Source organism: Humibacter sp. RRB41, assembly GCF_022761015.1.
GTDB lineage: Bacteria > Actinomycetota > Actinomycetes > Actinomycetales > Microbacteriaceae > Humibacter.
Genome location: NZ_JAKWJQ010000001.1, coordinates 1,142,084 through 1,198,815, shown reverse-complemented (window position 1 = coordinate 1,198,815; position 56,732 = coordinate 1,142,084). Strand labels below are relative to the sequence as shown.

General features: G+C 67.4%; 55 protein-coding genes and 1 tRNA gene (2 of these 56 running past the window's edge). 25 read left to right on the top strand and 31 right to left on the bottom strand.

The genetic code is table 11. The features are described from left to right. Positions 1–1,475: the beginning of an AAA family ATPase gene (locus tag MJ603_RS05640; protein WP_374230829.1), read on the bottom strand. Its footprint begins 2,275 nt before the window's first position; only the first 1,475 of its 3,750 coding nucleotides appear in the window; its start codon is at positions 1,473–1,475; its stop codon lies off the left edge, out of view. 157 nt (positions 1,476–1,632) lie between these two features. On the opposite strand from MJ603_RS05640, the gene MJ603_RS05635 reads away from it, so the two are divergent. Both MJ603_RS05635 and MJ603_RS05630 read left to right on the top strand, forming a co-directional pair. Next, the gene (locus MJ603_RS05635) at positions 1,633–1,884 is read left to right on the top strand and encodes a hypothetical protein (protein WP_243062661.1); all 252 of its coding nucleotides are present in this window, start codon (positions 1,633–1,635) and stop codon (positions 1,882–1,884) included. Between the two features lie 134 nt (positions 1,885–2,018). Continuing rightward, positions 2,019–3,671, top strand: a complete 1,653-nt coding sequence (locus tag MJ603_RS05630) for a thiamine pyrophosphate-binding protein (protein WP_243062660.1) — start codon at positions 2,019–2,021, stop codon at positions 3,669–3,671. A 6-nt stretch (positions 3,672–3,677) separates the two neighbouring features. Here MJ603_RS05630 and MJ603_RS05625 read toward each other — a convergent pair whose 3' ends face one another. Continuing rightward, the gene (locus MJ603_RS05625; RefSeq protein ID WP_243062659.1) at positions 3,678–5,573 is read right to left on the bottom strand and encodes an FAD-binding monooxygenase; all 1,896 of its coding nucleotides are present in this window, start codon (positions 5,571–5,573) and stop codon (positions 3,678–3,680) included. Between the two features lie 106 nt (positions 5,574–5,679). On the opposite strand from MJ603_RS05625, the gene MJ603_RS05620 reads away from it, so the two are divergent. The 6 genes from MJ603_RS05620 (at position 5,680) to MJ603_RS05595 (ending at position 12,263) form a co-directional block, all read left to right on the top strand. Continuing rightward, entirely contained in the window at positions 5,680–7,188 is a 1,509-nt protein-coding gene (locus MJ603_RS05620; RefSeq protein WP_243062741.1) for a fumarylacetoacetate hydrolase family protein, read from the top strand. Beyond that, a complete protein-coding gene (locus tag MJ603_RS05615; protein ID WP_243062658.1) occupies positions 7,185–7,883 on the top strand; it encodes a GntR family transcriptional regulator in 699 nt (232 codons plus the stop codon). Before MJ603_RS05620 ends, MJ603_RS05615 begins: the two co-directional genes overlap by 4 nt. Further along, positions 7,880–9,397, top strand: coding sequence for a 5-carboxymethyl-2-hydroxymuconate semialdehyde dehydrogenase (gene hpaE / locus MJ603_RS05610; RefSeq protein ID WP_243062657.1), 1,518 nt, complete (start codon positions 7,880–7,882; stop codon positions 9,395–9,397). Before MJ603_RS05615 ends, hpaE begins: the two co-directional genes overlap by 4 nt. An 18-nt stretch (positions 9,398–9,415) precedes the next feature. Continuing rightward, entirely contained in the window at positions 9,416–10,582 is a 1,167-nt protein-coding gene (gene hpaD / locus MJ603_RS05605) for a 3,4-dihydroxyphenylacetate 2,3-dioxygenase (RefSeq protein WP_243062656.1), read from the top strand. A gap of 122 nt (positions 10,583–10,704) precedes the next feature. Further along, complete coding sequence (gene hpaH, locus MJ603_RS05600; protein WP_243062655.1) at positions 10,705–11,490, top strand: 2-oxo-hept-4-ene-1,7-dioate hydratase; 786 nt, start codon at positions 10,705–10,707, stop codon at positions 11,488–11,490. Beyond that, positions 11,475–12,263: an aldolase/citrate lyase family protein gene (locus MJ603_RS05595; protein ID WP_243062654.1), complete on the top strand. Its 789-nt coding sequence runs from the start codon at positions 11,475–11,477 to the stop codon at positions 12,261–12,263. The genes hpaH and MJ603_RS05595 overlap by 16 nt, the downstream gene beginning before the upstream one ends. Before the next feature lie 29 nt (positions 12,264–12,292). On the opposite strand, the gene hutI is transcribed toward MJ603_RS05595, so the two are convergent. The 3 genes from hutI to hutH form a co-directional block, all read right to left on the bottom strand. Next, positions 12,293–13,504: an imidazolonepropionase gene (hutI, locus tag MJ603_RS05590; protein WP_243062653.1), complete on the bottom strand. Its 1,212-nt coding sequence runs from the start codon at positions 13,502–13,504 to the stop codon at positions 12,293–12,295. Between the two features lie 16 nt (positions 13,505–13,520). Beyond that, positions 13,521–15,176, bottom strand: coding sequence for a urocanate hydratase (gene hutU / locus MJ603_RS05585; protein WP_243062652.1), 1,656 nt, complete (start codon positions 15,174–15,176; stop codon positions 13,521–13,523). Between the two features lie 178 nt (positions 15,177–15,354). Next, positions 15,355–16,908, bottom strand: coding sequence for a histidine ammonia-lyase (gene hutH / locus MJ603_RS05580; RefSeq protein WP_243062651.1), 1,554 nt, complete (start codon positions 16,906–16,908; stop codon positions 15,355–15,357). A 101-nt stretch (positions 16,909–17,009) separates the two neighbouring features. On the opposite strand from hutH, the gene MJ603_RS05575 reads away from it, so the two are divergent. Beyond that, complete coding sequence (locus MJ603_RS05575; protein WP_243062650.1) at positions 17,010–17,762, top strand: IclR family transcriptional regulator; 753 nt, start codon at positions 17,010–17,012, stop codon at positions 17,760–17,762. Positions 17,763–17,772: 10 nt separating this feature from the next. On the opposite strand, the gene MJ603_RS05570 is transcribed toward MJ603_RS05575, so the two are convergent. After that, complete coding sequence (locus tag MJ603_RS05570; protein WP_243062649.1) at positions 17,773–18,672, bottom strand: arginase family protein; 900 nt, start codon at positions 18,670–18,672, stop codon at positions 17,773–17,775. Positions 18,673–18,703: 31 nt separating this feature from the next. Beyond that, positions 18,704–19,204, bottom strand: coding sequence for a MarR family winged helix-turn-helix transcriptional regulator (locus MJ603_RS05565; RefSeq protein ID WP_243062648.1), 501 nt, complete (start codon positions 19,202–19,204; stop codon positions 18,704–18,706). Between the two features lie 115 nt (positions 19,205–19,319). Here MJ603_RS05565 and MJ603_RS05560 point away from each other — a divergent pair, with 115 nt between their 5' ends. Then, positions 19,320–20,288, top strand: a complete 969-nt coding sequence (locus MJ603_RS05560) for a zinc-binding alcohol dehydrogenase family protein (RefSeq protein ID WP_243062647.1) — start codon at positions 19,320–19,322, stop codon at positions 20,286–20,288. 17 nt (positions 20,289–20,305) lie between these two features. On the opposite strand, the gene MJ603_RS05555 is transcribed toward MJ603_RS05560, so the two are convergent. Continuing rightward, on the bottom strand, positions 20,306–21,421 hold the full coding sequence (locus MJ603_RS05555; RefSeq protein ID WP_243062646.1) for a Xaa-Pro peptidase family protein: 1,116 nt from the start codon (positions 21,419–21,421) through the stop codon (positions 20,306–20,308). A gap of 24 nt (positions 21,422–21,445) precedes the next feature. Next, entirely contained in the window at positions 21,446–21,940 is a 495-nt protein-coding gene (locus MJ603_RS05550) for a MarR family winged helix-turn-helix transcriptional regulator (protein ID WP_243062645.1), read from the bottom strand. Between MJ603_RS05550 and MJ603_RS05545 the strand changes: the two genes are divergently transcribed. Continuing rightward, positions 21,918–22,673, top strand: a complete 756-nt coding sequence (locus MJ603_RS05545) for an NADPH-dependent F420 reductase (RefSeq protein WP_308220569.1) — start codon at positions 21,918–21,920, stop codon at positions 22,671–22,673. The two genes, MJ603_RS05550 and MJ603_RS05545, sit on opposite strands and share 23 nt — an antisense overlap. Positions 22,674–22,730: 57 nt before the next feature. Here the strand turns inward: MJ603_RS05545 and MJ603_RS05540 are convergent, their stop codons facing one another. Further along, positions 22,731–23,780, bottom strand: a complete 1,050-nt coding sequence (locus MJ603_RS05540; protein WP_243062643.1) for a nitronate monooxygenase family protein — start codon at positions 23,778–23,780, stop codon at positions 22,731–22,733. Between the two features lie 94 nt (positions 23,781–23,874). Here MJ603_RS05540 and MJ603_RS05535 point away from each other — a divergent pair, with 94 nt between their 5' ends. Next, complete coding sequence (locus MJ603_RS05535; RefSeq protein ID WP_243062642.1) at positions 23,875–24,309, top strand: hypothetical protein; 435 nt, start codon at positions 23,875–23,877, stop codon at positions 24,307–24,309. On the opposite strand, the gene MJ603_RS05530 is transcribed toward MJ603_RS05535, so the two are convergent. From MJ603_RS05530 to MJ603_RS05495, 8 genes are all read right to left on the bottom strand, one after another. Then, positions 24,299–24,958 (bottom strand): metalloregulator ArsR/SmtB family transcription factor, encoded by a 660-nt coding sequence (locus MJ603_RS05530; RefSeq protein ID WP_243062641.1) that lies wholly within the window; start codon positions 24,956–24,958, stop codon positions 24,299–24,301. The genes MJ603_RS05535 and MJ603_RS05530 overlap by 11 nt on opposite strands. Beyond that, positions 24,955–25,371 (bottom strand): group III truncated hemoglobin, encoded by a 417-nt coding sequence (locus MJ603_RS05525; protein WP_243062640.1) that lies wholly within the window; start codon positions 25,369–25,371, stop codon positions 24,955–24,957. The genes MJ603_RS05530 and MJ603_RS05525 overlap by 4 nt, the downstream gene beginning before the upstream one ends. 60 nt (positions 25,372–25,431) lie before the next feature. Continuing rightward, positions 25,432–26,295: a MurR/RpiR family transcriptional regulator gene (locus tag MJ603_RS05520; protein WP_243062639.1), complete on the bottom strand. Its 864-nt coding sequence runs from the start codon at positions 26,293–26,295 to the stop codon at positions 25,432–25,434. Between the two features lie 25 nt (positions 26,296–26,320). Beyond that, positions 26,321–27,265, bottom strand: coding sequence for a phosphonate ABC transporter, permease protein PhnE (gene phnE / locus MJ603_RS05515; protein WP_308220568.1), 945 nt, complete (start codon positions 27,263–27,265; stop codon positions 26,321–26,323). Continuing rightward, positions 27,262–28,059: a phosphonate ABC transporter, permease protein PhnE gene (phnE, locus tag MJ603_RS05510; RefSeq protein WP_243062638.1), complete on the bottom strand. Its 798-nt coding sequence runs from the start codon at positions 28,057–28,059 to the stop codon at positions 27,262–27,264. Before phnE (MJ603_RS05510) ends, phnE (MJ603_RS05515) begins: the two co-directional genes overlap by 4 nt. After that, positions 28,056–28,856 (bottom strand): phosphonate ABC transporter ATP-binding protein, encoded by an 801-nt coding sequence (gene phnC, locus MJ603_RS05505; protein WP_243062637.1) that lies wholly within the window; start codon positions 28,854–28,856, stop codon positions 28,056–28,058. Before phnC ends, phnE (MJ603_RS05510) begins: the two co-directional genes overlap by 4 nt. A 107-nt stretch (positions 28,857–28,963) precedes the next feature. After that, positions 28,964–29,986: a phosphate/phosphite/phosphonate ABC transporter substrate-binding protein gene (gene phnD, locus MJ603_RS05500; protein WP_243062636.1), complete on the bottom strand. Its 1,023-nt coding sequence runs from the start codon at positions 29,984–29,986 to the stop codon at positions 28,964–28,966. A 71-nt stretch (positions 29,987–30,057) separates the two neighbouring features. Further along, positions 30,058–30,837 carry a hydrolase gene (locus tag MJ603_RS05495; protein ID WP_243062635.1) on the bottom strand — a complete coding sequence of 260 codons (780 nt, stop codon included), beginning with the start codon at positions 30,835–30,837 and terminating at the stop codon, positions 30,058–30,060. Between the two features lie 157 nt (positions 30,838–30,994). Here MJ603_RS05495 and MJ603_RS05490 point away from each other — a divergent pair, with 157 nt between their 5' ends. Further along, the gene (locus tag MJ603_RS05490; protein WP_243062634.1) at positions 30,995–31,693 is read left to right on the top strand and encodes an SDR family oxidoreductase; all 699 of its coding nucleotides are present in this window, start codon (positions 30,995–30,997) and stop codon (positions 31,691–31,693) included. Positions 31,694–31,706: 13 nt separating this feature from the next. Here the strand turns inward: MJ603_RS05490 and MJ603_RS05485 are convergent, their stop codons facing one another. Then, the gene (locus MJ603_RS05485) at positions 31,707–32,309 is read right to left on the bottom strand and encodes a TetR/AcrR family transcriptional regulator (protein WP_243062633.1); all 603 of its coding nucleotides are present in this window, start codon (positions 32,307–32,309) and stop codon (positions 31,707–31,709) included. A 65-nt stretch (positions 32,310–32,374) separates the two neighbouring features. After that, positions 32,375–34,450: an MDR family MFS transporter gene (locus MJ603_RS05480; protein WP_243062632.1), complete on the bottom strand. Its 2,076-nt coding sequence runs from the start codon at positions 34,448–34,450 to the stop codon at positions 32,375–32,377. Between the two features lie 286 nt (positions 34,451–34,736). Between MJ603_RS05480 and MJ603_RS05475 the strand changes: the two genes are divergently transcribed. Beyond that, positions 34,737–36,269 (top strand): Re/Si-specific NAD(P)(+) transhydrogenase subunit alpha, encoded by a 1,533-nt coding sequence (locus MJ603_RS05475; protein ID WP_374230827.1) that lies wholly within the window; start codon positions 34,737–34,739, stop codon positions 36,267–36,269. Positions 36,270–36,276: 7 nt separating this feature from the next. Further along, a complete protein-coding gene (pntB, locus tag MJ603_RS05470) occupies positions 36,277–37,698 on the top strand; it encodes a Re/Si-specific NAD(P)(+) transhydrogenase subunit beta (RefSeq protein ID WP_243062630.1) in 1,422 nt (473 codons plus the stop codon). A 402-nt stretch (positions 37,699–38,100) separates the two neighbouring features. Here the strand turns inward: pntB and MJ603_RS05465 are convergent, their stop codons facing one another. Continuing rightward, positions 38,101–38,646 (bottom strand): helix-turn-helix transcriptional regulator, encoded by a 546-nt coding sequence (locus tag MJ603_RS05465; protein WP_243062629.1) that lies wholly within the window; start codon positions 38,644–38,646, stop codon positions 38,101–38,103. Between MJ603_RS05465 and MJ603_RS05460 the strand changes: the two genes are divergently transcribed. Then, positions 38,549–39,169: a GNAT family N-acetyltransferase gene (locus MJ603_RS05460; RefSeq protein WP_243062628.1), complete on the top strand. Its 621-nt coding sequence runs from the start codon at positions 38,549–38,551 to the stop codon at positions 39,167–39,169. The genes MJ603_RS05465 and MJ603_RS05460 overlap by 98 nt on opposite strands. A 311-nt stretch (positions 39,170–39,480) precedes the next feature. Here MJ603_RS05460 and MJ603_RS05455 read toward each other — a convergent pair. The 4 genes from MJ603_RS05455 to MJ603_RS05440 all read right to left on the bottom strand — a co-directional run bounded on the left by MJ603_RS05455 (position 39,481) and on the right by MJ603_RS05440 (position 42,312). Next, positions 39,481–39,552, bottom strand: a tRNA-Arg gene (locus MJ603_RS05455). Positions 39,553–39,603: 51 nt separating this feature from the next. After that, on the bottom strand, positions 39,604–40,101 hold the full coding sequence (locus MJ603_RS05450; protein ID WP_243062627.1) for an HNH endonuclease: 498 nt from the start codon (positions 40,099–40,101) through the stop codon (positions 39,604–39,606). Positions 40,102–40,430: 329 nt separating this feature from the next. Then, the gene (locus MJ603_RS18735; RefSeq protein WP_243062626.1) at positions 40,431–41,267 is read right to left on the bottom strand and encodes a C40 family peptidase; all 837 of its coding nucleotides are present in this window, start codon (positions 41,265–41,267) and stop codon (positions 40,431–40,433) included. 352 nt (positions 41,268–41,619) lie between these two features. After that, on the bottom strand, positions 41,620–42,312 hold the full coding sequence (locus tag MJ603_RS05440; RefSeq protein ID WP_243062625.1) for a metal-dependent transcriptional regulator: 693 nt from the start codon (positions 42,310–42,312) through the stop codon (positions 41,620–41,622). Between the two features lie 121 nt (positions 42,313–42,433). Between MJ603_RS05440 and serC the strand changes: the two genes are divergently transcribed. Then, positions 42,434–43,546, top strand: coding sequence for a phosphoserine transaminase (gene serC, locus MJ603_RS05435; RefSeq protein WP_243062624.1), 1,113 nt, complete (start codon positions 42,434–42,436; stop codon positions 43,544–43,546). Between the two features lie 52 nt (positions 43,547–43,598). After that, on the top strand, positions 43,599–43,862 hold the full coding sequence (locus MJ603_RS18730) for a DUF2530 domain-containing protein (protein WP_308220567.1): 264 nt from the start codon (positions 43,599–43,601) through the stop codon (positions 43,860–43,862). Here MJ603_RS18730 and MJ603_RS05425 read toward each other — a convergent pair. Both MJ603_RS05425 and MJ603_RS05420 read right to left on the bottom strand, forming a co-directional pair. Further along, entirely contained in the window at positions 43,743–44,444 is a 702-nt protein-coding gene (locus MJ603_RS05425) for a DUF3027 domain-containing protein (protein ID WP_243062623.1), read from the bottom strand. The genes MJ603_RS18730 and MJ603_RS05425 overlap by 120 nt on opposite strands. Next, positions 44,437–44,817: a cold-shock protein gene (locus MJ603_RS05420; protein WP_243062622.1), complete on the bottom strand. Its 381-nt coding sequence runs from the start codon at positions 44,815–44,817 to the stop codon at positions 44,437–44,439. The genes MJ603_RS05425 and MJ603_RS05420 overlap by 8 nt, the downstream gene beginning before the upstream one ends. Positions 44,818–44,884: 67 nt before the next feature. Between MJ603_RS05420 and MJ603_RS05415 the strand changes: the two genes are divergently transcribed. From MJ603_RS05415 to MJ603_RS05405, 3 genes are read left to right on the top strand one after another with little or no spacing between them, the layout of a single operon-like run. After that, a complete protein-coding gene (locus MJ603_RS05415) occupies positions 44,885–45,160 on the top strand; it encodes a hypothetical protein (RefSeq protein WP_243062621.1) in 276 nt (91 codons plus the stop codon). A gap of 37 nt (positions 45,161–45,197) precedes the next feature. Then, entirely contained in the window at positions 45,198–47,039 is a 1,842-nt protein-coding gene (locus MJ603_RS05410) for a helicase-associated domain-containing protein (protein WP_243062620.1), read from the top strand. Between the two features lie 55 nt (positions 47,040–47,094). Then, the gene (locus MJ603_RS05405; RefSeq protein WP_243062619.1) at positions 47,095–48,735 is read left to right on the top strand and encodes a DNA repair helicase XPB; all 1,641 of its coding nucleotides are present in this window, start codon (positions 47,095–47,097) and stop codon (positions 48,733–48,735) included. A 13-nt stretch (positions 48,736–48,748) separates the two neighbouring features. Here MJ603_RS05405 and MJ603_RS05400 read toward each other — a convergent pair whose 3' ends face one another. Genes MJ603_RS05400 through MJ603_RS05390 form a run of 3 tightly spaced genes read right to left on the bottom strand, consistent with a single transcriptional unit; the run spans position 48,749 to position 51,680 of the window. After that, positions 48,749–49,528: a pyrimidine reductase family protein gene (locus MJ603_RS05400; protein ID WP_243062618.1), complete on the bottom strand. Its 780-nt coding sequence runs from the start codon at positions 49,526–49,528 to the stop codon at positions 48,749–48,751. Positions 49,529–49,542: 14 nt separating this feature from the next. Beyond that, entirely contained in the window at positions 49,543–50,448 is a 906-nt protein-coding gene (gene folP / locus MJ603_RS05395; protein ID WP_243062617.1) for a dihydropteroate synthase, read from the bottom strand. Continuing rightward, positions 50,445–51,680, bottom strand: coding sequence for an NAD(P)/FAD-dependent oxidoreductase (locus tag MJ603_RS05390; protein ID WP_243062616.1), 1,236 nt, complete (start codon positions 51,678–51,680; stop codon positions 50,445–50,447). Before MJ603_RS05390 ends, folP begins: the two co-directional genes overlap by 4 nt. Positions 51,681–51,853: 173 nt before the next feature. Here MJ603_RS05390 and MJ603_RS05385 point away from each other — a divergent pair, with 173 nt between their 5' ends. From MJ603_RS05385 to MJ603_RS05370, 4 genes are all read left to right on the top strand, one after another. Then, positions 51,854–52,546 (top strand): response regulator transcription factor, encoded by a 693-nt coding sequence (locus MJ603_RS05385; RefSeq protein ID WP_243062615.1) that lies wholly within the window; start codon positions 51,854–51,856, stop codon positions 52,544–52,546. Between the two features lie 107 nt (positions 52,547–52,653). Further along, the gene (locus MJ603_RS05380; RefSeq protein WP_243062614.1) at positions 52,654–54,393 is read left to right on the top strand and encodes a HAMP domain-containing sensor histidine kinase; all 1,740 of its coding nucleotides are present in this window, start codon (positions 52,654–52,656) and stop codon (positions 54,391–54,393) included. Between the two features lie 209 nt (positions 54,394–54,602). Next, positions 54,603–56,075: an ATP-binding protein gene (locus MJ603_RS05375; protein ID WP_243062613.1), complete on the top strand. Its 1,473-nt coding sequence runs from the start codon at positions 54,603–54,605 to the stop codon at positions 56,073–56,075. Between the two features lie 181 nt (positions 56,076–56,256). Continuing rightward, positions 56,257–56,547, top strand: a complete 291-nt coding sequence (locus MJ603_RS05370; protein ID WP_243062612.1) for a WXG100 family type VII secretion target — start codon at positions 56,257–56,259, stop codon at positions 56,545–56,547. Positions 56,548–56,644: 97 nt separating this feature from the next. Here the strand turns inward: MJ603_RS05370 and groL are convergent, their stop codons facing one another. Continuing rightward, a protein-coding gene (groL, locus tag MJ603_RS05365; protein ID WP_243062611.1) for a chaperonin GroEL crosses the window boundary here: on the bottom strand, positions 56,645–56,732 show its end. Its footprint extends 1,532 nt past the window's final position; the window shows 88 of its 1,620 coding nt (coding positions 1,533–1,620); its start codon lies off the right edge, out of view — the gene reads right to left on this strand; its stop codon occupies positions 56,645–56,647.

Sequence of the window (56,732 nt, the reverse complement as noted above, 5' to 3'; positions counted from 1 at the left end):
GAGAAGTCGGCGCCGTACCAGGGCGAGTCGTTCGGTCCGTAGCGGAACTCGCCGAGCGCGGCGGACTTGAGCAGGATGTCCGCAGCCTCGCTTCGATCCTTCGCAAGGTGTTCGACGGCCGGGCGGTCGAGCCGTGCCTTCGTCTTGGGCGGTGACGGCAGCAGCGCGAGCCGGGCGAGCTCGCCGAGCGCGTCGAGCACGCTGACGCCGAACGCGGGGTCAGGAGCCGTGAGAGCGCCGCGGTAGTCGACCAGAACCCTGCGGAGCCGCGCGAGTGCGTCGTCGACCTCGTCGGCGTTCGGCTTCGTGCTCTTCTCGTTGCGGGTGATGGACCGGATCAGGTCGCGACGCACGCTGCGGGTGACGACGGCGGATCCGCCGAGGCCGACCTGATCGAGGCGGTGGGCGATGGCATCCAGGCTGGAGCGCCGAGGGCTCACGACCAGCACGCGTCGATTGCGTGCCACGAGAGCGCCGATGGCGTTCACGATGGTCTGAGTGGCTCCCGTGCCGGGAAGCGTCTTCACGACGATGGAGTTGCCGTTCGAGATCTGGGCGACGACGCGTTCCTGCTCGGGGTCGGCATCCACCAACAGGGTGTCGATCGATGGCGGACGATTGTCCTGCGGCACCACCTCGGCCGGCGTGAACCCCGCCTCGACCCTGTCGCGCGCCGTCGGGTTGCCCGAGAGGGCGCTGAGCACGTCGTGGTCGAACTCGCCGAGGTCGTCGGTCATGCTGCGTGCGACGTCGGCGAACGACGACACCACGAGCCTGGGCTGAACGGCGAACCACTCGAGGTGGCTGGTGAGCCCGCGCAGCCGGTCGATCACCGGCTGCGGCTTGAACACGCCGTTCGTCTCGCTGAGGGCGACGAACGCCTCGCCGTCGAGCTCGATGCGGAACTGCTCGTGCAGTGCCCGTTTGAGCTCGGGGTTGAGGAAGGTCTTGCCGCGCAGCTTGAGTTCGAAGTCGCGTCCGTAACGCCGGATCGCGACAGGGCGCAGCAGTACGGGGGCGCTGTACTCGTCCGCGCCATTGCGCCAGCGGGCGAGACCGACGCCGAGGTGAACGGCGTCGATGCCACGTACAGCCCTCAGTTCGATGCCCTTCGCGGTGATGGCGCCGGCAGCTCCCTTGGCCGTGCGCAGCGCGATGTCGTCGCGGATCAGGCTGGAGAGCAGAGTGCGATCGCCGGTGATGAACTGCGGAAGTCCGCCGGGGTGCGTCGCGCTCAGCTCGATGCGGGTTCGCGGTGTGTCAACGAAGTGCAGCAGTGGCGATGGGCCGCCGATCGCTGCGACTTCGTCGCGCCACTTCGCCCACGTCGGCTCTGAGATGTTGCCAGGAGTCACGTGCGGGTCCCCCAGTGTCACGGTGTACGGCCCCGTCGCTGTGCGGGGGTCGAGGGCGGAATCCTCCACCGCCTCCAATGACGTGAAGTCGACGCTTTGCCGCTTCTCCAGTCTCCGCACACGCAAAACCCTATGCGGAGCGGCCACGGATGCCCGTGAAGCAAGGCCGTTTCAGCGGCATCCGTCGGGTGGAGCAGGGGTGCGGAACGGGGGTATGGCTGCGCGATGCGCCAGCGTAGGCTGACCGATGGACTGCGATGCGGGAGTGGGGACAGCGATGAGCAAGCGCAACGAGGTCGTCGAACTGGGCGGCAACCCGATCAAGACCCTGTACGGCTGGGGCATCAGGAGCGAGCACGCCTACCTTGCGGCGTTCGTCTCGGTCGGCCTGGTCTTTCTGAGCTGGATCGTCTCGCGCATCAAGAAGGACGAGCGTGCGCAGTCCGATCGCTGGGGCCTCTTCATCGGCGAATGGGTCGCGGCGCTGCTGGCCCTCGGTGTTGCGCTGAAGCACGAAGAGAAGGACTGAGAGCGCGCCCCTCGATCGCCAGTAGGATCGTGGCGTCCGGCGTACGCCGCCGGTGCTCGCAAAAGGGGTACGTAGCCGCTCGTCGGCGAGACACATACGGCATCAGCACCGTCAGCGTCTCGAAAGGTCTTCGCATGCCCACCGTCTCTGCACACGTCGCCGTCACGCTCGCCCGCCATCTCGACCATGTCTTCGGCGTGATGGGCAACGGCAACGCCTACTTCCTCGACGCCCTCGAGCGTGAGACCGACGCCGTGTACTCGGCTGTGCGGCACGAGGCGGGCGGCGTCGTAGCGGCGGATGCCCACTTCCGCGCCTCCGGACGCCTCGCCGCCGCCACCACGACCTACGGAGCCGGCTTCACGAACACCCTGACTGCGCTGGCCGAGGCGGTGCAGGCGCACGTGCCGCTCATCCTGGTGGTGGGCGATGAACCGACGTCGGGCCCGCGCCCCTGGGACGTCGACCAGATCGCCCTCGCCTCAGCGGTCGGCGCCCGCACCTATACCGTCGGTCGAGCGGATGCCGCCGCCACCACGGCCATCGCCGTCGAGCACGCACTCGCGTACCGGGTGCCGACCGTGCTCGCCATCCCGTACGACGTCGCCCAGGTCGACGCGGGGCCCGTTCCCGAAGCGCCGTTGCCGACGTTGCCTGCGCCGCTGACCCCGGTCGGGCCGTTCGCGGCCGCAGCGGTCGCCGATCTGGCGCTGGCGCTCGCGGGTGCCGAACGTCCGTTCCTGCTCGCAGGCCGCGGCGCGTGGCTTGCGGGTGCAGGCGATGCGCTCGGCGCACTCGCCGACGCCACGGGTGCCGTCACCGCCGCCACAGCGCTCGGACGCGGGGTCTTCCCCGACGAGCGATACGACCTCGGCGTCACCGGCGGTTTCGGTGCGGAGGGAGCGATGGACCTGGTGAGGCAGGCCGACGTCGCCGTCGTGTTCGGGGCATCCCTCAGTCAATTCACCATGCGGTTCGGCGAGCTGTTCGCGCCGGGCACCCGCGTGGTGCAGGTCGACATGGCGCCTGCTGCGACGCATCCGAACGTCGGTGGGTACATTCGCGGGGACGCCGCGGTGGTGGCCGGCGAACTCGTCGCGGAGCTCGACCGCCTGCGAGCCGAGCCGAGCGAATGGCGCGAGAGCATCGACCGCGCCGCCCTGATCGCCCGGGATGCCGGCGAAAGTGTCGCTCCGGATGGCAGGCTCGACCCACGCTCCGTCGCCGCAAGCATCGCCGAGTGGCTTCCGGAGGACCGCGTGGTCGTCTCGGACGGCGGCCACTTCATCGGCTGGGCGAACATGTACTGGCCGGTGGCGTCGCCCGACCGCATGATCATGGTCGGAACCGCGTACCAGTCGATCGGGCTCGGGTTCCCCTCGGTCGCCGGCGCCGCCATGGCACGACCCGGCTCGACGATCGTGCTCACGACGGGCGACGGCGGCGGGCTGATGGCGCTCGCCGATCTCGAGACGGCGGTGCGCGTCGCGGGCGGGCACGGCATGGCCGTGGTCTGGAACGACGGAGCCTATGCCGCCGAGGTCAACCTCTACGGCCTCAAGGGGCTCGCGAAGGCGCCGATGCTCATTCCCGAGGTCGACTTCGCCGGCCTTGCGACCGCGGTCGGAGCCGAGGGGGTCGTCGTGCGCGACCTCGCCGACCTCGACCGCCTGGCAACGTGGGCGCGCGAGGATGCCTCGACCCGCCGCTTCCTGCTGCTGGACTGCCGGGTCTCGCCCGCCGTGATCGCGCCGTACCAGCAGGAGATCATCCGAGCGAACTCCTAGGGTCCGCTACTCGGCCGGCGGGGACGGCAGCATGGCGCCCTCGAAGAAGGCAGCCAGTTCGTCGGTCGCCGACAGCGGCAGCACCGTTGACACGTACTGGTCGGGACGCACCACCACGACCACCCCGCCGCGGTCGATCCCGCGTGCGTCGAAGACGTCATCGTCCGGGAGGGCCGCGTAGACCTTCTCGTAGTCGACGAGCCCGAACTTCGCGGTGCGCGGAAGAAAGATCTCAGGCGACGCGATCGTGTCGAGTTCGCCATGCGGCTGCTGGTAGATCACCTTCACGTCGAACACCGCGTCGAGTTCGGCACCGGCCGGCGTGAATCGCACGACGGGCGACTCGGCGGATTCGGCCATCCACCGCGCCCACGACGCGACGCTGGATGCCTCGCCCTGCCCGCCCTCGTCGGCGAACACGTACACGCGCCAGCGGCCGTCGGCACTGGCGTGATGTCCGAGCTGTACAGGGTTGCCGTCCGACACCCGTGACACCATGGCGGACTTGAAGCGCTTGCCGATCGGGTATCCGCCGGCGAGCTGCTGATGCGAGGCATCCGTCACGATCATCGATGGCTGGTACTGGGTCATGAAGCCGGCCGGGAACTCGGCGGTCGCGACGTAGAAGTCCTCGAGCTCGGTTGGATCGTCGAGATCTTCGGGCTTCGTCGCCATGAGCGTCGACCACTCCCGGTCGAAGTCGATGAGGTTCTGGGCGATCACGTGCCGTTCGGCCGAATACGTCGCGAGCAGGCTCTGCGGGCTGAGGCCTGCCAACACGTGCCCGAGTTTCCAGCCGATGTTCCAGCCGTCCTGCATCGAGACGTTCATGCCCTGCCCGGCCTTCGCGCTGTGGGTGTGGCAGGCGTCGCCCGCGATGAAGACCCGGGGCATCCGCTCGCCGATCTCTTCGACGGGAACGTCGTCGAACCGGTCTGTCAGCCGATGCCCGACCTCGTACACGCTGTGCCAGGCGACGTTGCGCACGTCAAGCGAGTAGGGATGCAGAATCTCGTTCGCCCTGGCGATGATCTGCTCGAGCGTCGTGGCACGCACCGAACCCTTGTCGTCCTCTGGCACCTCACCGAGGTCGACGTACATGCGGAACAGGTAGCCGCCCTCACGCGGGATCAGCAGGATGTTGCCCGCCTCGGACTGGATCGAGCACTTGGTGCGGATGTCGGGGAAGTCCGTCACGGCGAGCACGTCCATCACGCCCCACGCGTGGTTCGACTGGGCGCCGAGGTGCACGGCGCCGATCGCATCGCGCACGGAAGAGCGGGCACCGTCGCCTCCGACGACGTATTTCGCGTGGACGATGCGCTCGGTGCCGGCATCCGGCCCGTCGGTGCGCACCAGGCTCACCTCGACGGGGAACTCCCCCTCGCCGATCTCGAGACCGCGGAACTCCCACCCGTAATCCGGGTGCATGCGCGTCGGGGCGTTCGCCATGAACTCGGCGAAATAGTCGAGCACGCGCGCCTGGTTCACGAGCAGGTGCGGGAACTCGCTGATCCCTGTCGGGTCGTCGGGAGCGACGGCAGCGCGCACGATACGCGAAGGATCGGACGGGTCAGGCTTCCAGAACGCCATCTCGGTGATGCGGTACGCCTCGGCGATGATGCGTTCCGCGAACCCGAACGCCTGGAACGTCTCGACGCTGCGCGCCTGGATGCCGTCGGCCTGGCCGATCTCGAGGCGTCCCGGCCGACGATCGACGATGCGGGTGTTCACACCGGGGAACCGGGAGAGCTGGGCGGCGGCCACGAGACCGGCAGGACCGGTACCGACGACGAGAACGTCCATCTCGTCGGGAAGGTCCGCCGGCCGATCGATGCCGGTGCCGACCGCCGGCAGCACTCGCGGATCTCCCGACACGTAGCCGTTGTGGTGGAACTGCATAGGGGTGCCTCCTTGCGCCCGGGCATCGTTGGCGACGTCCACCCTGATGATATACGATTTGAGATACCATTTGACAGCGAAGGAGCTCGGCATGGCAGACAACGGCATGGCAGACAACGGAGACGACCTGCACACCAGCACGGATGTCCGCTTCGCCGCGCTCCCCACTCGTCCCGGCAAGATCGTCGCCGTTCACCTCAGCTACGCATCGCGTGCCGATCAGCGACGTCGACGGCCGGCAGCGCCGTCCTACTTCTTCAAGCCGTCCAGCTCGGTGGCGGCGTCCGGCAGCACCATCGAACGGCCGCTCGGCACCGAGCTGCTCGCGTTCGAGGGCGAGATCGCGCTCGTCATCGGCACCGCAGCTCGCCGGGTGACGCTCGAGGATGCCTGGAACCACGTTGCGTGGGTCACCGCTGCGGATGACTTCGGTCTGTACGACCTGCGCGCGAACGACAAGGGATCGAACCTGCGCTCGAAGGGCGGCGACGGCTACACGCCGATCGGCACGCGCCTGATCGACGCCCGCGCTGTCGACCCTGCCGCTCTCCGACTGCGCACCTGGGTCAACGACGAACTCGTGCAGAGCGACACCAGCGCAGGACTGCTCTTCCCCCTAGCCCAGTTCGTGGCCGACCTCTCGCAGCACTTCACGCTCGAGCCGGGTGACGTCATCTTGACGGGTACCCCCGCCGGGTCGTCGGTCGTCGTTCCCGGTGACGTCGTCGAGGTGGAAGTCGACGCACCGAATGCCGCAGGCGCACCGAGCTCCGGCCGGCTCGTCACCACCGTGGTGCAGGGTGAGCGCGGCTTCGACGCCGAGCTCGGCTCGCTGCCCGCCGCCGACGATCAGCAGCGCGAGGATGCGTGGGGATCGCGTGAGGCCGCAGGGTTGCGTGCGACGACATCTACTCTCTCGCCAGAGCTGCGGTCGAAACTCGAGAAGGCCCCGACCGCCGGCCTGTCGTCGCAGTTGCGCAAGCGTGGGTTGAACAACGTGTCGATCGATGGGCTGCGGCCACTGCACCCGGAGACGAAGCTGGTCGGCACGGCCAAGACGCTGCGTTTCGTGCCGAATCGCGAGGATCTTTTCGTCTCGCACGGCGGCGGCTACAACGCACAGAAGCGTGCGTTCGACGGGGTGCAGCCCGGCGACGTCATCGTCATCGAGGCGCGAGGGGACATCGCGGCCGGCACTCTCGGCGACATCCTGGCGCTCCGTGCGAACGCTGCGGGTGCTGCCGGCATCGTCACCGATGGGGCGGTGCGGGACGCCGATGCCGTCGCAGCGGTGGGCCTTCCCGTGTTCGCCGGCGGTGTGCATCCTGCCGTGCTCGGACGTCGTCACGTCGCGTGGGATGACGACCTCACGATCGCGTGCGGTGGCGCAACGGTGCAGCCGGGCGACGTCATCGTCGGCGACGCCGACGGTGTGCTGGTCATCCCCGCCGCCCTCGCGGAAGAGATCGTCGACGCGGCGCTGGCGCAGGAAGACGAGGATGCCTACATCGCGCAGCAGGTCGCGCTCGGGCATCCGCTCGACGGCCTGTTCCCGATGAACGCGCAGTGGCGAGCGAAGTACGAGCAGCGCGACGCCGGCGAGAACGAATCATGACCGACGTGCCGACACGGACCGAAACGGCGGTTCAGACCGAGAGCAAGTCGCAGCGCGCCTACGACCATGTTCACGACCGCATCGTGCGTCGTCTCTACTCTCCCGGCTACCGGCTCGTGCTCGGAGCCATCGCCGAGGAACTGGAGATGAGCGTCGTGCCGGTACGCGAGGCGATCCGTCGCCTCGAGGCGGAGGGCTACGTCACGTTCGAGCACAACGTCGGGGCGCGGGTGGCCGTGCCGGACGAGTCGGAGTACGTCTACACGATGCAGACGCTCGGGCTGGTCGAGGGCTCCGCGATCTCGCTCGCCGCACCGCTGCTGACGCCCGACGTGCTGGCCGAGGCGCGCGCCGTGAACAAGCGGTTGCAGCGGCTGCTCGACCACTTCGATCCGAACGAGTTCACCCGGCTCAACCACCAGTTCCACGCCATCCTGTTCGAGCATTGCCCGAATCCGCACATCCTCGACCTCGTGCACCGCGGTTGGCGGCGCCTGCCCGACGTACGCGACTCGACGTTCGCGGTCATCCCGGAGCGCGCAGAGCATTCCGTCGAGGAACACGAAGACATCCTGCGGCTCATCGAACAGGATGCCCCGGCCCTGGAGATCGAGCTGGCCGCACGAAACCACCGTTGGCGCACCATGAACTTGTTCGTCGCCGCCCGCCACCACGACCACCTGGAGGAAGCATGAGCGAGACCGAAACGGCGCTCGCATCCGGCCGCGTGCCGGACGGGCTGCCGGAACGCATCCGCCATTACATCGACGGAGAGTTCGTCGACTCGGCGGACGGCGACACCTTCGATGTGCTCGACCCCGTCACGAACGAGACGTACGTGCAGGCGGCGGCCGGCAGAAAGGCCGACATCGACCGCGCCGTCGCCGCAGCACGGCGCGCCTTCACGGAAGGTCCATGGCCGCGGATGCTCCCCCGTGAGCGTTCCCGCGTGCTGCACAGCGTCGCGGACATCGTGGAGTCGCGGGATGCCCGCCTCGCCGAGCTCGAGACGTTCGACACCGGTCTGCCGATCACGCAGGCGCTCGGACAAGCCCGTCGCGCTGCCGAGAACTTCAGGTTCTTCGCCGACCTGATCGTCGCCCAGGCGGACGACGCGTTCAAGGTTCCCGGGCGTCAGATGAACTACGTGAACCGCAAGCCGATCGGCGTCGCAGGGCTCATCACGCCGTGGAACACACCGTTCATGCTCGAATCGTGGAAGCTCGGCCCGGCGCTCGCGACCGGGAACACCGTGGTACTGAAGCCGGCGGAGTTCACGCCGCTGTCGGCATCCCTCTGGGCGGGCATCTTCGAGGAAGCCGGGCTGCCGAAGGGGGTGTTCAACCTCGTCAACGGGTTGGGTGAGGATGCCGGTGACGCGTTGGTCAAGCATCCGGATGTTCCGCTCATCTCGTTCACGGGCGAGTCGAGCACCGGCCAGCTCATCTTCGCGAACGCGGCGCCGTTCTTGAAGGGGCTGTCGATGGAACTCGGCGGCAAGTCGCCGGCCGTCGTGTTCGCGGACGCGGACCTGGATGCCGCGATCGACGCGACGATCTTCGGCGTGTTCTCGCTCAACGGCGAGCGCTGCACGGCCGGCAGCCGCATTCTGGTCGAGCGGCCGGTGTACGACGAGTTCGTCGAGCGATACGCGGCACAAGCCAGGCGCGTGAAGGTCGGATACCCGCACGACGCGTCGACCGAGGTCGGCGCGCTCGTGCATCCAGAGCACTTCGCGAAGGTGATGAGTTATATCGAGCTCGGAAAGACCGAGGGACGGTTGGTGGCCGGAGGCGGACGTCCCCAGGGATTCGAGACAGGCAACTTCGTCGCCCCGACGGTCTTCGCCGACGTGAAGCCGGATGCCCGCATCTTCCAGGAGGAGATCTTCGGCCCGGTCGTCGCGATCACTCCTTTCGACACCGACGAGGAGGCGCTCGCGCTGGCGAACGGCGTCAAGTACGGACTCGCCGCCTACGTGTGGACGAACGACCTGAAGCGAGCACACAACTTCGCCCAGGCGATCGAAGCGGGCATGGTGTGGCTGAACTCCAACAACGTGCGCGACCTGCGCACTCCGTTCGGCGGCGTGAAGGCATCCGGCCTTGGACACGAGGGCGGCTATCGCTCGATCGACTTCTACACCGACCAGCAGGCCGTGCACATCACGCTCGGCCCGACCGCGAACCCCACCTTCGGCAAGCAGTGAACCAGCAAGGACGCTGAGATGACCAGACGCAAGGACATGACCCTCACCTCCTCCGGGTTCTACGTGTCGCAGGAGGCGCCCATCGCCACCGACAATCCGGTCGCGACGCCGACAGCGCCGGCGCCGGACATCCTGCGCTGCGCCTACGTGGAGCTCGTCGTCACCGACCTGAAGCGCTCACGCGAGTTCTACGTCGACGTGCTCGGCCTGACAGTGACCGAAGAGGACGAGAACACCGTCTACCTGCGCTCGCTGGAGGAGTTCATCCACCACAACCTCGTGCTGCGCAAGGGTGCGGTCGCCGCCGCTGCGGCGTTCTCCTACCGCGTGCGCGCACCGGAGGACCTCGACAGAGCCGTCGCGTTCTTCTCCGAGCTCGGATGCCGCGTCGAGCGTCGAGCCGACGGCTTCACGAAGGGCGTCGGCGACTCGGTGCGCGTCACCGATCCGCTCGGATTCCCCTACGAGTTCTTCCACGATGTCGAGCACGTCGAGCGCCTGGCCTGGCGGTACGACCTCTACACGCCCGGCTCGCTGGTGCGGCTCGACCACTTCAACCAGGTCACGCCGGACGTGCCGCGCGCCACGAAATTCATGCAGGACCTCGGGTTCAGGGTGACCGAAGACATCCAGGACGAAGAGGGCACCGTGTATGCGTCGTGGCTGCGTCGCAAACCCACCGTGCACGACACCGCGATGACGGGCGGAGACGGACCGCGGATGCACCACGTGGCGTTCTCCACGCACGAGAAGCACAACATCCTCGCCATCTGCGACAAGCTCGGCGCCCTGCGGCGCTCGGACTGCATCGAGCGCGGACCAGGACGCCACGGCGTCTCGAACGCGTTCTACCTCTACCTGCGCGACCCCGACGGCCACCGGGTGGAGATCTACACGCAGGACTACTACACGGGCGACCCCGACAACCCGGTGGTCACCTGGGACGTGCACGACAACCAGCGCCGCGACTGGTGGGGCAACCCCGTCGTGCCGAGCTGGTACACGGATGCCTCGCTCGTGCTCGATCTCGACGGCAACCCGCAGCCCGTGGTGGCGCGCACCGAGGCCAGCGAACTCGCGGTCACCATCGGCGCCGACGGCTTCTCGTACACCCGACCGGACGAAGGCGAGGAGTCGATGCCCGAATGGAAGCAGGGCGAGTACAAGCTGGGACACCAGCTGTAGTTGCCGCCCGCCACTACTCCGCCGCTACCCCGGTTCAGGTCGCACAAAGTGGGCTCAAAACGGCGGATTTTCCCCACATTCTGCGACCGGAAGAGGATCTGCCAGTGATGAAGGAGACACGGATGCTCGACGATGACGTCATAACGGGGCTCGCCGAGGAGCTCGCCGAGGCAGGACGCACGAAAAGCGTCATTCCGCGGATCACGGCCAGGCATCCGGATGCCACGATCGAGGACTCGTATGCCATTCAGGGCATATGGCGCGATGCGAACCTGGCGGCCGGGCGCCGACTCGTCGGACGCAAGATCGGCCTGACCTCGAGGGCGATGCAACAAGCCACCGGCATCACGGAACCCGACTACGGCGTCATGTTCGACGACACCGTCTGGCAGACCGGCGCCGTGGTCCCGTTCGACGACTTCTCGAACGTGCGCATCGAGGTCGAGCTGGCCTTCGTGCTGAACCGCCCGCTCGAGGGTCCGCACTGCACTCTGTTCGACGTGCTGCGCGCCACCGAATACGTCACGCCCGCCTTGGAGATCCTCAACTCGCACATCGAGTTGGAGGGGCGAACGATCGTCGACACCATCAGCGACAACGCCGCCTACGGCGGCATCGTTCTCGGCGGGAATCCCACGGCACCGGATGCCGTCGACCTGCGCTGGGTCTCCGCGCTGCTCTATCGCAACGAGACGATCGAGGAGTCCGGCGTCGCGGCCGCCGTGCTGAACCATCCGGCGACGGGCGTGGCCTGGCTCGCGAACAAACTGCACCAGCACGGGGCACGTCTCGAAGCGGGCGAGATCATCCTCGCCGGTTCCTTCACCAGGCCGATGTGGGTGTCCAGGGGCGACACCGTGTTCTGCGACTACCGAGAGATGGGAACGATCACGTGCCGATTCAACTGAACCCGACGTTTCGGGACGCACTGCGCGCGGCATCCCGCCCCCTGGCAGGCATGTGGGTGTGCACGGCGAGCCCGCTGGTCGCCGAGATCTGCGCGGGCGCTGGTCTTGACTGGCTGTTGATCGACATGGAGCACGTACCCAACGGACTGGAGCGCGTGCTCGCTCAACTGCACGCGGTCGCCGCGCACCAGACGACGCCGGTGGTGCGCGTACCGGTGAACGACACCGTGATCATCAAGCAGGTGCTCGACCTCGGCGCCCAGAACCTTTTGGTGCCGATGGTGTCGTCCGCCGACGAGGCGATGGCAGCGGTCGAGGCTGTGCGGTATCCCCCGAGAGGCCGACGCGGCGTCGGGTCCGCCCTGTCGCGCTCGGCGCGCTGGAACCGCGTCGCCGGCTACCTCGACGACGCCGACGAGCACGTCTCGCTCTTCGTGCAGGTCGAGACGACGGATGCCGTCGCCGCGGCAGGCGAGATCGCCGCGGTCGACGGCGTCGACGGCGTGTTCGTCGGCCCGTCCGACCTCGCAGCGTCGATGGGCTTGCTGGGCCAGCAGACGCACCCGGATGTCGTCGCCGCCGTGCTGCGCGCCTTCGAGGCTGTGCGAGAGGCGGGCAAACCGGTCGGCGTGAATGCGTTCGACCCGGCGACGGCGGATGCTTACCTTGCGGCCGGCGCCGCCTTCATTCTGGTGGGCGCGGATGTCACGGTGCTCGCCAGGGAGTCGGACGCGCTCGCGGCGCGGTACGTGGGAGACGCACGCCCGCTCTGATGAACCCTGCTCACGCGGGCACGAGGCGTTCAGTGCACGCGCAGCTCAACCCCGTGCTTCCACACACGTAGCACGAGCGGAACGCCCGGGCGGTACGCGAGGTAGACGTGGCTGGGTGCGTCGAGCAGCACGAGGTCAGCGCTGGCGCCTGGCGACAGGCATCCGATATCGTCGCGCCGCAGCGCGGCCGCGCCGCCTGCAGTGGCGGCCCAGAGCGCCTCGTCCGGCGTCATGCCCAGCTCACGCACGGCCAGCGCGATGACGAACGGCATCGACGAGGTGAAACACGAACCCGGGTTGCAATCGCTCGCGAGGGCGAGCGTGACACCGGCGGTCAGCAGGGCACGGGCATCAGGGTACGTATGCCTCGTCGAGAACTCGACGCCCGGCAGCAGCGTGCACACCGTGTTCGAGCCGGCGAGCGCCGCGATGTCGTCGCCGGAGAGATAGGTGGCGTGATCGACGCTCGCCGCGTCGAGTTCGACCGCAAGCCGCACGCCGTCTCCCTCGCCGAGCTGCCCGGCATGGATGCGTGCCCCCAACCCGCGCGCCAGCCCCGCCTTCAGAATGCGCTCGGCCTCGTCCACCGTGAACGCGCCCTCCTCGCAGAACACGTCGATCCATCGCGTGTGCTCGGCACAGGCATCCAGCATCGGGCCGACCACCAGGTCGACGTACGCGTTGCGATCGTCCGCATACTCCGGCGGCACGACGTGGGCACCGAGGAACGTGACCTCGTCGGTCACCTCGCGGGCGAGCCGGGCGAGCCGTTCCTCGTCCTCCACGTCAAGGCCGTACCCGGTCTTCACCTCGAACGTCGTCGTCCCCTGCGAGGCCAGTTCCCGTTCGAAACGCTGCAAGGTGGAACGAAGCTGCTCGTCGCTCGCGTTCCGCGTCGCCTCGACCGTGCGCAGGATGCCTCCGGCCGCGTACCGATCCCCCGCCATGCGGGCGACGAACTCGTCGGCGCGATCCCCGGCGAACGCGAGGTGGGTGTGGCTGTCGACGAAACCGGGGATGACCGCGCGGCCACCGGCATCCACCCGCTCGACATCGCCCTGCAGAAGCCTGGCGACCTGTGGCGCCGCGTCGGCCTGCGGTCCGACCCACACGATCTCGCCGTCGCGGGCGATCAGCGCGGCATCGCGCACGGCACCGAGCGGGTCGCCTTCGCGAGCGCCGCGAGTGGCCGGATCGTTCGTGACGAGCAAGCCGATGCCGTGCAGGAACAGCGTGCTCATGACCGTCGAATCATCCTCATTCCTCAAGCATGGGGACGCGAAGTCCGCGTTCGCGTGCAACCTGCGCGGCGCGTTCGTAACCCGCATCGACGTGCCGCATCACGCCGGTGCCGGGGTCGTTGGTCAGAACACGCTCGATCTTCTGCTCCGCAAGGGCTGTGCCGTCCGCCACCACGACCTGGCCGGCGTGGATGGAACGCCCGATGCCGACGCCGCCGCCGTGGTGGATCGATACCCAGGTCGCACCCGACGCCGTGTTCAGCAGCGCGTTCAGCAGCGGCCAGTCTGCGATGGCATCCGACCCGTCCTTCATGCCTTCGGTCTCTCGATACGGCGAAGCGACAGAGCCTGAGTCGAGATGGTCACGACCGATCACGATCGGCGCCGAGAGCTCACCTGAGGCGACGAGTTCGTTGAAGCGCAGACCAGCGAGGTGACGTTCCTTGTAGCCGAGCCAGCAGATGCGAGCCGGCAGCCCCTCGAAGTGCACCTTCTCGGAGGCCTTCGTGATCCAACGGTGCAGCTTCTCGTCGTCGGGGAAGAGTTCGAGGATCGCCTTGTCTGTGACAGCGATGTCGTTCGGGTCACCCGACAACGCCACCCACCTGAACGGTCCCTTCCCCTCCTCGAACAGCGGCCGGATGTGCGCTGGCACGAACCCGGGGAACGCGAACGCGCGGTCGTAGCCGCCCACGTGCGCCTCGGCACGGATCGAGTTGCCGTAGTCGAAGACCTCGGCACCGGCATCCAGGAACCCGACCATGGCCTCGACCTGCTTCGCCATGGATGCCCGCGCCTTCGCCGTGAACCCCTCGGGGTCCGCCTTCGCTGCGTCGTGCCACTCCTCGACGGAGACGCCCTCTGGCAGATAACTGAGCGGGTCGTGCGCACTGGTCTGGTCGGTGACGATGTCGATCGGAACACCGCGTCTCAGCAGCTCGGGGAACACCGTCGCCGCATTGCCGACGAGTCCGATGGAGTGCGCCTGCCCTGCCTGCCGAGCGACCAGCGCATGGGTCACGGCGTCGTCGAGATCATCGGTGAGTTCGTCGAGATAGCCGTGATCGACACGACGCTGCAAGCGTGCGCGGTCGACGTCGACGACGAGCACAGCTCCGTCGTTCATGGTCACGGCGAGGGGCTGCGCGCCGCCCATTCCGCCGCATCCGCCGGTCAGGGTGAGTGTGCCGGCGAGCGAGCCGCGGAACCTCTTGTCTGCAACAGCGGCGAACGTCTCGTAGGTGCCCTGCAGAATGCCCTGGCTGCCGATGTAGATCCACGAGCCGGCGGTCATCTGTCCGTACATCGTGAGCCCGGCGGCCTCGAGCTTGCGGAACTCGGGCCACGTCGCCCAGTCAGGCACGAGGTTGGAGTTGGCGATGAGCACGCGGGGCGCCCACTCGTGAGTGCGGAACACTCCAACCGGCTTGCCGGATTGCACGAGCAGCGTCTCGTCGGCATCCAACGTCGTCAGCGTGCGCACAATGGCGTCGTATGCTTCCCAACTGCGCGCCGCACGACCGGTTCCGCCGTAGACGACGAGGTCCTCCGGCCGCTCGGCGACATCGGGATCGAGGTTGTTCATCAGCATGCGCAGCGGGGCCTCGGTCTGCCACGACTTGGCGCGCAACCTGGTGCCGTGCGGTGCATGAATGGGGAGTCGGTCGTTCATCTCAGTGCTCCTTCTCAACGCGTCTCAGTTCTGCGGCTCGGGTCTGCAGCTCGGGTCTGCAGCTCGCCCGAGAACAGGCAAACCTCGCCGAGACAGGCAGAACCTGCCTGTTCTCGCGCGGAGAGCGCGATCCTGCCTGTTTTCGGGGGAAGGACGTTTTCGCGGGACGGCTCCACGGTCATCGCAGAGGCCCCGTGACGTTCTCGACGGCGGTGAGGATGCTCCCATCTGCCACCAACTCGACAGCGGCCTCGATCTCCGGCGAGAGCGCTCGATCGGGCCCAGGTCCCGCCACGCGGGTGCGCAGCGCGTCGCGAGCAGCCCCTGTCGCCGCACCGGGCGTGAGCGGTGCTCGCAGATCGAGCGACCTGGCTGCCGTGAGCAGCTCGATGGCGAGAACGCGAGTCAGCCCGTCGACGGCGCGACGCAGCTTGCGCGCCGCGGCCCAGCCCATCGAGACGTGATCCTCCTGCATCGCACTGGAGGGAATCGAGTCGACGGATGCCGGCACCGCCAGCCGCTTCAACTCGCTCACGATCCCCGCCGCGGTGTACTGCGCGATCATGAGTCCCGAGTCCACGCCGGCACGGTCGGCAAGGAAGGCCGACAGACCCTTGCTGCGTGAGACGTCCAGGTGGCGGTCGATGCGACGCTCGGCGATGCTCGCGGCATCCGCAACGGCGATCGCGAGGAAGTCGAGCACGTATCCGACCGGTGCGCCGTGGAAGTTGCCGTTGGAGACCACGCGCCCGTCGAGCGTGACCACCGGGTTGTCGACCGCAGAGGCGAGCTCGCGTTCGGCGACGGACCTCGCGTGCTCGACCGTGTCGCGTCCCGCACCGGCGACCTGCGGGGAGCAACGCAGCGAGTAGGCATCCTGAACCGTCGGATCCTCCGGGCCCGCGTGGCTCTTCACGATGGGCGAACCGCCCAGCAGGGTTCGGAGGTTCGCGGCGGATGCCGCCTGGCCGGTCTGCGGACGCAGTGCCTGCAGATCGGCGGCGAAGACGGCATCCGTTCCGAGCAGCGCTTCGACACTCATCGCGGCGGTGATGTCGGCCACCCGGTAGAGCACGTCGAGGTCGGTGATGCCCATCGCCAGCATGCCGAGCATGCCGTCGGTTCCGTTGATGAGGGCGAGGCCCTCCTTCTCCGCGAGCGCGATCGGGCGGATGCCTGCGGCAGCGAGCGCCTCCGCCGCCGGCTTCACGAGGCCGTCGGCATCGCGCACGTCGCCCTCGCCGAGCAGCGCGAGCGCACAGTGCGCGAGCGGCGCCAGGTCACCGGAACAGCCGAGCGAGCCGTACTCGCGCACGATCGGCGTGATACCTGCGTTGAGCACATCGGCGTAGGCCTGCGCCGTGCTCGCGCGCACGCCCGTGCGACCGGTCATCAGCGTGCTCAGGCGCAGCAGCATGAGCCCCCGCACCACCTCCCGCTCGACCTCCGGACCGGATCCCGCGGCATGCGAGCGGATCAGGCTGAGCTGAAGCTGCTCGCGGTCCGACCGCTCGATGTAGGTGGTGGCAAGTGCCCCGAAGCCCGTCGAGATGCCGTAGTGCGGCTCTGGATCGTCGGCGAGCGCCTCGATCACGCTGCGGGTGTCGGAGACCCTGGCGACGGCATCCGGATCGAGAGCGATGCGGGCGCCGTGCCGGGCAACGGCGACGACGTCGGCGATCGACAGGGGGCCGACGCCGACGACGATCTCCGCGGTGGTGGTGATGGTCATGCATCCATTGCACGTCTTTCCCGGCCGTGACGGCACGGGGTACCGACGATCGTCGTCCGGGATACCGGACAACGCGTCATTCACCGGCGTAGCATGAGCGGATGCCCGGCAAGGCCCCTGCAGCCGACGCGACACTGCGCATCCTGCGTCTGATGTCGCAGCAGCGCGGTCCCGTTGCGGCTGCGACGATCGCGCGCAGCCTCGCGCTGCCGCGCTCGACCGTGTACCAGCTGCTCACGGCGCTCACCGATCACGGATTCGTCGTTCCGCTGCCCGAGGTCAAGAAGTACGGGCTCGGCGTGGCGGCGTTCGAGCTCTCCAGCGGCTTCAGCAGGCAGCAGCCGCTCACCCGCATCGGCGCCCCCGTCGTCGCCAGACTGGTCGACGACCTCGGGCTCAGCGGCCATCTCACCGTGCTGCTCGGGCGCGACGTCGTCTACCTCGTCGAGGAGCGGGCGCCGCACGGGCCGTTCCTCGTCACGGATGTCGGCGTGCGGCTCCCCGCACATCTCACCGCGTCGGGGCTGGCCATGCTCGCCGGTCTGCCCGCCGCCCAGGTGCGCGCGCTCTACCCCGACCGGTCGTCATTCACGACCCGCACCGGCATCGGCGTCTCGACTTATAGGGAGCTGAGCGCGACGCTGCGGCTGACCAGGGACCGCGGATACGCGCTCGAGGAGTCCAGCGTGACGGATGGCCTGAAGTCCGTCGCCGTCGCCGTGCCCGACCACGTCGGGTGGCCGGCGGCATCCGTCGCCGTCACGTTCGACACGGCGCGCGACGTCGACGTCGAATCGACTGCCGTGCGCATCGCGGCGTCCGCTGCCGAGCTGGCGCGGCGCATCCGCGGCTGAGCATTGCCCATCAGCGCGAGGCGAAGCCCGCGATCGCCTCCAGCACGACGAGGCCGGCGAGGCGCACGGTGCGGCCGTCGGGGGCATCCCGTGTCGCGTCGACCTCGGCGATGTCGATCGAGACGACGCGGGGGTCGCTCGCCAGCAGTCGGACCGTGCGCCGCAGCTGGTGGGCTGAGAGACCACCGGGGATCGATGCGGGGCAGGCGGGCGCGACGGCGCGGTCGCAGGCATCCACGTCGACGTCGACGTGAATCGGGCCGCCTGCTGAGCCTGCGACGTCCAGTGCCTGCTTCGCGATGTCGCCGATCGTCCACTCCTCGAAATCGTCGCGCCGCACGATCGTGATGCCGGCATCGAAGGCCCTGCGATCGTAGAACTCGGAGTTCGCGAAGTCCGCGATGCCCAGTTGCGCGACGCGACGGCCGTCGAGCCCGGACTCGAGCAGACGCCGCACCGCGGATCCGTTCGAGACGCCGTCGCGCAGATCGTGATGCGCATCGATCGTGATCAGTCCGGCATCCGCCAGCGAGTCGCCGTACGCGCCGAGCGCGACGCTGTACGTCAGCGCGTTGTCGCCGCCGAGTGCGATGACCAGCCCGCACGCGGATACCGCCCGCCGCACCGCAGCGATCGCCTCGGCCTCACCGTCACCGTCCGGCTCGACGACGTCACCGAAGTCCACGACCGACGGCCACGAAACGCCCGCCGCGAACGTTCCATAACGCTGGAGCGCCGTGCGCACCGCGGCGGGGGTGGCATGCCCACCGGTGGCCGACAGCGACGTGCGCCAGGTCGGAACGCCGATCACCCCCACGTCGGCCCGCTCGGATGCCCCGAGCGAGTCGGCGGACGGCCAGCGCCCCGCTCGCGGCCAATTGGCATCCTCGAACAGCGTCGTCTCGGTCATGCTGGGCACCCTACGCGCACGCGGGCCGCGACTACTCGCGGACCTGCGACAGGTCGATCCCGTGTCGATGCATCGAGGAGAGGACGACGGTGCCGGCGATGCGGGTGAGCGCGTCGGCGTCACGCGGCGTCAGCCCGCTCAGAAGTGCGGCGACCTCCGCGCCGAACTCTGCCGTGATCGCGGTCGTCAGGCGACGCCCTTCTTCCGTGAGGGAGACCCGAACCGAGCGACGGTCATCAGCCGACGGAGTGCGCTGCACGAAGTTGCGTCGCTCTGCCCGCGCCACAAGGCCGGAGACGCTCGACTTGTCCAGCTCGAGCAGTCGCGCGAGCTCGTTCACTGTGGGGCGGCGGTCGCGCAGGATGCCCAGCATGCGCGCGAGCACGATGCTCATGTCGTGCTCGGCCGCCGTTCGCTCCAGCATGGCGTGCACGACGAACGAGAGCTGCGTCAGCGCGTCCATCGTGTCGAGTGGCGCCACGCCCTCGTGGCGCGATGGGCGCCCGCCCTCCACTGCCCGCTCCGATGTCACGCCGGAAGTCTACTTGATTTAGTTCGTGACACCAACTAGATTGGTACGTGCCACCAACTAAACCCAGCTGCCCCGACGACGATCACCAGATGCAAGCCGGAGAGAAGAGATCATCATGACCACCATGAACGCCGCGGTCGTCACCGCATTCGACCAGCCGCCGCAGTACTCCGAATTCCCCGTCCCCGAGGCGCGGGGAGCCGATGAGCAACTCGCCGAGGTGCTGGCGGCGGGCCTGCACCCCAGGGTGCGCACCGGGGCATCCGGCGCTCACTACACGAGCAGCGGAACGCTGCCGATGGTGCCGGGCATCGATGGTGTCGCTCGCAGGGACGACGGATCGCTCGTGTACTTCGTCGCCGACGACGACGTCGTCGGCACCATGGCCGATCGTGCCGTGGTCGACGCACGCAGGAGCATTCCGCTTCCGAGTGACGCCGACGTGCCGCTCATCGCCGCCGCCATGAACCCCGCGATGTCGTCGTGGGTCGCACTGCGCAAGCGCGTCACGCTGACCCCGGGCTCGAGCGTGCTCGTCCTGGGGGCGACCGGCAACGCCGGCACCGCCGCCGTGCAACTCGCCAAGCGGCTCGGTGCGGGCAGGGTGATCGCCGCGGGACGCAGCAGGGCGCGCCTCGACGCCCTCGCCGACCTGGGGGCCGACGAACTCGTGCAGCTGACCGACGACACGGATGCCACCGCTCGCTCGCTCGCGGACGCCGCGTCCGAGATCGACGTCGCTGTCGACTACCTGTGGGGTGAGCCCACGTCACGAGCGATCATGGCCATCCTCACCGCACGCGAGGACAAGGGCAGAGCGCTCGACTGGGTGGAGATCGGCGGAATGGCCGGCCCGACGATCGAGCTGCCGTCCGTGGCGCTCCGGTCGGCGAACTTCCGTCTGTCGGGCTCCGGTCAGGGCGCCCTTTCTCCGCGGGGTTTCTTGGCGGAGCTGCCGTCGCTGATCGACGAGTTGTTGGCGGGGGCCGTCGCGCTCTCGCCGCGGGTCATCCCGCTGTCCGACGTCGAGCGGGTCTGGAACGAACCCGACGTGCCTGGCGAGCGGATCGTCTTCGTGCCGTAGGCATCCGCTCGTCGTGTTCACACCACGGTGAGGCCGTGCGGCCGAACATTGAGCGGCTTGACGCCGTCGTCCGTCACGACGACGATGTCTTCGATGCGCGCACCCCAGTCGCCCGTGAAGTAGATGCCGGGCTCGACGCTGAAGGCCATGCCAGGCTCGAGCACTGTGCCGTTGCCGGCCACGATGTACGGCTCCTCGTGCACCGACAGGCCGATGCCGTGGCCGGTGCGGTGGATGAACCGGTCTGCGAGGCCGGCGGCAGCGAGCACGTCGCGAGCTGCGGCATCCACAGACTCGGCCGTCACGCCGGGGCGCACAGACTCGACTGCGGCACGCTGTGCCCTCTCGAGCGCCGAATACGCCTCCAGAACGTCCGCCCGCACCTCCCCCGTCGCGTAGGTGCGCGTGCTGTCGGAGTTGTAGCCGAGCGCGATCGGCCCTCCGATGTCGACGACGACCGTCTCACCCTCGTCGATCACGCGGTCGGACACCTCGTGATGCGGATCCGCACCGTTCGGACCGCTGCCGACGATCACGAAGTCGGCCTCGGCGTGACCCTCCTCGACGATCGCGTCGGCGATGTCGGCCGCGACCTCGCGCTCGGTACGGCCCGGCCGAAGCCATTCGGCGACACGCGCATGCACGCGGTCGATCGCGGCGCCCGCTTCGCGCAGCGCGGCGATCTCTGCGGCGTCCTTCACCATGCGCAGGGTGCGCAGCACGGGTGTGGCGAGCTCGATGCCGGCATCCGCCGTCACGGTCAAAGGCACGGAGTGCAGAGCGGGCATCGCCTCGGAGACCCCGAGCCGGTGCACGACGCCCAGCCCACTGAGAGCCAGCGCGTAAGGGTCCTGCCCGTCCACCCAGTCGCGCACCTCGAGCCCGGCGTCACCGATCGCCGACGCTCGCAGCGCCGCGAGCTCCATGCGCGGCGCGACGACGTACGCATCGCCATCGCGCGGGATCACCAGAGCGGTCAGCCGCTCGAACGTGCTCGCCCGCGACCCGAGCAGATACAGCAGATCGGGTCCGGGCGAGACCACGATAGCGTCGAGCCCTGCCCGTTCGACCAGTCCAGCTGCCCGCGTGAGACGGTTCAGATAGACGGTCGTGTCGAAACGTTCATCGGCCATGTCCGCCAGCGTAGGCCGAGCCCGTCACGAGCGCGAGGCTGCCAGCTGTCCCATGTTGCGCTGGGGGTCGAGCCGTTCGACGAGGGGCTCCAGGATGTCGGCGAGTGCCTCCAGCTGGTCCCGGTCGAGCCGGTCGATGATCAGATCGCGCACCTGGGCGAGGTGTCCTGGCAGTGCACGCACCAAAACCTTACGGCCGTCGGATGTCAGCCGCACGTTGATCACCCGCCCGTCGCTCGCGCCGCCCTCGCGTTCGACCAGGCCGCGCTCCACGAGCTTGCCGATCACCTTCGACAGCCTCGGCATCGTCGAGTCGACCATGGCCGCGATGTCGGTCATGCGCATCGTGTTCGCCTTGGCGCGCTTGAGTCCGCTCAGCACCATGAACTCGAAGTGGGTGATCCCCGCCTCCGCCCGCAGGTGTGCGTCCAGCGCGGCGGGCAGCAGCTCTGACGTGGTCACGAGGGCGAGCCACGCGCGCGACTCGAGCGGGTCCATGCGGGGGACCGACATCGCCATGAAAAAGTCACCTCACGAATTCGGGAATAGTTGTAGTGGCAACTTGTTGAATCGCATTAGTTGCACTTGCAACAAGTTTAGATCAGGTCGAGAGTTTCAGGAGAACAACATGACCAGCATCACGGTGATCGGCACAGGCAACATGGGAGCAGCCATCGCTGCCATCGCGGCGAAGGGCGGAGATGTCGTCCAGGTGATCGCGCGCGACGCGGCCAAGGCGAACGAACTGGCCCAGCAGATCGGCGGAACGTCGAGCACTTTCGGCGACGCGCTGACCGGCGACATCGTGATCCTTGCGCTGCCCTACCCGGCGCTCGACGACGTTGTCAGCACCTACGGCGCCCAGCTGAACGGCAAGACCGTCGTCGACCTGACCAATCCGGTCGACTTCGCGACGTTCGACGGCCTCACGGTTCCGGCCGACTCCTCGGCTGCCGCCGAGCTTCAGGGCAAGCTGCCCGGCGCAGCGGTGCTGAAGGCGTTCAACACCAACTTCGCGAGCACCCTCGCAACCGGCTCCATCGGCGATGTTCCCACCACCGTGGTGGTCGCCGGTGACGACGAGGCCGCCAAAGCGGTGTTCGCCCGCGTGCTGACCGAAGCCGGGCTCGCGGTCGCCGACGCAGGTTCGCTCAAGCGCGCTCGCGAGCTCGAGGCGCTCGGCTTCCTGCAGATGGTGCTCGCCGTGCGCGAGCAGATCGGCTGGACAGGAGGCTTCGCGGTCCGCTCCTGAGTCGACGGTGCGCCGGGCCGTCCGCGGGCCCGGCGCACCGGTCTGGTGCTGCCGGGGTCAGTCGTCGGACGGAATCCCGGCCGCAAGCTCTTCGAACACGGATGCCGCGTCATCCCATCGCGCGAGCCGGCTCGCCTGCCCGAGCCAGAGCGACTGCAACTCGCCGTCGCCCCGCACTCCGGCCTCGGCACGGAACCGGCCCGTGAGCCAGTTCTGCACCGGGAACGGTGCGATGGCGCCCGACTGCTCGATCGTGCGCACCGCGAGGTTGGACGCCCCGCGCGCGAGCCTTCCGCTCATCGCGGTCGTGAGCACGCTGCCGTGCGCGGGCGTTCCGGAGATGGCGGCGCGATGGGCGTCGCTCGCCGCCGACTGCCTGGTGCGCAGGAACCCCGTGCCCACCTGAACACCGTCCGCTCCGAGCGCGAACGCTGCGGCCACCCCGCGGCGGTCTGCTATGCCGCCGGCAGCGATGACCGGCACGTCGACGGCATCCCGTACCTGGGGCACGAGCGCGAACGTGCCGACGAGTGAGTCCGAGGCCGGCTCGAGGAACGACACCCGGTGTCCGGCCGACTCGGCTCCGGTCGCGACGATGGCGTCGACTCCGCCCGCGGCGAGCGCGACGGCCTCGTCCACCGTCGTCGCCGCGCCGAGCACGACGATCCCACGTGCGTGCGCGGTATCCAGGATGCTCCGGGCCGGCACCCCGAACACGAAGCTCAGCACCGCGGGCCGGGCCTCGAGCGCGGCGTCGAGCTGCTCCTCGAACGGTGGCAGGTAGCGTTCCGGCCGCTGCGGCACGCTCATACCGACGCGTTCGAAGAGAGGTCGCGTGGCCTCGGCCGCGCGCGCGTACTCCTCGTCGGTCGCGTCACGCTCTGAGCCGGTCGGAAGCCACAGATTCAGCGCGAAGGGGCGCGAGGTCGCTGCGCGCAGGGCATCCGCCGTCTTCAGGATGCGCTCGGCGTCGTACCCGTAGAGCCCATACGACCCGAGGCCGCCGAGCTCGCTCACCGCCGCGGTGAGCGACACCGACGAGAGTCCGCCGAAGGGTCCGAGCACGATCGGCGCCTCCACGCCGAGTAGTCGCGTCAACCTGCTCATATTGCTCACCACGCGCCTCCTGATATCTCGCCATCTGATAAAAAGGATTCAGACCCACTTTATTCTCCCTGGACACCCGGCGGAAAGGCACGTCATGACAGTCGCCCTCGGACTGCAGATCGCCGTCGCCTTCGTGTGGCTCGGGATGGTGCTGGGCATCTCGTTCCTCGAAGCGCCGATCAAGTTCCGCGCTCCGGGCGTCACCGTCGACATCGGCGTCGGCATCGGGCGTCTCGTGTTCCGTGTTCTCAACGCCGTCGAAGGTCTCGCCGCCTGCGTACTTCTCGGGTCCGTGCTGGCACAGGGAGCCGAAGCGTCGGCCTGGTCGCTCGGCTTGGCGATCGCGCTGCTCGTCGCCATCGCGGCGGGCGCGTTGCTACTGCGCCCTCTGATGGATCGGCGCGTACGTGCAGGCGACACGGCCGACGCGATGCCTCGCAACACCCTGCACTTCGCCTATATCGCGCTCGAGGTGGTGAAGGTCGCGCTCCTCGTCTGGATCGGGGTACTCGGCCTGGTCAGTGCGTAGCGGCATCGAGTTCGAGGGAGATCACGCACAGATCCGGCTCGACGAACGGGAGCAGACGCACATCGCGCGGCCCGTCCGGCGATTCCGCCAACAGCCGTCGGATCATCCCGCGGTGAACGGAGCAGACGACGTCCGGGCGCTCCTTCGCGGCCTCGCGGAACGGGCAGGCGTGCATCAGAACGTCGCCGCTTGAGCGCTCCGGCTGGAACCCGAGCGAGTCGAGCACATCGACCAGTTCCTCGAGCGGATCGCCACCGGCATCCGCCCGATCGTGCAGCGCGTCGGCCCAGCGCTCCCCCGCCGCAACGGATGCCCGCGCAACACTCTCATCTCCGGCGCGCTCGCCACCGACGACCTGCACGAGCACGTCGATGAGCTGCTCGCGGGCATCCGCCGTGCGCAACGACGGCACCGGGGAATACACCAGGCGCGGCCGACCCTTGCGGTGCTCCTGCGCCGTTCGGCGCTCCACGAGACCGGATGCCTCGAGCTGCTCGAGGTGGAACCGCGCCGTGGTCACGTGCACTCCCAGCGCACCGGCGACCGCGCCGGCGTCGAGGGGATGTCCGGCGCGGCTCAGCACGTCGAGCACGCGTTTGCGCGGGTTCGAGGCCAATGCAGCGGCCGCAGCGGAATCGTCCGGCTTCACGATCGCGGCCCGATGGTCTCGAACTCCGAGCCGGATCTGCCCTGCAACCGTCGGCTCATCGATCCGGCGATCCTGGTCGCCTGCAGCTTCGCCCGTTCCGCCACCGGCCCGGCGAAGCGCTCGTCGACCGTGGCCGTCCAGATCTGCAGCCAGCGTTCGAAGTGCTCGTCGCCGAGCGGATGCTTCGCGTGCAGCAGAAAGTGCAGCTGCAGCGCGTTTCGGTGGTACAGACCCGCGTTGAACAGCACGGTCTGCCAGAAGTCGCCGATGATCGGCAGGTGGTGCTCGAGGTTCATGTGGGCGACGTCTGTAAAAATCGGACCCAGCAGTTCGTCGTCGAACACCGTGCGATAGAACGTCGACACCAACTCGTCGACGTCACCCCGATCGGCGAGATCGCGCACAGCACTCATGGTCGATATATTATCGAATAAAGTGTATTTCGGTGCTTTTTAACTGGATCAGCACCGCACCTACTCCACGAGGTTGTCGCTGATCGCGTCGAGCGCCAGCGCCTTCGCCCGTTGCGCGCGATCACCGAGCGCGTGCGTGAGCGCCGCGACCAGTCCCTCGACCAGGATGGCCTGCGGCAATCGCGACGTCAGCGTGATCTCGTCGCGGAACGTCAGATCGGGCATCGTCACGACGAGCGTGATGCTCGCCACCTGGGTGAGCGGACTGCGCGCGAACGCGGTGACGGCGATGACCGTCGCTCCTCCCGCGGCCGCTGCCTCCGCGACGCGCTGCGTACTCGCGTTGGCGCCGCTACCGCTGAACAGCAGCACGGCATCGCCGCCGCCGAGGAGCCGCGCCGTGATCTGCTGGCCGATCACGTCCATCGGGGCCTCAGCAGGGCGACCGATGCTCGTCAGGCGAGCGGCGGCATCCTGTGCCAGCGGCGCAGACAGGCCGTTGCCCACCACGACGACCCGTTCTGCTGACGCGAGCGCGTCGACGGCACGGGCGACCTCCGTGTCGTCGAGCAACGCCACCATGCCGTTGACGCTGGCCTGCACGTGCCTGAACGTCTCCGCCACGATCCCCGCAGCGCCGTCTGCGACCGGAGGCGCCGAGGCCGCGTCGGCCGGCTGGTATCCGGCGTCGCGGGCGAGCAGCACGCGCAGCTGCTGATACCCGCTGAAGCCGAGGCTCTGGCAGGTGCGCACGACGGTGGCACGGGACGCCCCAGCCAGGTCCGCCACTTGCTGCGAACTCAGCTCGACGATCTCGTTCGACCGGCTCAGCAGCACCTGGGCGACGGCCCTTTCGGTGGGCAGCAAAGACGGCAGCAGCGACCGGATCGTCGCCATCACCTCGCCCGGCTTCGCCGTCGTCACGTCGTCACCCTATCGGCCGTCGCGCTCAGTCATCCGCCGTGATCTTCAGGTCGACGGACTCGCTTCTGGCGCGCTTCGCAGAGCGCCGACGCAAGGCCGTGACGACGGGAAGCTCCCAACGGCCCTCGATGATGCGATGGCGCACCATGCCGCTGAGCTGGTCGATGATCATCGTCACGACCACGACGACGATCATGAGCATGCCGACCACATCCCAGACCCGGAACTGGATGTTGTCCACAAGCATCTTGCCGATGCCGCCTGCACCGATCAGCCCCAGGATGGCGGACGCGCGCACGCTGATCTCGAACCGGTACAGCCAGAACGCGTACACGTCGGGCTTCGCGCTCGTCCACACGCCCCAGCGCATGATCTGAAGCCGGGATGCGCCGGCAGCCGTCGCCGCCTCGATCGGGCCGCGATCCACGGACTCGAAGCTTTCGTACCCCCACTTGCCGAGTGTGCCGATCGAGCCGATGGCGATCGCCAGGGCTCCCGTGAACGCCGTGAGACCCGTGACCGAGAGCATCAGCACCGCGATCACGACCTCGGGAACAGCGCGCAGCACGGCGAACACCCCGCGCAACGGCCAGCGCACGACGGCGGGCATGAGCCCCCTGGTGGCGAGCAGGCTGAGCGGGAACGAGATGACGATGCCGAGCAGCGTGCCGAACCAGGCCATCGCGACCGACAGCATCGTGGCGCCGAGGGCATCCGGCAGCTTCGACCAGGCGGGAGGCAGGAACATCAGCCCGAGGTAGTGCACGAGCTTCTGCGGCAGCGTGAGCAGGGCATCCCATGAGATGTCGATGCTCCAGAACGCGGCGACAACGACGATCGTCACGACGACCCAGATCACCTTGGTGCCGAGGTGCAGCGGTTTCGACGGACGCTGCGGCGCACCGGATGCCGTGGGACCGGTCGCGCCCGGCCGTCCCGTGCCGGTCGGCCTCGCCGTCACGGCGGTCACTTGATCAGCCTTCTGCGCGCGAACGAGCTGAGCAGCTCGAGGAGCACGACGATGACCAGGATCTCCAGAATGATGAGGCTCAGGTAGTGGTACTGGTAGAACGTGCGCACCTGGTCGATGAGCATGCCGAGGCCGCCGGCGCCGACCAGGCCGATCACTGTCGACGCACGGATGTTCAGCTCGAGCACGTAGATCGCCTGCGAGATGTAGACGGGTGCCACCTCGGGCAGCATGGCCTGGCGGTTGGCCTTGAACCAGCTCGCGCCCGATGCCAGAGCCGCTTCCTGCCCACCGCGATCCAGCCCGTCGAGAGCCTCGGAGACGAGCTTCACCAGGATGCCGAGGTTGAACAGCACGAGCGCGAAGATGCCCGACAGCGCGCCGGTGCCGACGACGGTGACGAACAGGGATGCGTAGAGCAGGTCGGGCACGCTGCGCACGACGTTCATGATGAAACGCACGATCCCCAGTGCGACGCTGTTCGGGTTGGTGGCGCGGGATGCCCAGAACGACACGGGAAGGGCGATCGCGACGCTGACCGCCGTGGCGATGATCGCCATCTGCACGGTCTGCAGCAGCGCGGGCAGCGTCTGCGGGAAGAAGGAGTAGTCCGGCTGCATCAGCTGGATCAGCGTGTTCGCCGCGTTGTGTGCGTTCTCCGCGATGGCAGAGACATCGACGCCGATCGCGATCGAGGACCACACCGTGATGCCGGCGATCACGGCGAGTACGACGACCGTCTTCCACCACGTGCGCGGCTTCGTCGGCCGCGCGCCTCCGACGGCGCCGGTCACGACAACTCCACCGGCTGGCTCGGGAGCACATCCTCTGCGGTGAGAGATCGTCCGTAGATGGCCTCGAAGACGCTCTCGTCGGCATCCGTTCCCTGGCCGTCGTAGACGATCTCTCCTGCTCGCAGCCCGATGAGTCGCTGGCCGTACCGCCGCGCAAGGTCGAGGAAGTGCAGGTTCACGACAACGGTGATGCCCAGCTCGGCGTTGATGCGCTGCAGGTCGCGCATCACGACGTGCGAGGTGGGCGGGTCGAGGGATGCCGTCGGCTCGTCCGCGAGGATCACCTTCGGTCGCTGCGCAAGCGCGCGTGCGATGGCGACGCGCTGCTGCTGACCGCCGGAGAGTTCGGACGCGTTGGCGTATGCCTTCTGCACGATCTCGACGCGCTCCAGCGCCCGCATGGCGAGCTCGATGTCATCCTTCCTCCATGCCGCGAGCAGCGTGCGCCATGCAGAGGTGCCGTGGAGCCTGCCCATCAGCACGTTGTTGAGCACCGTGGTGCGCTTGGCGAGGTTGAAGCTCTGAAAGACCATGCCGACCTCGCTGCGCAGGCGGCGCAGGCGTGCACCGTGGAGTCCGTGCAGGCCCACGTCGCCGACCGTGATCTCGCCGGAAGTGATCGGCACGAGCCCGTTGATGGTGCGCACGAGAGTCGATTTGCCGGCGCCGGAGAGCCCGACGACCGCGACCATCTCGCCCGGCGCGATCGCGAGGTCCACATCGCGCAGACCGCTGTAGCCGTTCGGGTAGGTGACCCCGACGTGCTCGAAACGGATGCCTGCACCGTTCTGATTCACTTGCTCATCTTTCGTAGCTCTCGATGTGCCTTCGCGACCGTGCAACTGTGACACGGTCGCAGACGCCGAAGGGACCGGGGTACCCGAAACCCCGGCCCCTCCCCCGATCAGCCGAGGCCGATCGAGGCCGCGGCTTTCTGCGTCTTCTGCAGGCTCGCGGGGTTTGCGTCGACCAGACCGGTGATCTGGTAGATGGCCGTCAGTGCTTTCACTCCGTCGGGTGTCTTCGCGTAGGCCTTCATCGCGTCGGAGATCTTCGTCTGCCACTTCTTGCTCAGCCCTGAGGTGATCGAGACACCGTCGTTCGGGATCTCGTCGGTCAGCGCGAAGACGACCACCTTCTTGCCGACGTCGGGAGTGTCGCCCTCGACGACCGATCGGGCATCCCAGTAGCTGGTGCCGACCTCGGCGTCGCCGTTGTAGACGGCGAGCACGCTCGCGTCATTCGCGGTCACCTGCGTCACCTTGATGTCGCTGAGGGCGAGTCCCTGCTTCTTCATCGCGGCGACGGGGAAGATGTAACCGGCTGGGGAGGCCGCCTGCAGGAGCGAGACAGTCGCGCCCTTGATCTTCTTGATCGACGACAGCCCGGCTGGGCCGGTGCCGCTCTCGGTGCCGTTGCAGTAGAGCATGCCGTTCGCACCCTTGACCGGAGTGTCGGTGCAGTACTTGTCGGGGTTGTTCGTGAAGAACTGCGCGGCGTAGGTGCTCTTGCCTGCACGCTGGGTCTGCAGTGCGGGCACGGCGCCGTACTTGTCGCAGGCTTGGCTCATCTGCAGGCTCGGCAGCATGCCGATCTGTGCCTGATTACTGCCGATGGCCTCGACGGCGGCCTGATAATCCTGCGTGATGACGCCCTTGACCGGGATGCCCAGTCGCTTCGTCAGTGCCTCTTCGAGCGGCTTGACCGTATCGACCAGCTTGTTCGCGTCGCCTGACGGAACAAGGGCCAGCGTGAGCTGGGTCGGCGCCTTGGCCTTCTCATCGGACTTTCCGACGCAAACGGCGGACGCGGCGCTCGTCGAGCTGTTCGCCGTCGTCTGTTGGGTCGCGCCACAGCCGCTGAGCGCGAGCGTCAGAGCGACGCCGAGGCCGGCGGCCGCCGCGACGCTCATCTTTGCGATCTTCATCGTGTTCCTTCGTGTGTGGAGGTGCGTTGATGCGTGAGGACTGTGAAGTTGTGGAGGTGCTGCCGAGGCCGTCAGGCGGTCGGTCGACCGGTCGCCGTGGCAGTCGCCACGTCGTCCGGGGTCGGGGGGTGTTCGCCGGCGAACGCTGCCGGGTCGTCGGCCCATTCACGGATGCCCTGGTACAGCTGCTCGAACCGCGGCGCGACGAGGTCGGCCGGTCCGGCACGATGGCCGAAGCGGTCGATGAGGGCGGTCGCACATCCGGCGTCGGCCGCCGCTGCGAGGTCGTTGCGCCAGATGTCGCCCACCGACATCAGGCGCTCTGCGGGGCGCCCCGCGAGCAGCTCGGGAAGGATGCGCGCCCAGCCGGCGGGCTTGCCGGCATCCGTCACCACCCGATCGATCGCGCTGGCCAGATCGAGCATGCCGAGCGTCTCGGCGATGCCTGTCGCCGGTGCGTTGGTCACCAGCACGCGCTCGACGTCGCCGCCGAACCCGGTCAAGAAGCGCGCGAGTCCGGGCGGCGCCGAGACGGCGAGCGCGCCAGAAGCGAGCTCGCGACGGCTGGTCAGGTAGGCCCGGTCGAGCTGCGCGCTCGTGACGTGGGCCGCTGCGAGGAGGGCGACGGCGGCGTACCCGTCGACGTAGACGCCGGCGTCGATCGATCCGCCGAGGAAGGCGCTCAGACGCGAGCGGATGCCCGCCACGACATCGGCGCGGCGCGGCGCGTTCGCAGGAATCGCGGCGATCACGGCATCCGCGTACGCCCACACCGGCGCATCGCCGATGCACACCGTGCCATCGAAATCGAGGACGAGCACGGGAACGTCGTTTGCCGAGGACCTGACCACGAGTGCGAGCCTACGTCAGAATGGACGTTCCGTTCATAGAAATCTGAGTCATGAAACAGACGTTCACGAACCGTTAACGTCGCTTCGCGGTCGGTTGCGCATTTGTGCCTGCTTATCTAAGTTGGTAAAACCAACACAGGGAACGGAAACCACTCAGATGAAGCTTCAGGGTTCAACGGCACTCGTCACCGGCGCGAACCGCGGCCTCGGCCGGCACATCGCGCAGCAACTGCGCGATCGCGGCGTCACCGTCTACGCGGGCGCGCGCGTCCCCTCGTCGGTCGATCTCGCCGGCGTGACTCCGCTCGCGCTCGACGTCACCGACCTCGACTCCATCGCCGCGGCGGCTGCTGTCGCCCAGGATGTCTCCATCCTGGTGAACAACGCAGGCATCGGTACCGGCGCCGCGTTTCTGACCGGCAGCGTCAGCGACATCCGTCGTGAGTTCGACACCAACTTCTTCGGCACGCTGGATGTCACGCGCGCCTTCGCCGCGCAACTCACGGCGCACGAGGAGAGCTACGTGCTCAACATCCTGTCCGTGCTCTCGTGGTTCAGCTCGGCGACGTCGGGAGGGTACAGCGCCTCCAAGTCGGCGGAGTGGTCGCTCACGAACGGCCTGCGCCAGGAGCTCGCACAGCACGGAACGCGCGTGGCCGGACTTCACGTCGGCTACATGGACACCGATCTCGCGTCCGCAATTGAGGCGCCGAAGCTCGACCCCGCCGAGATTGCCCGCATCGCCGTGGACGGCATCGAGTCGGGCGAGACCGAGATCATCGCCGACGAGCTCAGCCGCAACGTGCGCGCCGGCCTCGCGGGTGGCGTGGCCGCGCTCTACCCCGACGTGGCCTGACAGGGCGCAAGGACTACTCGCGCGGCGCGAGCTCCGCGCCGCGCACGGCGACGATCTTGTCGACCGCTTCCAGCAGCCGCTCGGATGCCGGAGCATCCTTCTGCGTCTTGTCGTGCATCGCGAGGCCGAAGCCGGCCATCACCAGGGTCACGGCCGACGTCGCGACGTCCTGTGATGCCGAACGCTCGCTGGCGAGCTGGATGAACTGCTCACGCACCGATCCCATCCACTGGGTGAATGCGGGAACCAGTTCGGGGCGCTTGCCGATGATCTCTTTCATGTGGTGCCGGTCCATCCGCCGGTCGGCCGGGTCGCCGACCAACTGGCAGAGCGCGGGGATGAGGTCACCTGTCGCAGCCCTGAACTGGGCGATGATGTCGTCGGAGATCGCCTGGTCGGGGAGCCCCAGCGCTGCCGCCGCCTTCGACTGGTAGTAGTTGAAGAACGTACGGGTCGAGACGCCGGCCACCTGGCAGATCTGCTCGATCGTCGTCCCGTCGAGCCCGTTTTCGTCGACGAGTTGCAGCGCGGCCTCGTGGATCGCCTGGCGCGTCTGCTGCTTCTTGCGTTCGCGCAGCGTCTCGGTGTCGGGTTGGTGCTGCTGGGGGCTGGTCATCGTTCTTCCATTCTGCCCACCTTGGGGCTCGGGCGACCGTGGTGCGGTCACCCGAGCCCCAAGTGTCAGGCCGTCTGAACCTGAATCGATCCGGTTTCGCTCATCCCGGCGGCGTCCGCCTGCTCCTGCAGGGCTGACGTCTTGCGGAGCGGCGGCACCTTGAAGAACCACGTCAGGATGAACGCCAGCAGGAGCACGCCGAATCCGACCCAGTAAACGAGCACGACCGACTGCGTGAAGCCGACCATGAACGGCTTGGACAGCCGCGGGTCGGCGCCGTTGACGAACGACGTGTCACTGGTCGAGTCGCTCGCAGCCGTCGACTTCGCCCCGCTCTTGTCGAACTGCTTCTCCAGGGTCGGCGTCAGCGTTTTCACCCAGGCGGTGCGCTGGGTCGCATTCGACCAGTTCACTTCGACACGACCGTCCACGACACTCGCGTTGGCCTTATTCGCGACCGCGGTCAGGGCGGCGCTCTCGGCTGCGGGCGAGGCCGCAGCGACCTGCTGCTCGATGATCGTCGGGGCTGCCGCCGCCGGCACTGTACCGGCTGCGACCTGCTCGTTGACAGCGGCAGTGACCTGCTCGGTCACGGCCTTGTCTGCCGCTGCCTTCGCGGCGGCGGCTCCCGAGTCGAGCTGCTTCTGCACATTCGTCTTGATCGGGTCGACGATCGGGTTCCACAGCTGCTTCATGATCGCCTTGTTCTCCGAGGCGGTCGCCACAGTGGGGTTGAGGGCAGCGTCGAGGGCCGCCGTGAGCGTCGGCTTGTCCGCAGTGGCGCTCAGGATGTTCGCCGGGAGCACCGAGAACAGCACCGAGAGCATGATCGCCGTGCCGAGGGTTCCACCGATCTGCCGGAAGAAGGTCGACGCGCTGCTCGCGACGCCCATCTCTGTGGGCCTGACCGCGTTCTGGCTCGCCAGTGTCAGGGTCTGCATGAGCTGGCCGAGGCCGAGACCGATGATGAAGATCCCGATCATCAGGAACCACAGCGGGCTGTCGTACTTCAGGAAGGTCAGGAAGACGAAGCCGACCGCTGTGAACGCCGTGCCCGTGACGGGGAAGATGCGGTACTTGCCGGTGCGAGCGGTGATCTGGCCTGAGGACAACGCCGCGATCATCAGGCCGACGACCATGGGGATCAGGGCGAATCCGGACGCCGTCGGACTGAGTCCGACCACGATCTGAAGGTAGAGCGGAATCGTCAGCATGGCGCCGAACATCCCGAACCCGACGAGCACGCCGAGCACCGTGGCCATCGAGAAGGTTCCGGAGCGGAACAACTTCAGCGGGATGATCGCATCATCCTTCATGAGGCCCTCGATGATGATGAACGCGAGGATGCCTGCGCCGCCGACCACGTAGCACGCGATCGATCCCGCGGAGCCCCAGCCCCAGGTGCGTCCCTGCTCTGCCACGAGGAGCAGCGGAACCAGCGCCACGATGACGAATGTGGCACCCCACCAGTCGATGCGGGGCTTCGTGGCCTTCTTCGCCACCTTCGGCAGGTGCAGGAACGCGATCACCATCAGAAGCGCGATGATGCCGACCGGCACGTTGATGAGGAACACCCAGCGCCATCCTGAGACCCAGAGGATCTGGCTGGCACCGGCGAACAGTCCGCCGATGAGCGGTCCGATGACGGTCGAGATGCCGAACACGGCGAAGAAATAGCCCTGATACTTGGCGCGCTCGCGCGGCGCGAGGATGTCGCCCATGATCGCCAGCGGCAGCGACATCATGGCGCCGGCGCCGAGGCCTTGGAAGGCACGGAACGCGGCCAGCATGAGCATCGAGGTCGAGAACGACGACAGGAGCGAGCCCAGGATGAACACGACGATGCCGAAGATGAAGAGCGGGCGCCTGCCGAAGACGTCGGACAGCTTGCCGTAGAGCGGCACGGTGATCGTCGACGTGATCAGGTAGGCCGTGGTCACCCACGCCTGCTGATCGAGACCGTTCAGGTCGTCGCCGATGGTGCGAATGGCCGTGCCGACGATGGTCTGGTCGAGAGACGACAGGAACATGCCGGCCATCAGGCCGTAGATGACGAGAAGGATCTGCCGATGCGTCATGATCGGCTTCGATCCGGACGTGGGGACCGGGGAGGTCTGCGCCCGAGCGGTGGTGGTGGACATGCGAGCCCTTCGGATGACGAGTGGAGATTCACGCGCGGCACCCATGGCCGTGATCGTCGGCGGCCGGGCGCCGACACTGGCGGGCAATTTCTTGCAGGCAGTGCAACAATAAACCTCTGTTGCAGGTTGTGCAAGTTTACAGATCGTGCATTTTTGCAGAGTGGGCAAAGAATTTCGTGAACAGGTTCACAGGTGACGGGCATCCCGGTACACGATGGCCGGCTCGCGCCTGCGCAGCCCGCGTCCCGTCTGATGTACTGATCGAGCTGAGTGTTCGAAGGAGACCGTGATGCGCATCGGAATCGTCGCCGAATCCGCCGTCGGCGAGACCAGGGTCTCCGCCACACCGTCGACAGTTCGGCAGCTCTTGAAGCTGGGCTACGAGGTCGTCGTGCAGACGGGCGCTGGATCGCCCTCGAGCTATCCGGATGTCGGCTACACAGCAGCCGGCGGCCGCATCGTCGACAAGAACACGGCGTGGGGATCGGATGTCGTCCTGAGCGTGAACGCGCCGGGTGACGATGAACTGAGTCTCCTGGCGAGCGGTGCCACCCTGGTGTCCTGGCTGGGTCCCGGCCTGAACCCTGAGATGGTCGAGAAGCTCGTCGCGCTGCCGATCACCGCCCTTTCCGTCGACACGGTGCCGCGCATCTCCCGCGCCCAGACGATGGATGTGCTCTCGTCGACGGCGAACATCGCCGGATATCGCGCCGTCATCGAGGCCGCCAACGAGTTCGGCCGATTCTTCACCGGTCAGGTGACGGCGGCCGGCAAGGTGCCGCCTGCGAAAGTGCTCGTCGCCGGCGCCGGGGTCGCAGGACTCGCCGCGATCGGAGCGGCATCCGCGCTCGGGGCGATCGTTCGCGCCACCGACCCACGCCCGGAGGTGGCCGATCAGGTCAGGTCGATCGGAGGCACATACCTGGCCGTCGAAGTCGACGTCGAGCAGTCTTCCGACGGCTACGCGAAGGCGACCAGCGCGGATTTCGACGCGGCGGCAGCACGGCTGTACGCCGCCCAGGCAACGGATGTCGACATCATCATCACGACGGCGAACATTCCCGGACGTCGCGCGCCGGTCCTCATCACCTCTGAAGATGTCGCATCGATGCGGTCGGGATCGGTGATCGTCGATCTCGCGGCGGCGAACGGCGGCAATGTGGAGGGCACCGTCCCCGGCGAGAAGACCTTGACGTCGAACGGCGTCACGATCATCGGGTATACGGATCTCGCCCGCAGGCTTCCCGCGCAGGCCTCGCAGCTCTACGGCCAGAATCTCGTCAACCTGCTCACGTTGCTGACTCCCGGCAAGGACGGCAATCTCGTGCTCGATCTCGATGACGTCATCCAGAGGGCGATCACCGTGGCGCGCAACGGTGAGCGGCTCTATCCGCCTCCCCCGGTCAGCGTGTCTGCAGCGCCCTCGACTGTGGCTGTCCAGACGCAGGCGCCCACGCCGCAGAACCGTTCCTTCTCCGCAGGCGCCAGAGGGGCGCTCATCGCTGTGGGTCTCGCCGCTTTGCTCGCTCTCGTCTCGTTCGCCCCGCCGCCGTTGCCGCAGCATTTCACCGTTCTGATCCTGGCGATCGTCATCGGCTTCTATGTGATCGGCAAGGTGCACCACGCGTTGCACACGCCGCTGATGAGCGTGACGAACGCGATCAGCGGTGTCGTCGTCGTCGGTGCCATGCTCCAGTTGGCGATCGACAATCCCGTGACGCGGATCATCGGGGGTGTCGCCGTGCTTCTCGTCTCCATCAACATCTTCGGCGGCTTCGCCGTGACCAGGCGCATGCTCGGCATGTTCAGGAAGGACTGAGGCCACCATGACCGACGTCACCGCCGCCATCGCAGCAGCCGCCTATGTCGTCGCGGCGATCCTGTTCATCCTCGCCCTCGCGGGGCTCTCCAAGCACGAGACGGCCCGCGCGGGTGTCGTCTACGGCATGGCGGGTATGGCCATCGCCATTCTGGCGACGTTGGCCCTCGTGATCGAGGGATCGACGTGGGCCGGCATCGTCATCCTGATAGTCGCGCTCATCGTCGGCGGGACGATCGGTCTCATCAGGGCGGCCAAGGTGCAGATGACCGGGATGCCGCAATTCATCGCCCTGATGCACTCGTTCGTCGGTCTCGCTGCCGTTCTGATCGGCTGGAACGGTTACCTCGAGTCTGCTCCGATCGCGAGTGACCTCGTCGGCGTCCATCGCGCCGAGATCTTCATCGGAGTCTTCATCGGCGCGGTGACGTTCACCGGCTCCATCGTCGCGTTCCTCAAGTTGTCTGCTCGCATGAAGTCGGCGCCGCTGGTGCTGCCCGGCCGAAACGCGCTGAACATCGCAGCGCTCGTGCTGTTCGTCGCCGTCACCGTGTGGTTCGTCATCACTCCGGCCCTCTGGCTCCTGATCGTCGTGACGGTGATCGCACTGCTGCTGGGCTGGCACCTCGTTGCCTCCATCGGCGGCGGTGACATGCCCGTGGTCATCTCGATGCTCAACAGCTACTCGGGATGGGCTGCCGCGGCATCAGGATTCCTGCTCGACAACGACCTGCTGATCATCACGGGTGCCCTCGTCGGCTCCTCCGGTGCCTACCTGAGCTACATCATGTGCAAGGCGATGAACCGCTCGTTCCTCAGCGTCATCTTCGGTGGCTACGGCATCGCGGCGCCGTCGAAGGGCGCGGCCGAAGAGACCGGCGAATACCACGAGACCACCGTCGTCGAGACGGCGCAGCTGCTCGCGAACGCCACGTCGGTCATCATCACGCCGGGTTTCGGCATGGCGGTCGCGCAGGCGCAATACCCGGTCGCCGAGCTCGCACGATCGCTCAGGAGTCGCGGAATCGAGGTGCGTTTCGGCATCCATCCCGTCGCCGGCAGGCTCCCGGGTCACATGAACGTGCTCCTCGCCGAGGCGAGGGTGCCCTACGACATCGTGCTCGAACTGGATGAGATCAACGAGGACTTCCCCGGAACCTCGGTGGTCCTCGTCATCGGAGCGAACGACACGGTCAACCCGGCGGCGACGGAAGAGCCGAACAGCCCCATCGCCGGTATGCCGGTGCTGGAGGTGTGGAAGGCCGATGACGTCGTCGTATTCAAGCGCTCCATGGCATCCGGCTATGCCGGTGTTCCGAACCCGCTGTTCTACCGGGACAACGCCCACATGCTCTTCGGCGACGCCAAGGTGCGTGTCGAAGAGATCATCCGCGTCCTCGCGGAGACAGGTGCGCGGGTGACGGGCTGACGGCGGCCAGCCGGGGTGCGGCAGGGCCGCCGAGCGCCATCACGTCGACAACCGCTCGTGCGAATTCCTCGGGGCGCTCTCGCGGAAGATTGTGGTCGGCGTCCGCGACCTGGCGATGCTCGTAGGCGCCGGTGAAGCGCGTGTTGCTCGCCTTGCCGTCTGTCGCGGGGAAGTTTCCATCGGCCGTACCGTCGAGCGCGATAGTCGGACCCGCGAACCGTGATGCGGGACGAACGCACGCTCATTCCGCTCGACGGCGCAGCCACTCTTCGAGACGCGACTCGACGAATGGCTGCCGGCGAACCCACCACGCAAGTGGACCCGACGAGGGATCTGTATGCGGAATTGGTCTCGACGGTTGACTCGCGTCGAAACGTGGCGTCAGGAGCGACGTGCCGCAGCTCATGCGCTGGGTTTTCGGAGGACGACAACCACGTAACGGCAGGGCGTGAGGGTTTCGTTGGAGAACTCCCGCGCCGTTGGGGGTCCGAGTTGCAGCGTGTCACCCGCGTTGAGCTGCAGCACGGCCGAGCCGTCGCCGAGTGTGAGTCGCCCGTCGAGGATCCAGAGCAGCTGATCGATGAATGCGAAGGCCGCTGCCGGGTAACCAATCCGTGCGCCCGCCGGAAGCAACACCTCGGTGACATCGGCGCCAAACTCAGGCGCCGAGATCTGGCGACGTAGATACCCGGTCTCGGGATCGGTCCAATCCGACCTCTCGTCGTCGCGGCGCACACTTCCCGCCGCTGGTTTTGCCGTCGGCGCCAGCAAATCGGAGACGCTGACCTCGAGGGCAGCCGAAAGCCTGCCCAGAATTACCGCCGTCGGGCTGCTCTGTCCCCGCTCGATCTTGCTGATCATTGCTCGCGATACCCCCGATACCTCAGCCAGTCGCGTGAGCGACCATTCCCGCTGGGCGCGTTCGGAGCGGATACGTTCACTCAACATGTGCTCTACTTTAGTAGACGTGAATCCATTATCAGAAACAGGCGTTCGTATCGCGGGAGAGCGCGACGCCAGGGCGATCCGAACCATCCGCAACCGTGCGATCGACCAGACCACGGCGATCTGGACCTCGCGTACCCAGACCATCACCGAAGCTCGAGCTTGGCTGGCCGAGCACCTCGCCCGGCAGTCGATGTATGTCGCCGAGATCGACGGACAGGTGGTCGCGTTCGCTTGTTGGGGGCCTTGGCACCAAAAGGAGGGCTATCGTCCCACCGTCGAGAACTCGGTCTACGTCCTCGATGTCTATCAGGGTCGCGGAATCGGACGCCGACTCATGACGTCCCTCATCCCCGCCGCCCGAGACGCTGGAGCGCACACGATCGTGGCCAACATCGAGGCCGCCAATCATTCGTCTCTCGCGCTGCACAAAAGCCTCGGATACGCCACGATCGGCACGCTGCCTCAAGTCGGTACCAAATTTGGCCGGTGGCTCGATCTCACCATCATGCATCTCGCGCTCTGATCCTCATCCCGCGCGCATGACACCGGGACAGCTCGCGGCCGCGGAGACGCGCTGTCGAGTGTCCGCACCGCCGAGCGAAACTTGCGCGAACGGAACAGCCCCACGGGTTAGACCGCCGGTGAGATTGTTGCGCCCTCGGGCGAGGCCCGGAGGCAACGTCCGCGATAGATCTTGGCCCGAGCCCGGGCCACGCCAAAGTCGCGCCACGAGGTGATGAACGTGGACTCCTGCACGGGAGCTTCAACCCGGAGCGCCGGGCACAATCGGAAACCGAATCCGAAAACCAATGCCTGGTCAAGCAGATAAATAGGTGCCCCTGGAGGGACTCGAACCCCCAACCGTTTCCTTAGGACGGAACTGCTCTTCCATTGAGCTACAGAGGCTGGCCCGTCAAGCTTAGCGGGCGCCGGCCGGCGGTACGGGCATCCGTGAGCTCAGGCCGCCGGCGCCAAGTAGCCCTGCCACTCGGGCAGCGCGTGCTCCACGCCGCGCACCATCCAGGCCGGGTCGTGCGGCATCCGTGGCGTGAACGCGAGCGACCAGCCCATCTCGGTCGCCGTGCGATCGCCCTTCACGTTGTTGCAGCGCAGGCAGCAGGCGACGAGGTTGTCCCAGCTGTCGGCTCCCCCGCGCGACTTCGGCAGCACGTGATCGATCGTCGACGCCGACCTGCTGCAGTACGCACAGCGGTGACCATCACGCCGCAGAACGCCGCGCCGCGACACGGGCACCGCCCTCCCGTGCGGCAGGTGCACGTAGCGGGTGAGCAGGATGACCGACGGTCTGTCGTAGACGGAGGTGATTCCCCAGACCGGATGCTCGGCATCCACCTCGACGACCGTCGCCTTCGAGTTCATCACGAGCGCCAGGGCTCGCTTGAAGCTCACGACCGCCAGCGGCTCATATCCCGCGTTCAGCACCAGTGTGCGCATGGACGTCCTTTCGATCGACCGGAATGGCTTTCCGGGTTCTCGCGCGCGACTGCATCACCCGCTCGGGGCATCCCACAGACAACAAAAAAGGCGCCGTCACAAAGACGACGCCTAGCAATTCCACGCACAGTGGTGGTGGAAGCAGTGGTGGCTGTGATGCCGCATGGTTCCCATGCGGGGATCCTCCCGGGTCGGTGAAGCAGACGAACGATGTCAAGGCATCAATCTAACGCAGGATCGACGTGTCACGCCTTTGTGGCACGCCGATCGCTGGCTGCGACGCCTTGCGGACACCGAGATTTCACCTCGACGTTCCGCAGGGCGGAAGGTTAGATGCCGTAGCGCACGACCCAGTAGTCATTTGTCCAGAGCGGACGGATGCTGATGCTGCGGCCGACGTCGGGAGCATCGAGGATGTTGCCGTTGCCCGCGTAGAAACCGACGTGGGAACCCATCGCGATCACGTCGCCGGGTACGGCATCCGCGATCGAGATGCGCGTGCCGCCGTCACTGATCGCCGTCGCGGAATGCGGCAACGAGACGCCGAACTGCGCATAGACGAACATCACGTAGCCCGAGCAGTCGAAGCCCGCCGGGGTGGAGCCTCCGTACACGTACGGCACCCCGATGTACTGCTGCGCAACGGCGAACACCTGCGCGAGACTGAAGTTCGGGTAGGGCGGATTGGCCAGATAGTCGGCGGCACTCGGTCCGCTGTAGGCGGCGGCGTATGCCTGCATCTGCTGGGCCGCAGCGGCCTGCTCTGCGGCAGCCTGCGCAGCGGCCTTCTTGTCGGCGAGCTGCTGCTCCGTCGTTGCGCTGAACTTGTCACCGGTTGCGGCCACGACCTTGACCGAGTCCGAGACGCTCACGGACTGCGCGTTCGTCTTCTTCAGCGTGTCGATGACGGACGTGCTGCCCGCCACCTGGTTCGAATTCGCCGGGTTGAACGCGTAGGCGGGGATCGCGATGGTCGCAACGAGACCGCCTGCAATCGCCATGACGGCGAGATTGACGAGTCCACTGCGGATGCGACGCTTGCGCTTGGCGGCCGGCGCTTTCGCTGCGGGTGCGGCGACAGCAGGGCGAGCCTGCACCGTGCGTGCACCACGAGCGTGATCCGACGTCCTGAGGCTGCGACGCGACACGACGGTCGCTTCGTTCACTGCTGGGTCGTTGGCGCCTGAAGTACTCGGGTTGCGGTCTTCGGGAGGACCGCTTGTACCTAATGTTGCCAAGGTGTGAACCTCCGGCGCTCCTATGGCACTAGGTGAGCCATCCCGTCCGAGATCTCCTAAGAGTTCGGCTTCTCTGGTTCAAGAGACGGGCTAGTGGAACGTCTTGAACCCGGTCCGTCGACCGGCTTCTGGTCTGTGGACTCGTAAGAGACTACGGGACCGTTATGGTTTTGTCACATCGTTTTCCACGGCATTTCACCGCACCGAAGATCGGTTTGCGCTTGTGGACGCAGAGCCCAGTCAGGGACACGTCGAGCTCGCGCCGAATCGAAAATCCGCGTCACGCGGCGACGAAGATGTGACTCGCGACCTCATTCGGCAATTCGATCGCCTCAGGGTAGCCGTCGATCTGCACGGCGACGTAGGAGCCTGCCCGCGAGAAGACGCCTGTCGACCCGGGAAAGACTCCCGCCTGCCGCAGCTGGGTGAGCAATGCTGGCTCGAACTGCACGGGCTCGCCGAGACGCCTGATCGTGGCGGTGATGGTCTCATCGGTGTCGGCCGTGACATCCACGATGTTGCGAACACCGTCGAGGAAGACCCGGTGGAGGTCGATTCCCTGATCTTCGATCTTCGGGATCGGGGTGCCGTACGGCGTTTCGGTCGGGTGCCCGAGAATGTCGAGGATCTTGTGCTCGACCTGCTCGCTCATCACGTGCTCCCACCGGCAGGCCTCTTCGTGCACGAACTCCCACTCGAGACCGATCACATCGGAGAGCAATCGTTCGGCCAGGCGGTGCTTGCGCATCACGTGCACGGCCCTGCGCCGGCCCTCTGACGTCAATTCGAGGTGCCTGTCACCCGACACGATCACGAGACCATCGCGCTCCATACGGGCAACGGTCTGCGACACGGTGGGCCCGGAGTGTCCGAGCCGCTCCGAAATGCGCGCACGCAGGGGAACGATGTCCTCCTCCTCGAGATCGAGGATGGTACGCAGATACATCTCGGTGGTGTCGACGAGATCCGTCATCGCTTCCCCTAGTGTTCCTTTGTCGGCGCCGCGCGTCGGCGGTCCAAGCCTACCGGCGCGCGCCCGCCCTTCTGAACGCCGTTCGCCAGCGGCCGTCGGCGCGCTGACTAGACTTAACACCATGGCCGTGATCGCGATTCCCGAGACCCTTCTGCCCGCGGACGGCCGTTTCGGCAGCGGTCCTTCGAGGGTGCGACCGGCCCAGGTCGCCGCTCTGGTCGAGGCACAGTCCTCCCTCCTCGGAACGTCGCACCGACAGGCTCCGGTGCGTGCCCTTGTGGGGCGTGTGCGCGAAGGATTGGCCTCGTTGTTCGACCTCCCGGAGGGCTACGAGGTGATCCTCGGCAATGGTGGATCCAGCGCGTTCTGGGATGCCGCGGCGTTCGGCCTCATCGAGAACCGCGCCGAGAATCTCGTCTACGGCGAGTTCAGCCAGAAGTTCGCCAAGGCCGCGAGTGCACCGTGGCTTGCTGCACCCCACGTCATCGATGCTCCTGTCGGCTCGCGCAGCACACCGGAACCGGTCGAGGGCGTCGACGTCTACGCCTGGCCGCACAACGAGACCTCCACCGGAGTCATGGCTCCGGTACGCCGCGTGAACGGCGACCCCGGCGCCCTCACCGTCGTCGACGCGACGAGTGCGGCAGGCGGCATCGACTTCACGACGTCCGAGGCGGATGTCTACTACTTCGCCCCGCAGAAGAACTTCGCATCAGACGGCGGGCTGTGGCTGGCTCTGTTCTCGCCTGCGGCGCTGGAGCGAGTGGAGGAGGTGGCGGCATCCGGTCGCTACATCCCGGACTTCCTGAGCCTCAAGCAGGCCGTCGACAACTCGCGCCTCAATCAGACTCTGAACACGCCCGCCCTTGCAACGCTGATCATGCTCGACGAGCAGGTCACGTGGATCAACGACGGAGGCGGGCTGGCCTGGGCGTCGTCGCGCACGCGTGAGTCGTCGGGCGCTCTGTACGACTGGGCGGAGTCGGTCGGGTATGCGCATCCGTTCGTCGAGAACCCCGAGCACCGCTCTCAGGTCGTCGTCACGATCGACTTCGACGACGTGGATGCCGCCATCATCGCCTCCGTGCTCCGTGAGAACGGCATCGTCGACACCGAGCCCTACCGCAAGCTCGGCCGCAACCAGCTCCGCGTCGCGACGTTCACCGCCGTCGACCCGGACGATGTTCGCCAGTTGATCAGGTCGATCGAGTACGTCGTCGAGCACATCGCCTAAGGGTTTTGCGAACGCACCGACAGGGAACGCACCGACAGGGGGAGGACTGCAGATGAGGCTGTGGCTTCGTGACAGCGAGCGGCTGCCCGATCCCCCGCCGATGAAGACGGACGACCGGGCAGCGATCGGCACCGGCCTCGTGCTGTGGCTGATTGCAGCGGTGATCTCGATCGTGTTCTCGCGTCAGCTGAACGCGTCAGCTTCCGGCTGGATCCTCGCCACGGCTATCGTCGGCGTCGCCCTCGGCGTCATCGGCCTCGTCTACGCCCAGGTCATGCACGTCAGGCTCGGGCGCTCCCGGCTCGAGCGACGCTGACTCGGCACCGGTGATGTCATCGGCCTCGAGGTCGATGTCGTCATCGCTGTCGTTCTCGTCGTGCAGGTCGATGTCGATTCCGTCGAGTTCGTCGTCGCCGAAATCGCCGTCGTCGTCCTCGTCCTCGTCGTCATCTCCGGCCTCGCCGTCTTCGACGTTCTCGGATGCCGCATCCTCCGTCTCAAGACCGGCCTCGCGTGCCGCTTGCTGAGCGGCCTGGTACTCCGCGAGACGTTCCGACCACGGGACCCAGTCCGGAGCGAGTAGGGCCTGCTCCCCCGGCAGCAACTCGGCCTCGAGCACGACGGGCTCCGAGTCCGCGTCCACGCGAGCGAGCGTGACGGTCCAGTGCCAGCCGGGGTATCCGGAGAGCGTGCACTCGAAGAGCAGGGAGAGCACGCGCTCACCCTCCACGATGTGTCCCGCGATAGGACCGATGCTCGAGGAGGCCGTGATCTCCACCAGTGCGTTGCGCGCCAGATCGTGCGCGTCGAGCAGCCGCTGATCGGCCGACGGCGGCTCGGTGATCGCAGCAGCGGAGGTCTCGGGGACCGGGCTCTGTCCGCTCGGTTGCTCAGGCATCCAGATCGTCCGCCACACGGCGCAGAACCGCCGCGATCTTGCGACCGTGCGCGGCATCGGGGTATCGGCCCCGTCGCAGGTCCGAGCCCATGCCGTCGAGCAGCTTCACGAGGTCTTCGACGATCACGGCCATATCGTCGGCGGACTTGCGGTTCATCTTCGACAGGCTCGGACGGCTCTCCAGAACGCGCACCGAAAGGGCCTGCGCACCTCGCTTGCCATCGGCGACTCCGAACTCGAGCCGCGTGCCGGCCTTGATCACCGCGCCGTCAGGCAGTGCCGAGGCGTGAAGGAAGACCTCTCCACCGCCGTCTTGGGCGATGAAGCCGAAGCCTTTCTCCTCGTCGTAGAACTTGACCTTGCCGGTAGGCATGGGGACCTCTTTCGGGTAATCGACGCTCGCACGCCGCTCATCTGCAACGTCAATTATCCTTGATTCTGTGACCGAGACGACTTCCCAGCCAGCTTCGCGCCTTCAGCGCACCCTGGCGTTCACCGCGGCGGGGCTGGTGATCATCTCGATTGTCTGTTTTTTCGTTCTGATCATCGGCACCTGGCTGGGCGCCGGACCGTCCCAAGGGTCGGGCAAAGGCATCTGGCCCACCGTCGAACTGCTGCCGCTGATCGCGCTTCCTCTCGCGCTGGTGATGATCATCGTTCTCCTGATCGTGAGCCTCGTCAGCCGAAGCAGGCAGAACCGGACGTCCGGACGCTAGGCCACACGGAGTACAGGGTGATGGGGCCCGAGCCGCGATGACCAGCACACTGACGTTGGCCTCCCGGTTGGGTGGCCTCGACGATGCGAACCTTCACGATCTCATTCGCGCACGCGGCATCGGCCGAGCGCGCATCGAGGACTTCTTCGACCTTGCGGACGCATTGCTCGAACCGCCTTCTGTTCAACACGCACTCGCGCCCCTGGCGCGCCCGACTCTGGCCGTGCTGGCCGCGATCGCCGAATTCGGCGAGACCGCCGACGCCCGGCAGGTGGTCGATCTGCTGCACGAGTGGGGAGACGCGGATGTCTCGCCCGAGTCCGTCGCCGCGGCTTTCGACTCGCTCGTCGACGTGTTCCTCGCGGAACGCATCGGCACCGGCGTCGGGATCTACCCGGCTGTCGCTGCGCGGTTCGCGTCATGGATGGAGGCAGAGGGCCTCTCCGGTCACAAACTGGCCGCACCCGGCAAACCCGCCGCACTGTCCGCCGTGCCCGATGTCGACCGCCGGTTCGTCGACAAGCTGTCTGCTGAGCGCGCATTCATCGCCGCCGGTGCCGTTGCCGAGTTCGTCTACGAACTCGAGCGCGAGCCGGCGCGCGAACTGCAGAAGGGCGGACTCGCGCTGCCCGACACCCGCCGCGTAGCCTCTGCGCTCGGCATCGAGGCCGAGTCCGTTCCGACCGTGCACTGGCTGGCCGTCGGATGCGGACTCGTCGTACGCGAGGGTGCTGTCTGGCTGCCGACAGATGCCGCTGAAAAGTGGGCACAACTCGCCACGCCGGAGCGCTGGGCGGCACTGGCCGTCGCGTGGCTCGATTCGGTGCCCGTCGACATCCGCCAGCTCATGGTGGAACGCACGCACGCCGCGTGGGGTGACGCGTTGCGCGCGTACGCCCGCTGGCGATACCCGGCGGCGGATGCGACGCTCGACCGAAGAGTCAACGACGTGGAGACCCACGCCGAATTCCTCGGCATCACGGCGGGCACGGCACCGAGCGCGGCAGGGGTGAAGCTGCTGGAGGCGGGAGCGGATGCCGCCGCGCAGGTCATCCGCGCTGCCTTCCCCGCCGAGGTCGATCGCGTCTACGTGCAGCACGACCTCTCGATCGTGGCGCCCGGCCCGCTGACGCCTGCACTGGATGCCAGGCTGCGCACGCTCGCCGACGTTGAGGGCACAGGACTCGCCACCAGCTTCCGGGTCTCCCCATCGTCGCTGCACCGTGCGATCGCCGGCGGCGAGACCGCGGCATCGCTGCGTCTGTTCATCGAGTCCATCTCGCTCACCGGCCTTCCGCAGCCGGTCTCGTACCTCATCGACGAAGCCGCCTCCCGCTACGGGCGGGTGCGGGTTTCAGGCTCGGAGGCCGGAACGCTGGTGCACTCGACGGACGGACAGCTGCTGCGCACGATCGGCGTCGACCAGGGCCTGTCGGCTTTGGGCTTGAGGCAGCGTTCCGAGGGCGAGCTGGCGAGCAGATTCCCCCTGGATGTCGTCTATTGGGCACTCGTCGACGCGCACTACCCCGTTGTGGCCGAAGACCACGACGGCACGCAGTTGCGGGTGAGGCGCAGGCTGGGACACACCGAGCAGCACGAGACGACAGATGCAGCACAGGAGCTCGTGCTGCGCCTTCGCACCGCGGAGCGCGCCGATGGAGAAGAGGGCACGCAGGCCTGGCTGAACAGGCAGCTGGAGTCGGCGGTGCGCTCGCGCACGACGGTCACTGTGACGGTCGCGCTGCCGGACGGCCACGAACAGGACTACACACTCGAGCCGACCGGACTCGGCGGTGGCAGGTTGCGCGGCCGGGATCGCGCGAGCGACATCGAACGCACACTGCCGGTGTCGAGCATCCGCTCCGTGCAGACAGGCTGAGGGGACGTCCCGACAGCCAGCGACAATGCGGGCGTCCCACATAGACTCGACTGTTATGTCCGATGGCCCTCTGATCGTGCAAAGCGACCGCACCGTGCTGCTCGAGGTCGCCCATCCCCAGGCAGAGGATGCCCGCCACGACCTCGCGATCTTCGCCGAGCTCGAGCGGGCGCCGGAGCACATCCACACGTACCGCATCACCCGCCTGGGACTGTGGAACGCTCGCGCCGCTGGGCATGAGGCATCCGACATGCTGAGCACGCTTGAGCGGTACTCGAAGTTCCCGATCCCGCAGACCGTCGCGATCGACATCCAGGAGACGGTCGCCCGCTACGGACGGCTGGTGATCGAGCGCGACGACGAAGGCGTGCTGGTGCTGCGCAGCGACGACGAGGCCGTGCTGCGCGAGGTGTCGGGCGCCAAGAGGATCGCGCCTCTGCTTCTCGAGCGTCGGGCGGACGGCGGGTTCACGGTGGCGGCGTGGGCACGCGGCCAGCTCAAGCAGGAGTTGGTCAAGCTCGGCTGGCCCGCCGACGACCTCGCCGGGTACAGCCCGGGCACGCCGCATGAGATCGCGCTCGACACGACCGACTGGCACCTGCGCGACTATCAGAACAAAGCCGTCGACAGCTTCTTCGAGGGTGGCTCTGGAGTGGTGGTGCTGCCGTGCGGCGCCGGCAAGACCCTCGTCGGGGCCGGCGCGATGGCCACGGCGAAGACGACCACGCTCATCCTGGTCACCAACACCGTGTCCGCCAGGCAATGGCGCGACGAACTGCTTCGCCGCACCTCGCTGACGGCGGAGGAGATCGGTGAGTACTCGGGGCAGGTCAAAGAGATCCGGCCCGTCACGATCGCGACCTACCAGATCCTCACCGCCAAGCGGAAGGGCGAGTACGCACATCTCAGCCTTCTCGACGCGCTCGACTGGGGTCTCATCATCTACGACGAGGTGCACCTGCTGCCTGCGCCGGTGTTCAAGCTCACGGCGGAACTGCAGGCCAGACGGCGCCTCGGCCTCACAGCCACCCTCGTGCGCGAGGACGGCCGCGAGGGCGACGTCTTCTCGCTGATCGGCCCCAAGCGGTTCGACGCACCGTGGAAGGAGATCGAGTCCCAGGGCTTCATCTCGCCCGCCGCGTGCTACGAGGTGCGCATCGATCTGCCGGCATCCGACCGACTCTCCTACGCGGCTGCTGCGGATGACGAGCGCTACCGGCTCGCCGCCACGGCTCCGGCGAAGCTCGACGTCGTGAAAGCGCTGGTCGCGCGGCACGTCGGCGAGCGCATCCTCGTGATCGGGCAGTACCTCGATCAGATCGACGAACTGGCGGATGCCCTCGACGCGCCATCGCTCACCGGCGCGACGCCCGTCGACGAGCGCGAGCGTCTTTACCAGGAGTTCCGCGAGGGCATCACCCTCGTGCTCGTGGTCAGCAAGGTCGCGAACTTCTCGGTCGACCTGCCGGAGGCCACCGTCGCCATCCAGGTCAGCGGGTCGTTCGGCTCCCGCCAGGAGGAGGCCCAGAGGCTGGGACGACTTCTGCGGCCGAAGGAATCCGGACTCTCGGCGAATTTCTACACCCTGGTCGCGCGCGACACCGTCGACCAGGATTTCGCGCAGAACCGCCAGCGCTTCCTCGCCGAGCAGGGCTACGCGTATTCGATCGTCGACGCCGGCGAACTCGCCGCGTAGGTCTCCGCGCAGGTCAGAGAACCCGGTACTGCAGAAACAGGGTGCCGCCAGACCGCAGCACCTGCTCCAGCCCGAGGCCGCGCTCGCCCTCTGCTCCGCCGATGATGCGCTGACCGGCACCGCCCTCCAGCACCGGACTCACCGTGAGACAGAGCTCATCGAGGGTGCCCTGCCGAACGAACGTGCCGAAGAGGTGCGGGCCGCCTTCGCAGTGCACCCGCTTCAGCCCACGATCGGCGAGCGCATCCAGTGCCGTCGCGGTGTCGAAGGATGCCTCGCCGCACACGATCACGTCTGCCACGGCGCCCAGGCGCTCGCGCCGCACCACCGGCGACGACCCGTTCGTGAGAATGATCGGTCGAACGGGCGCCTGCGTGAACACGTCGCTCGCCGGGTCCAGGTCGAGCCCTCCCGACACGATCGCGAGCGTCGGCTGCGCGGCGAAACCGCGAGAGACACGCCACCGCTCGGATGCCTCGTCGACACGCATGCCGCCGTAGCCTTCGGCCCTGATGGTGCCTGCCCCCACCACGACGACGTCGCAGGGGCGGCGCAGCAGGGCGAAGACCCGCTTGTCCGCGGCATCGGACAGCCCGCCGGAGAGTCCCTCGACGGTCGCCGATCCGTCGGCGGACGTCACGAAGTTCACTCGCACCCAGCGCCCTCCAGCACCGTGCTCGCGTGCTCCGCGCTCGTAACCGTCGATGATGGCGTCGTCGTGGAGTTCCCCCGGCCTGGCGGGCGCGATCGACTCGATCGCGGGATCCGTGTCTGCCACCGTCTCAGCGGCCATCGGCGCTCCCCCGCTCACTCCTCATTGACATCCCCCATGTTGTGCTTCAGGTACGCAGGATCCCTCAGTCCCAGAATCGTCTCGGTCATCCGCACCGCGGCGACGGACTCCCGCACATTGTGCATGCGCACGACGCGTGCACCCTGGGTGATGCAATACACAGCGGCGGCGAGTGATCCCTCGAGGCGATCGCCCCGCTCGGCGTCCAGAGTCTCGCCGATGAAGTCCTTGTTCGACACCGCGGCGAGCGCGGGCAGTCCGATGGCCGCGATTTCATCGAACCTCCTCGTCAGTTCGAGCGTGTGCAGTGTGTTCTTGTTCAGATCGTGCCCCGGGTCGATCACGATGCGCGACTCCGGCACGCCCGAGGCGACCGCCAGTCCGACGCGGTCGCGCAAGAACTCCACCACCTCTGCGACCACGTCGTCGTACCGGGGGCGTGGGTACGCGGTGCGCGGCTCCGCAAGGCTGTGCGTGATCACGAGCGTCGCAGCACTGTCGGCGACGATCTCGGCGAGCGTCTCGTCACGGATGCCCGTCGTGTCGTTGATCACGTCCGCCCCTGCCACGATCGCGTGCCTCGCCACCTGGGGCTGGAAGGTGTCGACGGAGATGACCACGTCCGACTCCCGCCTCAGCGCCTCGATCACCGGCACCACCCTGGCGATCTCGTCGTCGACGGGGAGCGGCGGTCCGGGTTTGAACGGCACGCCGCCGATGTCGATCCAGTCGGCGCCCGCCTTCACCGCGGCGAGACAGGCGCGCACAGCGGCATCCAGGCCGAATGTGGCGCCTTTGTCGTAGAACGAGTCGGGGGTGCGGTTGACGACGGCCATCACCGCGACCCTTCGCGAGAAGTCGAACGTGTGCGCGCCGATCTCGCGCACCGGGTGGCGCAGCGGCGGCAGCCAGACGCTCACGCGTCGACCACGAGATCGCCGAGCGGCACGCCGGGGTCGGCGAGCTTCGCCTCGTCCACCGGCGACTGGGACCTGATGAGGCCCTGAACCTGCTCGTTCACATCCCACACGTTCACGTTCATGCCGGCGACCACCCTCCCTCGTGGCGTCACCCAGAACGACACGAATTCCCTGCCGGCGACATCGCCGCGGTAGACCACGTGCGTGCCCTCCAGCAGGGGTGCGTATCCCGAATACTCCATGCCGACGTCGAACTGGTCCGTATAGAAGTAGGGGATGTCGTCGTACTCGACGCCACGGTCGAGCAGGTTGAGCGCGGCCGTCTTGCCCGTACCGATGGCATTCGCCCAGTGCTCGCTACGCAGTCTCTGCCGCACGACGGGGTGGTACGGGTTGGCCGCGTCGCCTACCGCGAAGACACCGTCGGCGCTCGTTCGCATGCCGGCGTCGACCAGGATGCCGCTTGCCACCTCGAGTCCGGCATCCTGAGCCAATGACACCAGCGGCACTGCCCCCGCGCCGACGATGACGACGTCGGCGTCCACGACGCCGCCCGCGTACTCGACACCGGTCACCGCGCCACCCTCCGTTCGGAACGCCGTCGCAGCTTCTCCGCGCCGAATGTGCACGCCGTGCTCCTCGTGCAGGGCTGCGAACACCTCACCGAGTTCGTCGCCCAACGCTGACGACAACGGCACCCGTGAATGCGAGAGAACCGTGACGTCGTTGCCGAAGGTTCGCGCGTTCGCGGCGACCTCCATGCCGATCCATCCAGAGCCGACAACGACCACGCGCTTGTCACCCGCGGAGATCGCCTCGTGGATGCCGCGCGAGTCCTCGATCGTTCGCAGGTAGTGGATGCCCGCGGCATCCGCCCCCGGCACCTCCAGCCGCCTTGGCGTCGCCCCGGTCGCGATCAGGAGCCTGTCGAACGGCACGGCCGTTCCGCCCTCGAGCAGCACCGATCTCGCATCGAGGTCGAGCGTGTTGGCATGCAGCCCCGAACGCACGTCGACGTCGTGATCACCCCACCAGGCCTCGTCCTGCACCCACACCTCTGAATCGTCGAGAGAAGCCAGATAGGCCTTGGAGAGCGGCGGCCTGGCGTAGGGCTTGTGCGCTTCGCCTGCGACGAGTGTGAGGTGGCCGTCGAAGCCTTCCTCGCGCAACGTGACGGCGGCCGTGCCGGCCGCGAGGCCACCTCCCACGATGACGAACTCCTGTGCTGACATGCGTCCCCTCCTCGTTCGACGCGGCCATCGGCAACGCCCGCGCTTCACTTGATTCTTCTGCATTCACCCCTGCTGCGGCTGCCAGGAGGTCCTCTGCGCGCACACCATTTGCCACTCGATTCTGCACGACAGACTCCCAGGTTGAACCCAGCCAACGCGCAGATACTGGGCGCATGAGCACTGGACCCCGAATTCTGATCGTCGATGACGAGCCGAACATCCGCGACCTCCTCACCACGAGCCTGCGTTTCGCCGGATTCGCTGTGCGCGCCGTCGGCAACGGCGCCCAGGCGATCAGTGCGGTGCTCGAAGAGGAACCCGATCTGATCATTCTGGACGTCATGCTTCCCGACATGAACGGCTTCGGCGTGACCAAGCGTCTGCGCGGAGCCGGTTACACGGCGCCGATCCTCTTCCTCACCGCCAAAGACGACACAGAAGACAAGATCACCGGCCTCACGGTGGGCGGCGACGACTACGTCACCAAGCCGTTCAGCCTCGACGAGATCGTCGCCCGCATCAAGGCCATACTGCGCCGCACCATGCAGGCCGACGACGACGCGATCATCCGCGCCGGCGAGCTCACCATGGATCAGGACACGCACGAGGTCTTCGTCGGCGACACCGCCATCGAGCTCTCCCCCACCGAGTTCAAACTGCTGCGCTACCTCATGCTCAACCCGAACCGGGTGCTGTCGAAGGCGCAGATCCTCGACCACGTCTGGGAGTACGACTTCAACGGAGACGCGGGCATCGTCGAGAGCTACATCTCGTACCTGCGCCGCAAGGTCGACGCCCACTCGACAGAGCCGCTCATCCAGACGAAACGCGGTTTCGGCTACATGCTGAAGGCGGCGAAGGTCTAGGCCTCGCCGTCGTCTCAGCTTGACCGCATAGGCTCCTCACCCGTGACGCCAGCCTTCACCCACGTGCTCAGCCGAGAGCGGTGCGCCCGGCGCAGACGGGCGCACGAATGTTGAACAAGTGGAACGCCATATCGTTGCGCACCAAGATCACGGGCGTCACCGTGCTGGTGCTCACGTTCGGCCTTCTCGTGGCCGGACTCGGCACGATGCTGCTGTTCAAACCGGTGCTCATCGATCTCTTCGATCAGCAGCTGAAGTCGATCGCGGCCCAGCCGTCGAGCATCAACGCCATCCTGCCGACGGAGACCAAGGACGGCAGCGGGCCGGTTCTCGGTGAAGACGTCACCGCGACCTTCTACGTGGCGCTTTACGGTGCAGACGGCACGCTGGTGCAGCAGAACTGGAGCAAGGTCGCCGAGGCGAAGAGGCCGGACGTCCCGAAGACGCTCACGCTGGAGCAGGGCGCCGCATGCGCAAACCAGGGGGCCGGTTGGTTGCAGAGCCGCGACGGCAGCGGGTCGTTCCGCAGCGTGTGCGCCGTTGTCCAACTCGACGCGACGACTCCGACGTACGGCACGGTCATCATCGCGATCTCGACCGCCCAACTGGATGCCGCTCTCGCCAGCTATCTCTCGATCTTCTTCAGCTTCGGCGTGATCGTCGTCATCATCGGCGCGTTCCTCACCAGAGCGCTCGTGACGACCACGTTCCGTCCGCTGCGCGAGGTGGAACGGACCGCGGCCGAAATCGCTGACGGCGACTTCAGCCAGCGACTCGGGGGCGCCACCCCGAACACCGAGGTCGGCAGGCTGAACCGCTCCCTCAACACCATGCTGAACCGCATCGACCGTGCGTTCAAAGACCGCGCCCGCACGATCGAACAGATGCGCAGATTCGTCGGGGATGCCAGCCACGAGCTGCGAACGCCGCTCGTGTCGGTGCGCGGTTACGCGGAGCTCTACCGCATGGGCGCTCTGCAGACGCCGGACGAGGTCGCCCAGGCGATGGACCGCATCGAGAAGGAGGCCGTGCGCATGGGCCTCCTCGTCGAGGATCTGCTGGAGCTCGCCCGCCTGGATGAGACCAAGCCGTTGGCTGCGACAGAGGTCGACCTCGTGCCGCTTGCGCACGACGCCGCACTCGACGCCAACGCCGGCAACCCCGACCGCACCGTCTCGGTGAACCTCTCGCTGCCGCCGCTGCCGCCACCTCCTCCCGGGCCGTCGGCAGAGAGGGCCGTCGAAGCGGATGTCGACGACGACATCGAGCCGCAGACACCATCGCAGCGTCAGTCGTCGTCAGCCCGCCAGCAGCGGGGCGCGAACACGACGGGGCCCATCGGGTTCGCCGGCGCCACCCTCGCCCGGTTGCGCCGCAGGCCACGCAAGGCCGACCCGGGCGTGGAGACAGCACCCCTCGAGCTCGCCGACATCCCCGAGCCGCCGACGGTGCGACCGATCGTGATGGCAGAAGAGAACAAACTGCGTCAGGTGATCGCGAACCTGATCGGCAACGCCGTGCGCTACACGCCAGACGGCAGCCCGATCGAGATCGGCGTCACCGTCGACCAGGACCGTCAGGTCGCCGAGCTCTCCGTCATCGACCATGGCGACGGCATCCCTCCTCAGATCAGGGAGAAGATCTTCCAACGGTTCTGGCGCGCTGACACCTCGCGCACCCGCGAGACGGGCGGAAGCGGACTCGGACTGGCGATCGTCGCATCCATCGTCGCCGCCCACCACGGCACGGTCGACGTCGTCGAGACCCCCGGTGGCGGTGCCACGTTCCGCATCACGCTCCCGCTCGCAGACTCCCCCGCTGCGCCGAAGCCGCCAGAGCAGTCCTGAACTGTCGGCCGTCGACACGCACGACCCCTCCCTCTGCGGCAAGGACGAATAGCCGCAACCCCTCCCCTTTCGGCAAGACTGCATGTCCCGAACCCCTCCCCGTTCGGCAACGACGATGGTCCGGCACCTCTCCCCTTCTGGCAAGCGCCGTGCGCGGTTCGTCGGCGATCCCCGCGTCTTTTCCGGCCGGGGACGGTTACCGTTGCGGGGTGCGCGATGACGAGTTACGGCGCCTGCTGACCGAGAGCAACCCGTGGTGGGCCGCGGCCGCCAGGGGCGCCGATCCGACCGAATGGGTGGCGGGCAACCGCACGCTGCGCGAGCGCACACGCTATGAGCTCGGGTACCGCAGCGGCATCCTCGACGATGTCGCGGGCATCCAACCCGACGGCCGGCTCGTCGTGCTGACGGGACCGAGGCGCATCGGAAAATCCGTTGCTCTGCTGGATGCCGCGGCGAACCTCTGCACCCTGCCCGATGTCGACCCGAGGCAGATCATCTACGTGCCGTGCGACACGATGCGCGGCCGCGACGTCACCCGCACGCTCACGCTCGCCAGGATGCTCACTCGCTCCGTCGACCAGCAGGGCCAGCGGCCAAGGGTGTGGCTCTTCGACGAGATCAGCATGGTGACCGGATGGACCAGCGCGCTCAAGCTCGCCCGCGACACGACTGCCTTCGGCGACGACACGGTCGTCGTCACCGGCAGCCGGTGGGCGCAGTCCGAAGACATCCAGGGCAACCTGCTCGCCGGGCGTGCCGGTTCGTCCGGTTCTCATCGCATCCGGCAACTGCTGCCGATGTCGTTCCGCGACTTCCTGGTCGCCGCCTACCCGGGTCTGCCGGTCGTGCCGGCGTTCAACCCGGCCGACCTGCAGGCCGACGCTGCACGGTGGGCGCTCGACGAATTGCAGTTCGCGGTCGACGAACTCGACCTCGCCTGGCAGGACTACCTCACGTGCGGCGGCTTTCCCAGGGCGGTGTTCGAGCACACTCGCGCGGGGGCCGTCTCCGACGGGTACGCGCGGGACCTGCACGCCTGGCTTCGGCGCGACGTCGATCCGGATGCACCGACCAACACGACCACCACCCTGCTGCGCGGCATCGGCGAGCGGATGGCCAGCCCGCTCAATCTCACCGCAACGGCACAGGAACTCGGCTACGCGAGCCGGCCGACCTTCACCGCTCGCGTCGAGCGTCTCATCAGCACGCACGCCGCGCTGCGCTGCAATCAGGTGCGGGATGCCGGTGACCGTGTCGTCGGCGCGCACTACAAGCTCTATCTCACCGATCCCATCCTTGCCTGGATCCCGTCGATCATCAGCCCTGGTCTCCCAGCCCCCGACTACGCGGCACTCACCGAATCCGCATTGGGCGCAACGCTCGCGCGCGCGATCGAGTCGCTCGACGAGGGGCGCTGGCTTTCCGACGACTCCGTCGGCTATGCGCGCACCGAGTCGAACAACGAGATCGATTTCGCCCCGGTCCGCGTGCCAGTCGGCCGCACGCACGGTATGACGGTGCCCATCGAGAGCAAGTGGGTCGATGCCAGCTGGAAGGCGGAGTCACGCGTCATCGACGGCAAGTACGGGCGCGGCATCCTCGCCACCAAGTCCGTGCTCGACCTGGAGGGCGACGTCTGGGCGGTTCCAGCACCGCTGACGGCACTGCTGCTCGCGTAGCGACGCCCTGCTCGTCCTCCCCAGCTGTGCAAGACCTGCGGCTCGCCACGGAACGGATGCCCCGCGCTCGGCCGGGCCACCGGCATCCGTAGTCTCGGGTCACCGCGCACACCCGCACGACGCGGATCGGTGCCTGCCCTGCTGGACAGGCTTCGCCGGCGCGCCCATGACAGGAGGAACCATGACCACATACCGGGTGGACAGCGACCAGATGATCTCGGCGACCGCCGCAGTGCGAAGCTCGATGAGCCGCATCCAGAGCGAGGTGGCCGGTCTGCTCGGCCAGCTCACTGGCCTGCAGGGCACGTGGAGCGGTCAGGCGTCCGATTCATTCCAGGGTGTCGTGACGCAGTGGAGGGCGACCCAGCAGCAGGTCGAGGAGTCTCTCGCGGCGATCAACCAGGCTCTCGGCCAGGCCGGTCAGCACTACGCGGAGGCCGAGCTCACCAACACCAAGCTGTTCGCGGTCTGATCGGCCGTTCGCTGCCCGATCGGCCGTAGTTCACAGCATCACACGACGAGAGGGCGCCTCCCGTAGGAGACGCCCTCTCGTGCGTTGTGCGTGTGGACTAGAAGTCCATGCCGCCGCCCTCGCCACCGGGAACCGGGGCTGCCTTCTCGGGCTTGTCCGCGACGACAGCCTCCGTCGTGAGGAAC

Bases quoted from the DNA above. Each gene is read 5' to 3' on its own strand.
- MJ603_RS05615 (WP_243062658.1), top strand. From the start codon at position 7,185: ATGACCGACGTGCCGACACGGACCGAAACGGCGGTTCAGACCGAGAGC.
- MJ603_RS05420 (WP_243062622.1), bottom strand. From the start codon at position 44,817: ATGCCTACCGGCAAGGTCAAGTTCTACGACGAGGAGAAAGGCTTCGGC.
- MJ603_RS05380 (WP_243062614.1), top strand. From the start codon at position 52,654: ATGTTGAACAAGTGGAACGCCATATCGTTGCGCACCAAGATCACGGGC.
- MJ603_RS05560 (WP_243062647.1), top strand. From the start codon at position 19,320: ATGACCACCATGAACGCCGCGGTCGTCACCGCATTCGACCAGCCGCCG.
- MJ603_RS18730 (WP_308220567.1), top strand. From the start codon at position 43,599: ATGAGGCTGTGGCTTCGTGACAGCGAGCGGCTGCCCGATCCCCCGCCG.
- MJ603_RS05535 (WP_243062642.1), top strand. From the start codon at position 23,875: ATGACAGTCGCCCTCGGACTGCAGATCGCCGTCGCCTTCGTGTGGCTC.
- MJ603_RS05525 (WP_243062640.1), bottom strand. From the start codon at position 25,371: ATGAGTGCTGTGCGCGATCTCGCCGATCGGGGTGACGTCGACGAGTTG.
- MJ603_RS05620 (WP_243062741.1), top strand. From the start codon at position 5,680: ATGGCAGACAACGGAGACGACCTGCACACCAGCACGGATGTCCGCTTC.
- MJ603_RS05425 (WP_243062623.1), bottom strand. From the start codon at position 44,444: ATGCCTGAGCAACCGAGCGGACAGAGCCCGGTCCCCGAGACCTCCGCT.
- MJ603_RS05480 (WP_243062632.1), bottom strand. From the start codon at position 34,450: ATGTCCACCACCACCGCTCGGGCGCAGACCTCCCCGGTCCCCACGTCC.
- hutH (WP_243062651.1), bottom strand. From the start codon at position 16,908: ATGACCATCACCACCACCGCGGAGATCGTCGTCGGCGTCGGCCCCCTG.
- MJ603_RS05385 (WP_243062615.1), top strand. From the start codon at position 51,854: ATGAGCACTGGACCCCGAATTCTGATCGTCGATGACGAGCCGAACATC.
- MJ603_RS05635 (WP_243062661.1), top strand. From the start codon at position 1,633: ATGAGCAAGCGCAACGAGGTCGTCGAACTGGGCGGCAACCCGATCAAG.
- MJ603_RS05405 (WP_243062619.1), top strand. From the start codon at position 47,095: ATGTCCGATGGCCCTCTGATCGTGCAAAGCGACCGCACCGTGCTGCTC.
- MJ603_RS05630 (WP_243062660.1), top strand. From the start codon at position 2,019: ATGCCCACCGTCTCTGCACACGTCGCCGTCACGCTCGCCCGCCATCTC.
- serC (WP_243062624.1), top strand. From the start codon at position 42,434: ATGGCCGTGATCGCGATTCCCGAGACCCTTCTGCCCGCGGACGGCCGT.
- MJ603_RS05450 (WP_243062627.1), bottom strand. From the start codon at position 40,101: ATGCGCACACTGGTGCTGAACGCGGGATATGAGCCGCTGGCGGTCGTG.
- MJ603_RS05550 (WP_243062645.1), bottom strand. From the start codon at position 21,940: ATGGCGATGTCGGTCCCCCGCATGGACCCGCTCGAGTCGCGCGCGTGG.
- MJ603_RS05400 (WP_243062618.1), bottom strand. From the start codon at position 49,528: ATGGCCGCTGAGACGGTGGCAGACACGGATCCCGCGATCGAGTCGATC.
- MJ603_RS05575 (WP_243062650.1), top strand. From the start codon at position 17,010: ATGCCCGGCAAGGCCCCTGCAGCCGACGCGACACTGCGCATCCTGCGT.
- hutI (WP_243062653.1), bottom strand. From the start codon at position 13,504: ATGAGCACGCTGTTCCTGCACGGCATCGGCTTGCTCGTCACGAACGAT.
- MJ603_RS05440 (WP_243062625.1), bottom strand. From the start codon at position 42,312: ATGACGGATCTCGTCGACACCACCGAGATGTATCTGCGTACCATCCTC.
- MJ603_RS05570 (WP_243062649.1), bottom strand. From the start codon at position 18,672: ATGACCGAGACGACGCTGTTCGAGGATGCCAATTGGCCGCGAGCGGGG.
- MJ603_RS05625 (WP_243062659.1), bottom strand. From the start codon at position 5,573: ATGCAGTTCCACCACAACGGCTACGTGTCGGGAGATCCGCGAGTGCTG.
- MJ603_RS05485 (WP_243062633.1), bottom strand. From the start codon at position 32,309: ATGACCAGCCCCCAGCAGCACCAACCCGACACCGAGACGCTGCGCGAA.
- pntB (WP_243062630.1), top strand. From the start codon at position 36,277: ATGACCGACGTCACCGCCGCCATCGCAGCAGCCGCCTATGTCGTCGCG.
- phnD (WP_243062636.1), bottom strand. From the start codon at position 29,986: ATGAAGATCGCAAAGATGAGCGTCGCGGCGGCCGCCGGCCTCGGCGTC.
- MJ603_RS05545 (WP_308220569.1), top strand. From the start codon at position 21,918: ATGCGGGGGACCGACATCGCCATGAAAAAGTCACCTCACGAATTCGGG.
- hpaH (WP_243062655.1), top strand. From the start codon at position 10,705: ATGCTCGACGATGACGTCATAACGGGGCTCGCCGAGGAGCTCGCCGAG.
- MJ603_RS05555 (WP_243062646.1), bottom strand. From the start codon at position 21,421: ATGGCCGATGAACGTTTCGACACGACCGTCTATCTGAACCGTCTCACG.
- MJ603_RS05540 (WP_243062643.1), bottom strand. From the start codon at position 23,780: ATGAGCAGGTTGACGCGACTACTCGGCGTGGAGGCGCCGATCGTGCTC.
- MJ603_RS05465 (WP_243062629.1), bottom strand. From the start codon at position 38,646: ATGTTGAGTGAACGTATCCGCTCCGAACGCGCCCAGCGGGAATGGTCG.
- hpaD (WP_243062656.1), top strand. From the start codon at position 9,416: ATGACCAGACGCAAGGACATGACCCTCACCTCCTCCGGGTTCTACGTG.
- MJ603_RS05370 (WP_243062612.1), top strand. From the start codon at position 56,257: ATGACCACATACCGGGTGGACAGCGACCAGATGATCTCGGCGACCGCC.
- hutU (WP_243062652.1), bottom strand. From the start codon at position 15,176: ATGAACGACCGACTCCCCATTCATGCACCGCACGGCACCAGGTTGCGC.
- MJ603_RS05390 (WP_243062616.1), bottom strand. From the start codon at position 51,680: ATGTCAGCACAGGAGTTCGTCATCGTGGGAGGTGGCCTCGCGGCCGGC.
- hpaE (WP_243062657.1), top strand. From the start codon at position 7,880: ATGAGCGAGACCGAAACGGCGCTCGCATCCGGCCGCGTGCCGGACGGG.
- MJ603_RS05490 (WP_243062634.1), top strand. From the start codon at position 30,995: ATGAAGCTTCAGGGTTCAACGGCACTCGTCACCGGCGCGAACCGCGGC.
- MJ603_RS05410 (WP_243062620.1), top strand. From the start codon at position 45,198: ATGACCAGCACACTGACGTTGGCCTCCCGGTTGGGTGGCCTCGACGAT.